Source organism: Polynucleobacter sp. UB-Raua-W9 (genome assembly GCF_018687435.1).
GTDB lineage: Bacteria > Pseudomonadota > Gammaproteobacteria > Burkholderiales > Burkholderiaceae > Polynucleobacter.
This window is the reverse complement of record NZ_CP061290.1, coordinates 863,589-919,819: the sequence shown is the minus strand read 5'-3', so window position 1 is coordinate 919,819 and position 56,231 is coordinate 863,589. Positions and strand designations below refer to the sequence as shown.

The window sequence follows — 56,231 nt, the reverse complement described above, 5'->3', positions numbered from 1 at the left end:
ACCAACATACTTGCTCAGGAATCTGATGACACAAGTAAATTAACGAGAAATTATTGGATTAATCAAAATAAGAATGGTGGACAAATTAGCTCTCCTTGGGGTTCCTATGAACATATTCAACAAGTACCCTTGCTTGCTAATCTTTTAATTTTTGCAAAATACAAAATTAAAAGCGTCTCTAATGGCTGGAAGATAAGTTGTAAAAAATGCGGTCACGGAGATCATGGCCCAATTTGGCGAAATAGCCCTAAATCTTGTGAAAAATGCGGCACACAGTTTAATACTGATGACAAAGTAAAGACTTTGCTTTCATAGAAAATATCGGAGCTTGCTTGCTGTTGGAGCCTCTGGATCGATGGGGTGGGGTACCTGAAAAGTCGGGGTTGGTTACAAAAGAAGCCCCGGGGGTGCCTATTGAGCTAAAAATATCCCCTTAATGATGGCTAGTAATTGAACCTAATCTCGATCTAGTTTCATAAATATTGCTTGGTGTGATGGGTGGGTATAACGCTGTAGCATGCCTAATGTTTTGTGACCACTGATGCATGATAGTTCGATCACATTTAGTCCGGCGTCCGATAGTCTACTCAATGCTTCGTGTCTTAGATCATGAAATCTCAGGTCAATAAATGGATTATTACTCTTGTCTATCCATTGGGCCTCTGCGTACTTTTTTGCCCTCTCAAACTGACCTCGGAGTTGCTCTAAGCTCATCGAAAAAATCTTCTCGGACCCATCCTGAGTAATTGCTTGGAATATATCCATGGCCTTTCTGGTCAGTGGAACCTGCCGACTCTGCCCATTCTTGGTGTAGTGCAGGTAGACCTTGCGATTGGGCAAGTCCACATCTTGCCAAGTCATGCCCATAATCTCTGAGCGGCGCATTCCAGTCTCAATGGCGATGGTAATGATCGAGATCAGATTCTGATAGGAGAGGGCGCTGCAGGCCTCAAGGAGTGCCGTCTCTGCTGGCTCCAAAAGCCTCTTATATCTGCCTTTTGATGGTGGCATGCGCTTGATGCCCTTGATTGGGTTATTTACCTCAAGACCCCATTCATCAACAAGCATCTGAAAGAGTTTAGAGATCGTATTGAAGTAGTGATTTACAGTGTCACCGGATCTTCTGAGTTTTAGCAAGTCGTCTCTAAGTGCTAGCACTGCGGCCTTATCAACTTGCTCCACTCGTAATGTCCCCCAGCGTTTAATCAGGATATGTAGCCGATAGGTTTCAGAGCGCACAATCTTTTTGTGAATGGAATGCGTGTCTCGGTAGCAAAGCGCTGCCTGCTCAAAGGTTTTTAGACTTGGCTTGGGGTTATGTGTTTCCTCAATAAGGCCTAATGCCAGCTTAGCCTTTATCTCCTTAGCCCACTGTAAGGCAGCTACTCGGCTGTTATGTGATGAGCTAAGGGTGCTTTCCCCTTCGCGGGTAATTCGTACTCGATACGTCGAGCCACGTTTTTGAATGGATGCCATTTGCAATTTTCCTGACCAAATCCTGACCAAATCAGGATTGAGAAATTGCATAACAGCCCTAAGTACTTGTATTTACTCGTCTTACCGCATAGGCTAGCCGGCAAGAGAACGCCCTTCTAAGGCGTAGGTCGCACGTTCGAATCGTGCTGGGCAGGCCAATATTTCCCCTCTATTTCCCCGCTTGAATTAAAAAATGATTGATATTTGTCTCTGATTTGCTTTGGCTTAGAATGGTCTGATGAGAAGAACGATCTATTTATTAAATTTCACTATTGTTGCTAGCCTTGCTTTATCTGCCTGTAGCACTGCGAAACTAGAATCACGACTCGAAGCCAATCCTCAATGCAAGGATGTCTATAACGCTAAGACCGGCGCCTTAATGCCTTGTCCAGGTTCAGATAGATCTTTCTACGTTGCAGCAGGCCTTGAGACACCAAGACAAGCTAAGCCAACAGTTGCCTCAAATCCAGCGCAAAGCCCCGTATCTTCAAATTCTCCACTTATCAACGCTGGAGCGGGTATGCCAGCATCTGCAAGCCCTGTATCAGCATCTCAGACTTCCCCAGCAGCCCAGTCTGACTGCAAACCTACGATTCATAAAAAGACTGGTGGCATGTTGCCATGTCCGCCATTGGATTGAGTATTCTTAGTGATGATGCCTTTGCATCATCTGTCTCTAATCGATTTGTGGCACCCCTATAGGAATTCAATGAAGAATCTACATATTTTTGCTGCATCCATCTCAGTGGTTGTTTTACTAGCCGCCTGCAGTAATGCTCCAAAACTTGCTACTGAATCAATGCCTAAATCCGGCTATTTGCCTGACTATTCAATCTTGGTGCCAATGGCCACTAGCGTTCCTGATGCTCGCATTTGGAGGTATAGAATCTCCGGCGTTAATCCAGACTCCTATACCGCTGTTATCTTAGATCCTATTTATCTGAATCAAGGGGCAACAAAAGATGTCAGTGCTGAATCTATTGCTAAGGCCAAAACAGCATTACAAGCTTCCATGATTGAGGCCGTGAATACTCGTGGCAATATAAAGATCGTTACTATGCCCGGCCCTGGTGTAGCCCGCTTATCCGTTGGCATTACTGGTGCAGAAAGTTCGGCTGATAGTTTGCAGCCTTGGAATTTCACACCCATTGGTCTAGCCCTGAATGCTGCAGCATATGCTGGTGGTGTCAATGCCAAAACACCAGCACTTCTAGTGGAAAGCAAAATTACCGATAGTCAGTCTAACAAGTTGTTGGGTGAGGGCTTAGTCACCATCCAAGGAGAGTCCTTTAGGACTGCTGGTGGATCAGTAGATTCATTTATTGCGATGGCTAAAGCCGTGGTTAAAGTGGCGATGGAAGCTTCTGCAAACCCTAGCCCAACCACTAAATAAGAGATCAGAATGAGGATATGCCTAAAACAGATCTCTTTATTTGCTACTTGCGCTTTCCTTACCCTACCACTTAGCGCAATAGCAGATAATGCTTCCAAAAATCGAGAGATATCAGAGCGCTTTGCAAAGTGCGATACCAATCACGATGGCAAGCTCACCCGAGAAGAAGCTAAAGACTGTATGCCGCGTATTTATGATCACTTCAGTTACATTGATTCTGATGGCAATGGCTATGTAACTGTTGCAGAAATTCAGGCTATTGCTGATAATTAATTTCGATTTATTTATATACAGAGTCTCTAAGGAGGCTTTTTATTGGGCCTCCTATGTCTGTAGTATTTCCAGGTTTTGAACAAAAGAACATCACCGTTCCATCTGAAGATGGTCCTATAGAAATTGCCTGCCAAGTTGGCGGTAATGGCCCGCCCATTCTTCTGCTTCATGGCTTTCCACAAACCAAGGCGATTTGGGAGATAGTTGCTCCAGCATTGGCCGATAGATTTACAGTTGTGGTTTCTGATCTTCGTGGCTATGGCCAATCGTCTAAACCACACGGTAAGGCTGATCACTCTACTTATTCAAAACGATCAATGGCAGCGGATCAACATGCATTGATGAAGGCTTTAGGACATGAGCAGTTTTTCTTATTGGGACATGATCGTGGTGGCAGAGTCTCGCATCGATTAGCAATGGATTTTCCGGAAAGCGTATTACGTTTGATGGTGCTGGATATTTCTCCAACCCTAACGATGTACGAGAACACAACAATGGAATTTGCCAAAGGGTATTGGCATTGGTTCTTCTTAATACAGCGCGAACCTATACCCGAAACTCTCATCGGTGCTAATCCTGAGTTTTGGCTCAAGAATCATATGGGCCGGCATGCTGGCACAGAAATATTCACTCCAGAGCGCTGGGCTGAGTACCTGGCTGGGGCAAGCAATCCGGAAAGTATGCACTCTATGTGCGAAGACTATCGAGCTGCTGCGAGCATTGATTTAGCTCATGATCGCAGTGATAGGGCGGCCGGCAAAAAACTCAAGATGCCATTAAGGGTGTTGTGGGGCGAGCACGGCCTAGTGAATCAGTGCTTTAAACCTATCGAGGATTGGCGGGTCGTTGCTGACGTGGTTACGGGGAAGTCCATTCCCTGCGGTCATTACATCCCGGAAGAATGCCCAGAGCAGCTCATTACTGAAGCCAAAGCCTTTTTTGCATAAAGCTCTGTCAAATTGCTTGGTGTTAAGCTCATTCCTTATTGTTCCCATCTAGTTGAAAGCATCTCACATGAATCAATCTATCAAAAAAGCTCTTTTAACAGTTGCCGCCTTAATTTCCATTACCGCATACGCTCAAAAGAATGATGCCATTATCAATACTGAGCAAGTACAGCAAGGGATTGCTCGCGGGGCTATTGTTTGGGATGTGCGAGATGAAAAAAGTTTCTTAGAAGGACATATCCCTGGTGCAATTAATATTGGCGACGCTGGAAATACGCTGAGAGATCATAATAAAGAAGACTATATTGCGACCGACAAAATCCAAAAGATCTTTAATGATGCCGGCCTAGATATCAATCGCGACCTTATCGTCTATGGTGCACGTGGTAACCCGTATGCTTATTTCGGTCTTTACACCATCAATTATTTTGGCGGTAAGCAAGCCCAGGTATATCACGATGGCTTTGATGGCTGGAAATCTGCAGGCTTACCAATTCAAAAAGAGCGCCAAACATCAGCCCCCGTTTCTGTAACCCTCGTGCCCCAATCCCAGCTAGTAGTTTCCAATGCGGAAATGCTTAAACTCGCACAGTCTAAATCTGTCCAGATTTTGGATGTAAGGACTCCTGATGAGTATTCCGGTAAAGATATCCGCGCTATTCGAGGTGGCCATATTCCAAATTCAGTCAATATTCCTTTTGAAGATAACTGGCAGGATCCGGCTACAGCAATTAAATTAGGCAAGAAGCAAGTGGCAGACAACTCTGGCATGACTCTGAAGAGTGATGCTGATCTGAAAAAACTTTACGCCAACTTGGATCCAGATAAAGAAACCGTCGTTTATTGTCAAAGCGGAGTGCGCGCTGCAGAAACTGCAGTTGTCTTAAAAAATCTGGGCTTCAAAAAAGTAAAGGTTTATGACTCGGCATGGCTTGGGTGGGGTAATAACTTGAAGGCGCCAGTTGCTGATGAGACCTTCCTTAACGTTGGGGCTTTAAACGCTAAGTTAAGTGCGATGCAAAATAAAATCAACCAGTTAGAAGAGGCCCTTAAGGCTAAAAGCAACTAGGTAATATTGAGTGGGCCCTGCTTCATAATTCTATGACGCTAGCTTGGGTGGGTTTTTTCCCAGAGGCGGGCAGGGCATCACAATCTCAGGATCAACTGTCAAAATCTTTTCATCTTTGTTTGAGTAACTGACTCTAGATAAAAGATCTCGAATAAGATTTAAGTGGGTATGCTTTTTGCTATTGGCATTGACAACGGTCCATGGCGCTTTTTCAGAGCTAGTCTGCAGCAACATCAGATCGCGAGCAACGCTATAGGCATCCCAATGGTGTTGTGCCTGTTCATCAATAGGGCTTATTTTCCACTGCTTTAATGGATCTATTTTTCTACTCTCCAAGCGCGCGGCCTGCTCTTTTTTATCAATATCTAGGTAGTACTTCATGATCTGAATGCCTGAATCTACCAGCAAGCCCTCAAATTGATTGACTGAGCCCATGAACTGTTTGTATTGTGTATCCGTACAAAAACCCATTACCTTTTCAACGCCAGCACGGTTGTACCAACTGCGATTGAAGATGGTGAACTCACCAGCAGACGGTAGTTCAGCAACGTATCTCTGAAAATACCATTCACCTTCCTCGCGAGAGGAGGGCTTGCTTAGTGCTACAACATGGGTATCACGAGGGCTGAGATTTTCTGTAATGCATTTAATAGTGCCGTCTTTACCGGCAGTATCACGCCCCTCCAGAATGACGAGCAAGCGTAAGCCATCAGAAATGATCTGACGCTGTAGCTTTACTAATTCAATTTGTAGCAGGCGAAGCTGGGCTTCGTAATCCGCCTCGTGATTACCTTCTTTTAAATCCTTGCCCACTAATTAGGCTTGGTTGCTGGAAGCGGGTGGGGTAGCAGCAACTTTTTTAGTTGCCGCCTTCTTGGCTGGAGCCTTCTTAGCAACAACTTTCTTTGTAGGCACCTTCTTGGCTGGAGCCTTCTTAGCAACAACTTTTTTTGTGGGCGCCTTTTTGACTGGAGTCTTCTTAGCAGCAGGTTTTTTGACGGCTGCCTCTTTTTTCTCAAGCTTATCAAGAGCCTTGGCTAGCTTGTCTATTAGTTTCTCGCGATCTAATTCCAACTTATCCAGTTTTTTCATTAACTGTTTTACTAATTTTTTCTGACTCATGATTTTTCCTATGCTCTAAATAATGACTAATTCATACTCCATCGTACGGATTATTGGCCATAGATTCAAGCAATTATGACAATTAAACCTTTTTATGCCCACACTTAAATTAATGCTACATTCAAAGAGCATGTTCAAGACTCTCTCTTCCCTCCCTAAAACTGTTTGGTTAATCGGGTTTATTAGTCTCGTAAACGATTCAGCAAGTGAGATGCTGTATCCGTTAATGCCACTCTATTTAGCATCAGTCTTAATGGCGGGACCAAAGGCGATTGGCATTATTGAGGGCGTTGCTGAAGCTACATCCAGCTTATTCAAGCTTGTTTCCGGCGTCATCGTTGATAGAACTAAAAATACCAAGGTATGGATTGTGTTTGGTTATTTGCTTGCAGGTATGGGTAGGCCACTCATTGCCTTTGCTAGTTCATGGCTCGGGGTATTGCTGATTCGCTTTACAGACCGACTCGGCAAAGGCTTAAGAAGCTCTCCGCGTGATGCCTTATTGGCTGAAAGTGTGCCCGCATCCCATCGTGGCATTACTTATGGCCTGCATCGATCCATGGATAACGCAGGTGCAGTAATAGGTCCTTTACTGGCTGCATATCTACTAGCCATCAATGTCCCTTTAAAAGAGATATTTCTTTGGGCTGTTATACCCGGGGCAATTACCGTTGGTCTGGCGCTTTGTCTTAAAGACCCGCCACGAGAAAAACTCACATCAGGACCTACGAGGTTCACCTGGTCACTAAACGGGATGCCAGTTGAATTTAAGCGTTATCTAGTTGCTGTGGGGTTGTTTGCACTAAGCAATTCTTCGGACATGTTTCTGTTGCTAAGGGCAAGAGAGCTGGGTGTTCCTCAAGAACAAATACCCCTCTTGTGGGCCTGCATTTCCTTGATTACAACGGTCTTTGGGACACCATTATCGGCTTTATCAGATCGGTTTAGTCGCAAGTACTTTATTGCAATTGCTTGGGGAGCTTACGCCCTGATTTACACCGCAATGAGTTATTCAGACCTCACCATCGCATGGCTCTTTGGAATATTTGCCCTATACGGCCTGTTTAAAGCCGCCACTGAGGGTGTAGAAAAAGCTCTAGTAGCGGATTTGGCGCCCAAGGGCTTAACGGGCACTGCTTTTGGGTGGTTTAACTTATGCTCGGGAATCATGCTTTTGCCAGCATCGCTGGTATTTGGCTGGCTATATGAATCTACCGGCCCGACATCGGCATTCCTGTTTTCAGGGCTATGTTCTGGTCTAGCGGTTTTGCTTTTGGTATCTTGGGTCTTCAAACCCAAAATAGTGGCAAGTGAAACTCTATAAAAGCTAAAAACCCTAAATAATTCAAGTATTTAGGGTTTAATCTTCACCCTTACTCTGGGTGGAAATTGTTGCTAGCCATGAAGCTGATAGTGCGTTCAAAGCCTAAGATGCGGATGTAACGCCATGCGATATCACGATACTTGCTATCCAAGTAGCCGATAGCCACTTCAGGCGTCCGATTGGACAAGTCGATTTGTTGAATAGTGCGGGCCCAACGTTTGAGTCTTGTTGACATATTTGTCACCTCCATGGTCATACAACGCACCAGAATTCAGTAGAGATGACAAAAATAGTCGAATAATGAACAAATATTTTGCGTAATAGACCCTAAATTGAGACCACTTTATGAGGATTCAGGATATTTTGCGGGTCTAGAGCCCTTTTCAGGGTCTTCATCAGGTCGTGTGCCACAGCGCCTTTATGTGCCCTTAGATCATCCAGTTTGAGCTGTCCAACCCCATGTTCCGCCGATATTGAACCCTGGCAACGCTCAACTTGGGCGTAAACCAGCTCATGTATGGCTTTCTCATTAGCTAAATTAAAGGAGTTAGGGTCAGAGCCGGGGGGTGGGGCGATGTTGTAGTGAAGATTGCCATCGCCTAAATGGCCAAAATTGATGATCCGTACACCGGGGTAGCTTGCCCTCATGAGTGCATCAGTTTCCTGAATAAAGGTATCTAATAATGACAGGGGAATAGTAATGTCGTGTTTCAGGTTGGCACCTTCTTCAGCTTGCGCCAGAGTAATGTGCTCGCGCATCTGCCAAAAAACGTTTGCCTGACTCAAATTACTGGCGATGATGGCATCGTAAATGAGGTTCGCTGAAAAGGCTTCCTCTAGAACTGTTTCTAAGAGCTTTCGTACATGCTCCTCACTCTCATGATCAGAAAGTTCAATAAGTACAGTCAAGGGTGGGTTACCGGGTAATGGGTTAGCCATTTGCGGGAAGTGCTTTTCATTTAAGGCTAGAGATTCTTGGGTCATCATTTCGAAACCGGTGAGCAATGAGGTGGCTCGTTTCTGAAAGAGATTGAGTAGGGCAATGGTGGATGCAATATCCTTTGTGGCAACCAGAGTTGTCCATTGAGAGATCGGCAATGGATAGAGCTTCATGACGGCAGCAGTAATAATTCCTAGCGTGCCTTCGGAGCCAATGAAAAGATCGCGCAAATCGTAGCCAGTATTATCCTTGCGCAACCCCTTCATGCCATTCCAGATTTCACCTTGAGCGGTAACAACCTCAAGCCCGAGACATAGATCTCTTGTATTGCCATAGCGTAGAACATTTGTGCCGCCAGCATTGGTCGCTAAATTACCGCCAATCATGCAGCTGCCTTCTGCACCAAGACTCAGGGGAAATAGAAAATCTTGCGCTGCAGCGCTTTCCTGAATAGTTTGCAAGATACAACCTGCTTCAAGGGTAATAGTTTGGTTGGCAACATCAATCTCCCGAATTTGATTCATCCGCTTGAGGTTGAGAATGATTTGCTGACCGCTACTGTCGGGGGTGGCGCCACCACAAAACCCAGTATGACCACCCTGAGGAACAATCGCAACATTGCTAGCAGCACACAGCTTCACAATATGAGAGACTTCATCGGTCGTTTTCGGCAAAAGAACTGCTAGGGCCTTGCCGGTGTAACGCTTACGCCAATCGGTGAGGTAAGGCGCTTTATCCCGCTGATCAGTAAGAACATATTGCTTGCCCAATGCCGCAGCAAATTGATCTAACAAGCTTTGCATTTTTAATCAGCCTGCGCTTTTTTCATGGCCAAACTTTTTGCCTTTTGCTTAATCGGTTTTAAGTAAATCAGCAAACAAACAAAGCCGGTTGTGGCTAAGACCGTCTCTAAAACAGCCATCCAAAAGTTTGTACCCGTTTCGAGAATACGCACCAAACCTTCAGTGATGTAGAGCAGAATTAACATGGAAGCCCATTGCATGGTGTAGACCTTGCCTTTCCATAGGCCAGGAATAGCAAAGAGCAATGGAACGCCTTTCAATATGAGCCAAGAACCGCCAGGGCGAAGGGGAGAGATAAACCACTCCCAACAAATACACAGAATAAATAAATCCACAAAGGCTGCAGTTGCCAGCAGTTGGTAGGGATTCTTTTCGAGGAGCTTCTTTAGCATCTGCGTTATTTGTTCTGCATGAGTTTTAGTGCGGTTTCTGCCAAACGCTTACCTTGCGCCTTTGCTAAACGCTGCTCTTCTGGGCTAATGGGGGCTCTACCATCTGCGTGTGCTAGATGAGTAACTCCATAAGGACTGCCTCCGGTATTGGAAGACATTAAATCAGGCTCACTGTAGGGTAAACCAACAATCATCATGCCGTGATGCAGAAGAGGAATCATCATGGTGAGTAAGGTACTTTCTTGCCCACCATGCATGCTGCCTGTGCTGGTAAAGACACAAGCGGGTTTGCCAATCAGAGCGCCGTTAAGCCATTCGGAGGAGCTGCCATCCCAAAAATATTTCATGGGGGCGGCCATATTGCCAAATCGTGTGGGGGAGCCTAATGCCAAGCCAATACATTCTTCTAGGTCTGAATATTCAACGTAAGGTGCGCCTTCATTTGGCACGGGAGCTTCTATAGCTTCACAAACTGCAGAGACTGCTGGAACCGTCCTCAGTCGGGCGCTCACTCCAGGAACGCTTTCGATGCCCTCAGCTATCAGGCGTGCTAAATCCTTGGTTGCACCATAACGGGAGTAGTACAAAACTAAAATTTCGGGTTGGCTCATATTCTTCTCTTATGATACGGCGATGCGCCTTATTCGTAACCCCCAATTATGGCTTGCTCTGGGTAAACAGCTCTGGGAGCGCAATCGCGACCTTAATCTAAACCAAATTGCCGCTAGTCTGGCATTTACAACCACCTTATCTTTGGTGCCAATGCTCACCATTGCGACCATCTTGATTGGTTATCTTCCAAGCGTCATTCAGATTAAAAATGCATTTAGAACCTGGTTGCTGGATACCTATATGCCCGGTGGCTTAAACCAGCAGGTCTTTATCTACCTAGACCAATTTTCCTCTAAGGCACGGGGATTAACTTTTGTTGGTTTGATTGGCTTGGTTATTACCACCATCATGACTTTGGCTGTGATTGAAGCTGCATTTAATCAAATTTTTAAAGTACAAGAGCGCCGCCCCATTTTTAATAAGGTCGTCATCTACGCTGCGGCTACTTTTTTAGGGCCAGTATTATTAGGCTTGGGTATTTATTTGAGCGGAATATTATTTAGCGCCTCAGAAGGTTGGATTAAGGCAATCTCATTTGGTTTTCGCCTGATGGCTGCAATTGCTCCGATTTTTTTAGCAATTGTTGTTTATACCGTGGTGTACAAAGCCTTGCCATACAGCAAGATACTCTGGTCAGATGCTTTTTCAGGAGCATTGTTCGCCGCCCTCAGTTTTGAAGTGATGAAGTTTGGCTATGCTATTTTCCTAAGTCATACCGCCTTCTATAAGACAGTTTATGGAGCCTTCGCCATCTTCCCATTGGGACTATTGTGGATCTATATGACTTGGTGGATAACGCTTGCTGGAGCAGTATTAGTGGCAAATTTACCCGATATTCGTAGTGGGGTCATTAGGGTTATTCGTTACTAAAAGATGTTCTCTAGACCTTGATTGAAAGAGGTCTTGGGGATATATTGAAGCTATCAGCAAACACATTGCACTGTTTTTGGAGACCAGATGAAAGTTCGTGACATATTGCGCGTAAAGGGCAGCACATTATTTACTGTGGCTCCCGAGACTGCACTGCAGACTGCTGTATTGGTGATGAGCGAACATGATATTGGCTCCTTGGTAGTGATGGAGTACGACAAGCTTGTGGGTATTTTGACTTTCCGCGAAGTGATTGCCGCTTTAGCAAAACACCATGGAAAAATTGATGATCTTCAAGTGCGCCATGTCATGAATCAAAAGCCCTTGACATGCAATATGGAAACCGAAATAGATGAAGTGCGTCGCATGATGTTAGTTGACCACGCACGTTATTTACCTGTGGTTGACCAAAAAATGCTGATGGGCGTCATCTCTTTTTACGATGTTGCCAGGTCGGTAGTTGAAGCTCAAGACTTTGAAAACACCATGCTGAAGGCATACATTCGAGACTGGCCAGAAGACACAGAAAAGGCTGCTAACTAGTCTTTAAGGGCTTGTTTTGAGTCGATATACCTGACAAATGACATAATGTAGCTATGTCAGGAAACACATTAGGCCTCCTCTTTACCGTTACCACTTTTGGTGAATCTCACGGTCCCGCTATTGGGGCAGTAGTTGATGGCTGCCCTCCGGGCATGAGTTTATCGGAGGCTGATCTCCAGTTAGACCTTGATCGTCGTAAGCCAGGGACCTCACGTCATGTCACCCAACGCAAAGAAGAAGATAAGGTAGAGATACTGTCTGGCGTTTTCGAAGGCAAGACAACGGGTGCGCCTATTGGGCTTTTGATACGTAATACAGATCAACGCAGCCAAGATTACGGGGACATCTTACAAACATTCCGTCCTGGTCATGCTGACTATGCTTATCACTATAAATATGGCTTTCGTGATCCGCGTGGTGGTGGCAGATCTTCTGCACGTTTAACTGCACCCGTTGTTGCGGCGGCAGCTATCGCCAAAAAATGGTTGCATGAACAATATGGCACCGAATTCTATGGCTATATGAGTCAACTGGGCGAAGTTGAAATTCCATTTAAAGATTTATCTCAAGTTGAGCAGAATCCATTTTTCGCTGCCAATGCTGAGATCATTCCTCAGCTTGAAACCTATATGGATGAACTGCGTAAAGCAGGGGACTCCTGCGGAGCACGCATTGAGGTGCGCGCGCGTAATGTGCCGATTGGCTTAGGTGAACCTCTTTTTGATAAATTGGATGCAGATATTGCGCATGCCATGATGGGTATCAATGCCGTCAAGGGCGTTGAAATTGGGGCAGGCTTTAAATCCGTTGCCCAACGTGGGAGTGCCCATGGAGATGAAATGTATGCCGATGGCTTCGCTAGCAATAATGCTGGCGGCACCTTGGGCGGCATTAGTAGTGGCCAAGATTTGCGGGTTTCTATTGCAATTAAGCCCACATCTAGCATCATGAGTCCAAAGCAATCCATTGACTTGGATGGCAAGCCGATCACCGTTCAGACCAAAGGCCGCCATGATCCTTGCGTTGGTATTCGTGCCACGCCAATCGCTGAGGCAATGCTGGCCCTAGTCATCATGGATCATGCATTACGTCATCGCGCTCAGTGTTCTGACGTTCAAGTGATTACCAAACCTATTCCCGCAGCTCGGCCGGGATCGCAAACAGACTGATGACTGTTTTGACATGACGCCTTCACTTCGTTGGGCCTTCGGGTCCTTTTTCTTTTTGTATTTTGCTTATGTTGGTTTGGTTTCCCCGTATGCCAGCCTGTTCTTTTTAGATCGAGGATTTAGCGTCATCGAGATTTCCGTCTTAATGTCGATGCTCCAAATTACCCGTATTGTTGGTCCATTCTCATGGGGTTGGCTCTCTGATTTTCTGTCAAATCGCATTGGCATTATTCGTGTCTGCGCCTGTTGTGCGGCAATTGTTTTTTTATCTATTTACTTTCTGCATAGCTATGTCAGCTTCTTCATCTGGATGTTTGTACTTCACACCATCCTTAGTAGCCTCATGCCGCTGGGAGAGTCAGCTACTGTTCATGCTCTGTTCAAAGACAATTCTTTCGACAAACGCTACGGACGTTTGCGCTTATGGGGATCTCTAGGTTTCATCTTCATGGTACTGGCGGCTGGCGAACTCTTTCAGCGTAAGTCGATAGAGCTTTATCCTATTGTTGGCACTATTGTGTTGTTAGCCCTAGCCCTAGTGACTTTCCTGTTGCATGAACCCAAAGTGGAACGTCGCAAAATGGTGAAGGGTGAATTACTAACAATACTTTTTAATCCAGATGTCCGCTGGTTTTTGCTATCTGGCTTTTTTATGGTTTTTGCACATGCGGCACTCTATGTTTTTTATTCACTTTATCTAGCTGATCTTGGTTACGATAAATTCCAAATTGGATTGTTCTGGGCCTTAGGAGTATTTGCTGAGGTGATTTTCTTTTACTTCCAAAGTAAAGTGCTCAGTCGTTTAGATGCTGAAGTTGTACTTCAAGCAGCGTTCGGTATTGGGGTAGTGCGCTTTATTCTGATTGCATTTCTTCCCATCACATCGGTACTTATTTTTGCGCAAATAATGCATGCCGGTACTTTTGCAGCCCACCACAGTGCTGCCACTAAATTACTACAACGCTGGTTTACGGGGCCCTTGCAAGCTAGAGGGCAGGCCTTGATGGCCACCGTATCTTATGGTCTAGGCGGAACATTGGGCGGGTTGTGCGCGGGCTGGATTTGGGAAGTATCCCAACCGCGTGATGTGTTTGTGATGTCTGCTTTTGCCTGTGGCTTGGCAGGCATGGCAATTCAGAAACTCAGGCCACGCAGCAAGCCAAGCAACTAAAGTAACTAAAGCTTTTTTGCCTTATTGAATCTTTGCCTTAGCACGAAGTTTTTGCATCATTTCAGTGAACTTGGTTTTTTGCCAGTTTTGGTCCGATGCAATCATTTGCTTCAGTTGATCTTTCAATTCTTCAAAACTGGGCACCTTCACATCACGAGCATCCACCATTTTGATGATGTGATATCCAAATTGGGATTTCACGGGCTTATCGCTAGTTTGGCCATTTTTGAGCTGAACCATAGCCTTTGAGAACTCAGGGACCAAAGATTTATCAGAGACCCAACCAAGATCACCGCCATTTTTAGCAGAGCTGGGATCTTTGGATTTCGCCTTGGCTAGATCTTCAAAATTCGCACCGGCCTTAAGCTGAGCAATGATCGCATTGGCATCTGATTCTTTCTCAACCAGTATGTGCTCCACGTGGTATTCCTTGCCGGTATATTGATCCTTAACGCTTTCATAGGCAGCCTTTAGGTCTGATTCGGCAACGCCTTCCTTTTCGACGTAGTCCTCAAAAACAGCCGCTACTAAAACACCAACACGAGCTTGCTCCAATTGATCGCGTACTGATTCTTTTTGAATCACTCCGCGCTTGTCAGCCTCTTGCAATATCAACTCACGGGTTACTAGCATCTCACGCGCTTGATCGCGCACTTGGGGGCTGTCAGGTCTTCCTGTTTTTTGAACCAATTTGTCCAATTGGGATTTTGGAATCGATTTGCCATTCACAATTACAGCGTTCTGGGCGATCGCATTAGTCGAGAGTAGGCTTGCTAAAAAGCTGATAGTGAGTAAGGACTGGAATTTCAACATGGTGTGCAAATAATTTAATAAATGTTCAAAGGATAAATGCTACTGTAAAGCAGTGCTAGTTACTGGACTCTTCCGGGGATAAGGCGTTAATAGTTAAGGCATGAATTTCTTGTGGGATATGCCGATTTAAGGCAGCGTAGACAGCGCGATGTCTTGCCAATAGACCTAAGCCCTTAAATTCTGGAGCTACAATCGTGAGCTTAAAGTGACCTCCGCCACTGGCAGCACCAGGATGCCCAGCATGCAAATGGCTTTCATCTTCAATCGCAAGATGCTGAATTGCAAAGGATTGATGTAAATCTTGCTCAAACAACGCAATGCGTGCCTTGTTCATACTCATTCAGATGGATGCTCCATATGGCGAGATAACCAAACACCTTGAATAATGACAAAGACTACTAGCAAGCCTGTGCTACCAAATAATTTGAAATTAACCCAAGTTTCTTCAGAATATTCAAAGGCGATATAGAGATTCAGCACACCCATCAGAAAGAAGAATGCAGCCCAAGCCATATTCAGGCGATGCCAAACAGAATGTGCAGTTTCTGCCTTGAGTGTTACCTGCTTGCCCATGAGGACCTGTATCCAATTTTTTGCAAAGAATTGAGCACTAATAAATAGGGCCGCCGCAAATAACCAATAAAGGGCAGTTGGCTTTAGCTGAATAAAGGTCTTGTCATGCAAAAAGATGGTCAGACTGCCAAATACCAAAATCATTGCCAGGCTGATCCATTGCATGGCATCAATCTTGCGGTGGCGATAGTAAACCCACAAAATTTGTCCAATGGTCGCAACCATAGCAACAATCGTAGCGGTGTAGATATCGCCAAATTTGAAGGCAATAAAGAACAGAATGATGGGGAATAGGTCGAATAAAAATTTCATAAAAGAGATTATCCAGCTATTTGGTTTTTAGACCGTATTTAAGACTCGTTTGTCTGTTTTGCATTAGCGCTTGGTTCAAAACCAAGGGATGCAGAGTTAATGCAATAGCGTAAACCTGTAGGGTGGGGTCCGTCTTCAAAGACATGGCCAAGATGGGCATCGCAATGGGCGCAACGCACTTCGGTACGAATCATACCGTGGCTAGTATCTTTAATTTCCTTAATCGCAGATTCCTCTTCTGGTTTGTTGTAGCTGGGCCATCCACAGCCAGCATCGAATTTCGTTTCAGATAGAAAAAGGGGGGTTGCACAACAAATACAGGTATATCTACCTTTATCCCAATGATCCCAATATTTGCCAGAGAAAGGTCTTTCGGTGGCGGCTTCTCTTGTTACTCGATATTCAATATCGCTAAGCATTTCTTTGTATTCTGGATCTGTCTTTTTCATAAAAACTCCGATAAGTTGAATGCGCAATATAGCTTTAAGAAGAGCAGCTCACTTCAATGGCTGCTAAATCTGGGGATGGTGGAACTGCATATTCCTCATATTCCTCTTGCTCATCAAAAGGATTCTCCAAAATTTGCAGCAACCTAGCCACTTCAGAAAAATCTTTTTGCTGGGCTTTTTCAATAGCTACCTGAGCAAGATGATTGCGCAATAGGTATTTCGGGTTGATACCATTCATTTTAGATTTACGCTCAGCGTCAACAGTCGATTCCACCTTCAAGCGTGCAATGTAATCGTTAAACCATTGATCAATCGAGTCTCGATCAATGAAGTCATGACGCAATTTAATTTCGCTCACAGGGGCGTTGGTATTAATGTTAGCTAGCTTTCGAAATAGATTCGTAAAATCCACCCTTGAGTCATGCATGGCCTGGAGAAGTCTTTCAATCAACTCAATATCATCATCGCGTGTCGACTCCAGACCCAGTTTCTGCCTAAATAACGCCTGCCAAGACTGCCCATAGATCACTGGAAATTCACTGAGGGCATTGCTCAAAAGCTCCTGGGACTCCGCTTCAGAATGAGCTAATTCCAGTAGCGGAATAAAGGCGCTTGCTAAACAAGCCATATTCCAATGCATGATTTGAGGTTGGCGATGGTAGGCATAGCGCCCACCTTGATCACTATGATTGCAAATGTGGTCGACTTGAAACTGATCTAAGAAGCCGAAAGGGCCATAGTCGATGGTGAGTCCCAAGACACTAATGTTGTCGCTATTGAGGACACCATGACAAAAGCCGACAGCTTGCCACTGGGCAACCAGCTTAGCGTTCCGTTCGCAGATTTTTTGGAACAAGTTCAAATAAGGATTTTTGCTGTCACGACAATCGGGGTAGTGCTGGTCTATCAAAAGATCGGCCAATTCTTTTAATTGAACAATATTTTGGGTTGATGCAAAGTGTTCAAAATGACCGATGCGGATAAAGCTTGGCGCCAAACGGGCGCACACTGCAGCTGTTTCCATCGTTTCCCGTCGTACCGTTAAGTCGGATCCGACTACCGCAAGGGCTCTACTTGTTGGGATACCCAAGGCGTGCATCGCTTCACTACATAGAAATTCTCGAATGGAGGAGCGAAGGACGGCTCTGCCGTCGCCCATGCGGGAATAACGCGTTTTACCTGCCCCCTTTAATTGCAACTCTTGACCGTTGATATCGCCCAAAAGAATGGCGCGCCCATCACCAAGTTGTCCAGCCCAGACGCCAAATTGATGTCCGCTATAAACGGTGGCAATCGGGTTAGAAAACTTCAAAGATTGGGTCTCTAATGCATTGCCCGCCAATACGTCTAGCCACGCATCATCTTGTGGGTAACCATCATCCTTCAGCGCTATATTGACTAATTTTGCCGCTGAGGCAGAAAAAGCTACCCAGTAAGGCTCAGGTATTGGACTTGGTTGTAGAGTTTGAATGGCGTCATCGCCGCTTAAAGTAAAGGCCATAAGAACTATTCTAGGTGGAATTCCCAAACGGCGTTTGAGCTACTAAAATCCCACTATGAACAAACAAGTCCAAACCAACCCACAAACCCAGCTTGCCAATTTAGGCGAGGAATTAAATGTCCCATTTTTAAAATTGCTAGGGGTTCGGTGCCTTAGCGCTGAAATGGGCAAAGGCGAGATTCTCCTCGCCCTAAAGCCCGAACATACCAATACCTGGGCGGTTGCTCATGGTGGCGTTCTTCTAACGCTCATGGATGTTGCCATGGCTGTGGCAGCCAGATCAGGTGATCCAGGTGATCGCAGTGTCGTCACGATTGAATTGAAAAATAATTTTATGCAGGCTGCTAACGGAATACTGCGTGTTAAGGCCGATACCGTGCGTAGTACAGCGACGATGGCTTTCTGTGAGGCAAAGCTTTATAACGATCAGGGTGAAATTTGTTGCATGGCTACGGGGACATTTAAATACCTAAAGCGCCTAGCCACTCGCAATGCTGATGGGAGTCGAGTTGTAAACGACGACCTGCGTGGTGAGATAAACGATTAAGTATTAAACCGAGAGGTTGGAGCCTGGCGCAACACTCAAAGCGCCTGTAATGACGTCGTGACCAACTGTGCCAGTAGCATCGAATCGACGCTCCACCATTTCAAACTGACCATCTTTGCGAACCCTTAAGACAGTACTTGAGCGGGTGCCATAAGTATCCGTTTTAATAAAAGCGGGTGAAAGGGCTTTTTCCCACTCGCGACTCACCCCTGTATTCGGTAACTCATGATCACTTGCGCAGTGAGTGTCAGACAACAGTTTTAAATATTGATCCGCATTCTTAAGTCTTCCGCTATCCATAGCCAGCGTTTGTGCGAATGCAGCTACACGATGATTTACCTTGGGCCATGGGGTATCTAGCATAGCGTTAGAAAGCCCATAAACACCAGCTTCCAAAGGTTGATGAGGAAAGACCTTGCGTGGGCGAATATTTTGCCCCATCATCATCCGGTTGCTCACCCAATGCATCTCAGCATTCTCAGGATTACTCAGGTCAGCCATCAAGAGATTGAAGCCGTTGTAGTTTTGAAAGCGCTTCACATTCTCTTGAATAAAGCCAGCAGGGCCATCTTTTCCGGCAAGATACATCAAAGAAAGTTCGCCACGCGTTCTTGAGTCAGGATTTTTTTCACTTGGCGCTCTCACATTGGTGAGGGCTGCAAATTTACCGGCTTTACTAAAACCTAACCATGTGCCTGGACTTCCCAATACATCTGCACGATCCCTGCCAGCCAATATATGAGGGTGTTCTTGCCACCAAGAGATTCCTTCGGTATCGCGCTCATAAAACTCATCACGATTAGCCGCAACTACCAATGGATAGTCGGGATGTGATTTCCAGGCGAAGAGAATGAGGCACATATCGGTAAAAGTTTAGATTTCGATCAATGGATAAGGCAATGCATCTATTTTTAACACAGGTCCTGCTGTGCTTCCTAGATGAATTTCCCCACTTTCGAGCGCCTCTAGTTTGCATTCAATCTGAAAATCGATTCTATTAAGGTCTTGAGGAGAGGAAGAGGATAAAACTACCATGCCGGCTGGTTGGTCTGGGTCACCGCTGTGAAAAAGCTCTACGCCTGGGGCGATCGATTGCTCGCCTAAGGAATTCTTTGCAGTATGAGCCAATTGCAGACGTCTTTTAATGGCGCCACGATATTGACTGCGAGCTACGATTTCTTGTCCAGGGTAGCAACCTTTTTTGAAATCGACACCTGCAACCGATTCGAAATTGATCATTTGCGGTACAAACTGTTCCTGCGTTGCTTGAACGATTCTTGGAATGGCGCTTATTACTTCAAGATGATCCCATTGCGTAGAATCATTATTTAGGGATTTATCTAGATCTTTATTTTTTTGTGCGATCAAGGCACGCGCATAGATTTGGTCTTGAGTGAAGACATCAGGCAAACGCATTCCAATCTGACCAAGCTCTGCAGTCAGATGTTGAAGATCTTCAGGGTTAGCACAATATCCAAAAATATCCCATTCGGATGAAGCATCAACTACTTTAACTTTCGAGCGCAGAACAAACATGGACAAACGCTTAGCTGTTGTTGCCGCAATATCTCTTGAAATGAATAGCGCAAAACGATCTGCGGAATGCTCATCGCTTGGAAAAAGCCCCAGCCAGGCACTTGCCAACAATCTCCCTTTAGGGCTGCAGTAACCGGTCAACCTTACTGAGCCATAAGCCTGTGCGAGTTGCGGTGGAAAGCTGCGATTCAAGCCCAAAACTGAATTACTGAGCTGGCCCTGTAAAAAACTAGCAGCATCTTCACCTTCAATAAAAATTAGTCCCCACTGGGGCAAAGTTGCTTGATTTGGTGGGTTTTTGGGCTTATTCATCATGACCCTTTTATCATAGCCTGATGAGCAGAAAAATTCAGGGAAGAGGTCGTTTTCCTAATCAAAAAACACATAGTCAAGGCTTTAGGGCTTTGCTATATGGAATTCTTATGATGATTGGGCTTGTCTACGGTGCCTTATTTTTTTGGCCTGTAGTGCCGTCCAAGCCAAATGTTGGTGATTTGCCGGCATATAAAATCAAAATCAAACCGCAATCTGGACTCGCTAGCATCTCTCAGCAACTACAAGAACAGGGGATATCAACGCCCTCAATACCATTTCAGATTGCTGCTAGAGCCTTATTTGTTGCATCCAAGTTAAAACCAGGCACCTACCTTTTACCAAATAACGCCAGCTTAGGAGCAATTCTTCTTCAATTTTCCAGAGGCGATAGAGTCAAGGAGAGTATTGCCATCATTCCTGGTATGACGATTTGGCAATTAAGAAATTTGATTGATTCACACCCCGCATTGATTCATCAAACCAAGGGGATGAGTGCCAATGAACTAATGCAAACTCTTAATCTCAATTACCCGGGCTTAGAGGGTATTTTTCTACCGGATACTTATATCTTCGATCCAGATGAGCCTGATATCAGCATTTATCGCCAAGCTTCCCAGGCTATGCAAAAGCAATTGAGCCAAACTTGGCCTCAGAAAGAAAGCCGTTCACCCTTAAAAACACCATATGAGCTCTTGATACTGGCTTCGATTGTAGAAAAGGAAACAGGGCGCTCTAGCGATCGAGGACTGATTGCGGCTGTCTTTACCAATAGATTAAATAAGGGCATGATGCTTCAAACTGATCCGACAGTGATCTACGGTATTGGGTCAAAATTCGACGGTGATTTGCGTAAAGCAGACCTTCGCAGGGATAGTGCCTACAATACTTATATGCGTAAGGGATTGCCACCGACACCCATTGCCATGCCTAGCAAAGATTCTATACAGGCAGCCGCACATCCAGCTTTAAGCAATGCCCTATTTTTTGTGGCCAAAGGGGATGGATCCAGTCATTTTTCGCAGAGCTTAAATGAACATGAGGCAGCAGTAGATAAGTATCAGCGTAAATCAAAAGCAACATCCCATTAATAAGATTGAATTTCGTACCCATATGACATCAATGTATCCAGGATATTTCATCAGCTTTGAAGGTATTGATGGCGCCGGTAAAAGCACGCATATTGAGTCATTTCAAAAGCTGATGCAAGCACGCTACCCCGATCGTGAAGTAGTGATGACACGCGAACCTGGTGGAACAGCCTTAGGCGAACAACTCAGGGCGCTTTTATTAGATGCGCCGATGAATCTTGAAACGGAAGCCTTATTAATGTTTGCTGCGCGTCGCGAACATATCGCTCAGGTGATAGAGCCCGCCTTGGAGCTTGGGAAAATTGTGATCTCTGATCGCTTTACTGATGCCAGCTTTGCCTATCAGGGTGGGGGCCGGGGCTTAAGCCTACATAAATTAAATGAACTTGAGCATTGGGTTCAAGGCCGAGCAAATGGGTCTTTGTTGCAGCCCAATTTAACGATCCTTTTTGATTTACCAGGCGAGGTTGCTGAAGCCCGCAGATCTAAAGTGCGTGCTCCAGATAAGTTTGAAAAAATGGATTTGAACTTCTTTGAAAAGGTTCGCCAAGAATACCTCCGTCGGGCCAAGGAAGATCCCAAGCGTTTTCACCTAGTAGATGCCACTCAAACCCCGGATGCCATTTGGAATGGCTTAAAGAATTTGGATTTCAACATCTAAATGAATGACTCGATGTCTCTAGTGCATGAAAGGTGTGTGGCCCCATGGTTGCAACCATTATGGGATAGCATGGATTTTGCCAATTGCCCAAATGCGATTCTGTTACATGGTCAATCGGGTATTGGTAAGTTCGCATTTGCCCTTGAGCTTGCAAAGTCTCTTTTGTGCGAAGGCGCTCTCGAAGCCTCATGCCCTTGTAATCAATGTGAGGCCTGCCATTGGTTTAACACTGGCAACCATCCCGATTTTATTGCCCTTGTGCCTGAAACCCATCGAAAACTCTTGCCGCATGCAAACTATGACAGCGATGAGGCGCCAAAAAAAGGTAAATCCTCTCGTGACGATTCCGATGGTGAGTCTAGCGAAAAAAAGGAAAAGAAAAATATTTCTATTGAAGAGACTCGCAGCGCCATTGAAAGCCTCTCTATTGGCTCGCACCGAGGTGGTAGTCGCGTGATATTGATTTACCCTTTAGAAATGTTGCGCTCAGATTCAGCGAACACTTTGCTGAAAACCTTGGAAGAGCCGCCAGCAAATACCATCTTTATCTTGTTGGCTGATCGCGTGGATCGTGTTTTGCCGACCATTCGCTCTCGTTGTCGCTTGCTTACTGCACCACGACCTGATCGGGAGCAAGGTTTGGCCTGGTTACGTACAGAATTGCCGAAAGTTGGTGGTCTTAAAGTCAATGACGCTGATATAGAAACCATTTACGATGAACAGGGTGGGGCGCCATACTCTGTCCTGGATTTCCTGGTTGCCAGAAATAATCAGGATGAGAAAGATGAGTTAACGATTTCTATTCAGGCTTCGCGCTATTTGCTCCAATCAATGTCCCAGGGTTTGCGGATAAATTGGTTAGATGCTGCAGAAAAGATCCACAAAGCTCAATACAGTTATTTATTAGCGGCAATGCAACGTTGGACTTCAGATTTGCAAGCCGTTTCACAAGGCGGCAACCCTCGTTATTACCCCAAGCATCTCTCCACCTTGAGGGGTCTATCTCAAACAGCAAAGATCCCAAAACTTCATCAATTTTGGAAATCCCTGGTTCAAGCCCGTCGCCATGAGAATCACCCCTTGGCGAACCGCGTTCAATTAGAGGCCTTACTTTCCCAATACCAACAGGTATTTGAGACTTAAATTAGGCTTAGGCAGTCTAAAATAGCCAGTCATGTTCATAGACTCCCATTGCCATCTCGATTTCCCAGAATTTCAGTCTCGCTTGCCAGAGGTATTGGCAAACATGGAGTCCGCAAAGGTTAGCAATGCCTTATGCGTATCCGTAGACTTGCCTGACTTTCCCAATGTCCTCAAGCTGGCCGAGGAGCACCCTCATTTGTACGCTTCTGTAGGGGTTCATCCAGACTACGAAGACACGCCTGAGCCCAGTTATGATTTCCTGGTCGAGACTGCGCTTAAGCACCCCAAAATTGTTGCCATTGGCGAAACTGGTCTTGATTACTACCGTATGGGTGATCGCAGTTATGAATCAATGCAGTGGCAGCGCGATCGATTTAGGACCCACATCAGAGCAGCCATAGCCTCTAAAAAGCCCCTGATCATCCACACTCGCTCTGCATCAGAGGATACGATCAAGATACTAAAAGAAGAGGGCGCTGAAAAAATTGGCGGTGTAATGCATTGCTTTACTGAAAGTCTAGAGGTAGCGCAAGCAGCTATGGACTTAGGTTTTTACATCTCCTTTTCAGGGATTGTGACCTTTAAAAGCGCTAAAGACCTGCAGGCAACCTGCAAGGCGGTACCATTAGAGAGGATGCTCATTGAAACAGATGCTCCCTATTTGGCGCCCATTCCCTACCGCGGCAAGATTAATGAACCAGCCTGGGTAGCGAAAGTCGGCGAATTCATTGCCGACCTCAAAGGGCTAGAGCTTGAGGAGCTTGCAAATCAAACTTCATCTAATTTTTATCAATGTTTTCATATAGATAGAACTTATTCATGAGAATAAAGTTTAATCAATTACTTTTTATTTTTGCTTGCGTGGGCGCCTTAAACCAACATGCTCAAGCACAGACCACTAGTCAAATAGCTGATTTTGCAAAAGCGGCAAAATTTGATGATGTTGCTGAGGTTAAAAACTTACTCTCTAAGGGTGCAAACCCCAATTCCGTAGATGCAAATGGCAATCCTATGCTGATTTTGGCTATCAAAGACAATTCGGCGAATGTGATTGATTTACTGATAAATGACCCAAAAATTGACGTAGATTTATCCAATAAAAGCGGTGAAACTCCGTTGATGATTGCATCTATTCAAGGTAATTTGCCTCTGGTGAAAACTCTTGTGCTCAAGAAAAAAGCGATGGTTGACCACATAGGCTGGACTCCGCTGCATTACGCCTGCACCAAAGGACACCTGGAAGTTGCCCAGTTTTTGATAGCTAATGGCGCTACGGTAGACTCCTTAAGCCTAAACAATACAACGCCTCTGATGATGGCAGTGCAGTCTGGGAATGAGCAACTGGTTAAGCTGCTCTTAGATCAAGGAGCAGACTTACAACTTCATAATGCGCTGGGATTAAGCGCTATTGATATTGCAGATATTTACGATAAACCTTGGATAGGAGATGGCTTAAGATCTCGATGGCTTAAGCTTTACAAGACGCCATATCAACGGGCCATGAAGTCCTCACCAGCGAAATCCCCATAGGTATATTTGCGTATAATCATTATTATGTCAAATAAGATATTTTTGTAATCTTCACTCAGAATTTCCATGTTCCTAATAGACCTTTTCCGTAATGCAGACCTTCCCAGCTTTGCAACACTCTTCAGCGAAATTAATATGGATATGGGCAATGGGCAAATTTGGTTTGTGTTGCTTCTGGCTTGCTTCATGCTTACGGTTCACGGCATGATCGTTTTGTCGATTGCTGGCGCTTTTCATTGGCTTGATCAGCAGCTAGAAAATAAACGGATCTATGGCGCCAATTTTGTTTCTTACTTCATCGCGATTTTGCTCATTATTGCAACCCATTTCGTAGAAATCATCGCTTGGGCCTATATTTGCGTGGCCCTTAAGGTATTTCCAACAAATCCACAGACCTTTTACTTCGCAGGCGAAATGTATACAACTGTAGGATATGGCGATTACACCCTGACTGAGCACTGGAGAATTTTGCCCATTATTATCTCGTTTACAGGAATCTTTGCAGTATCCATGTCTGGAGCGGCCCTATATTCAATGATGGTGGCTCTGCTCGGACACTCAAATCAAAACCCCAAATCAGGATCGGGTTTTTAGGGCAATGCTGTCGGCGGTATGGGGCTCTTTTGCTTAAAAACAAGCTCAAGAACCCTGCCACTAGCCTCCTGGGAGCGAATTCGGCCCGGCAGCCACTCGAGATCTTTAGCTAACCAAATGTCCACCTGGCGCTTATAGGGGTCATTTTCACGCTGCATCAAAGCGTAATGACGGTTAACAGACCTTCCCAGGGTCGGAATATCCTCGGAGATAGCCTCACCATAACTTTTAAATTGCCACATTTCAACCGAGTTGTAATCAACTACCGGCAATGCACGAATACTTCCAGCCTCATCAATTTTGCTATCCCCGTTTAGCAATGAAGCAATCTGGAACATGAGGCTAAATCGGTCTTGAGTTCCAGGGGGAATGGCTGGCGTGAACTCCGGCTTTTCTGAGAAGAACATCTGCCCTCCTCCAGTTGAATGTCGATCAAATCGAGAATAACGTGGTGGCCTTGTGCCACGCTGCGACCAATAAATAGAGGGGGCCATACCGTATGCATCAATGGTTCCCCTCGATTCAAATACAAATGGGCCGACGAAAGCATAGGGGATATTGACATATAGGCGATAGCTATTTCCATCAACAATCCAGTCGATTTCTCCAGTCTGATACTTTTGGCCATCGACGTAAGAGTCGTAATAAATGATTCCCGACTCTGGTAGTTTGAAGGCCACTCCCGATTGATTGAAGGCCCCACCCTGTTCTCCCGCTACCAGGCTTTTTGGATCTTCTAACTTCGCACTAGAATCTTCTTTGTTTAATTTCTTTTTGGGAGCCTTCGCCATTTGAATTTTCTTAGGCGGCTCAAGTTTCAACTCAGTTCTAATAATGAGGTCATCTGCAATTTCTGGAGCAGAGCCAAGGGAAAGAAAAGGTAGGCCAACAAATAAAATGAGATGCCCAAGTAGCGATAAAACCAGCGCTACCACAATCATCCGCAACGATTTTGAGTGCATCAAACTACTAGAGTAAGACTGCGTAACTTGCCCTGACTCTGAGCTCAGAGAGCACTCTCAAGTAAACGACTATTCTTGGGCAAATTAGCCGCCAGGAAATCCATCTGGTCAGCTAGAATATTGCGCCCTTTAAGAATCATATCTTCGTACAAACTTGGCAGATAAGGGGTGTACAACAGAGCCATGCCAGCTTGTTCGGGAGTGCGATTACCCTTGTGTTGATTGCAGGGCCTGCAAGAAATCACTAAATTCATCCAGGAATATTTTCCGCCACGACTATTGGGAATAATGTGCTCTGCCTCAGCCTGATTCTCATGAATTACATCACCACAGTAAGCGCAAAGACCGCGGTCACGTTTAAAGAGTTTATGTTTTGTGATCACCGGGACAACATCGAATAAATTAATCTTCGCACTACCTTTGATAGCAATAATCGAATGAAGTTCAATGACGGACTGCAAGCCGCTAGCCCTAGAAATGCCGCCCCGCATTTTCATGATGGGGTCGCCCAGTGTCCATAAGACACTATTATCAGCGTAGTGTTTGGTTGCTTCTTCAGCGTTAACCCAACCCTGGGGAATTCCACCAGCGTCTAATTTCAAGATGCTCAGCACAAACTCTCCTTTCTCGACCTAGGCGATGCAATCAATCGTTTAACTTATCTTACAGAAGAAATATGTGTCAATCAATCATCTAGGGAGATATAAACTCCAAAACTGCTGGGAGATGGTCTGCATAGTCGGCAATGCCATGATCACTGCCCTCAAGGACAAGCTGCTTGGCGCCTTGATAGAACTCCGTCATTTCTTGCCAATCAAGCAATTCATCTCCTTTTGCTGCAATCAAAAAGTAACGGCTAGGATTAGAAATCCTTTCAACTTGTAAGGCTTTTAGCTCATCAATATATTCAGGGCGAAAATCAAATGGCTCGTCATTGTCATAGGACGTCATCATTCCCACATGGGGGGCAAGCTCCCTGGCAGCACGAACGGCCGGATTTAAGACAACCGCTTTGCAGCCATACTTTTCTGCCAAATAGTTTGCATAAAATCCGCCCAGCGATGAACCGATGACAACAATATGATCGGCCTTAGACAGATGAATATGCTCTGTAACCATATCCATACTGTTCTGCGGTGAAGCCAATAACTGCGGGCAATACCATTCAATAGGGTTATTGACTGTCGATAAGGCCTTGATGGCCTCACCGGTCATCACAGCCTTACTGGATCTAGGGGAAGAGCGAAAGCCATGCAAATACACCAAGAGGGTTGATGTCATATTTAGATCTTAGGCTTTTTGACCAATTTCAAAGTTGGCTAATTTTTCTAAAGCCTTCACCATCGCCGAATGATCCCAGGCTTTGCCACCATGAGCCGAGCAAGAGTTGAAAAGCTCTTGAGCAGTGGCGGTGTTCGGCAGTGAAACGCCTAAAGCACGAGCGCTATTGAGTGCGAGGTTTAAATCTTTCTGATGCAACTCAATCCTAAAGCCCGGGTCAAATGTGCGCTTCACCATGCGTTCACCATGCACCTCAAGAATTTTTGAGCTCGCAAAGCCGCCCATTAATGCTTGACGGACTTTGGCGGGATCAGCGCCTGCTTTGGCTGCAAATAAAAGCGCCTCAGCAACAGCTTCAATATTTAAGGCTACGATGATTTGGTTTGCGACTTTGGCAGTTTGACCATCCCCATTACCACCCACTAAATTGATATTCTTACCCATCAAATCTAAAACGGGCTTCACCTTATTAAATACTCCTTCATCACCACCGACCATGATCGATAGCGTGGCATTTTTAGCTCCAACCTCTCCGCCAGAAACTGGGGCATCCAAGTAGTCGCAACCCAAAGCATTTATTTTCTTGGCATATTCTTTGGTGGCAATGGGTGAGATTGAGCTCATATCAACAACAACCTTGCCCTTCGATAAGCCAGATGCGACGCCCTTCTCACCGAACAAGACTTTTTCAACGTCGGGCGTATCTGGCACCATCGTAAAAATAATGTCTGCCTTTTCAGCGACCTCGCTGGGACTAGAACACTGAATAGCTGAAGATGAGGCTAGCTCCTGTGGAACCTTACTTCTAGTATGAATAAAAACCTCATGTCCTGCTTTAATAAGTTGGCCCGCCATAGGGGCGCCCATAATACCGAGACCAACAAAACCTAATTTTAATTTCGCACTCATTTCATCTCCTTTTGTATTTGCTTTAATTTTATGAATTTAATTTCTGAATCCAAGCTAAACCTGCTTCTGTCGTAGTCGCAGGCTTATATTCACAACCAATCCAACCTGAGTAGCCAATCTTGTCAAGGAATTTGAAAAGATAGGTATAGTTAATTTCACCAGTGCCAGGCTCATTGCGGCCGGGATTATCAGCTAACTGAATATGGGCGATCTGCTTGAGATTCTTTTCGATAGTATTGGACAATTCACCCTCCATACGCTGGGCATGGTAGATATCGTATTGCACAAAGAGATTATCAGAGGAAACCTCTTTAATAATATCTAGCGCCTGCTGTGTTGTATTTAAAAAGAATCCAGGAATATCAAATGTATTAATTGGCTCAATAAGTAGCTTTAAATTGGATTTTTTTAACTCAGCAGACGCATATTTCAAATTAGCCACAAAAGTGTCATGAAATAATTTTTGATCTGCACCTGCAGGAACTTTGCCTGCCAAACAATTCAATTGCGCAACGCCTAGAACCTTGGCATATTCGATCGCTTTTGCAACCCCCAAACGGAACTCTTCAGCTCGGTCTGGATGACAAGCTATTCCACGCTCCCCGGCATCCCAATCACCAGCCGGCAAATTATGAAGGACTAGCCTTAAGTTGTGCTGATCTAACTTCTGTTTAATTTCAGCAGCTGAATATGGATATGGGAACAGAAATTCAACCGCCTTAAATCCCGCTTGAGAGGCGCGCTCAAAGCGCTCCAAGAAAGGCGCTTCTGTAAATAACATTGTCAAATTTGCAGCAAATTGAGGCATTTAAGGCCCTTCTTGAGTTTCCGGAATAAGACAATAATCTTAACAAAGATGAGGGCATTGGTCCGAATACCGCATTAGCACTCTAAAGACTAAAAAATGATAAAAGTGAGCTAATATCTTAATCAGCGTTAATTATTCATAAGGAAAATAATGAATCTTAAATCCACCACCATTTCGCTAGCTATAGCAACTATATTGGCCACTTCATTTTCAGTAGTGGCGCAAACGAAACCTGCTGATACCGGTTCCGCCAAGCCAATGGTGATCGATGCGGCTGTAGTGGACAACCGCTACCAGCTATATGAAGGTAACGTAGTCAAGATTGATAAAAAGACTCGTACCATTACCTTCAAAAATAAAGAAGGTGAATCTAAATTTGTCGCAGGTCCAGAAATCACCAATTTCGATCAAATTAAGAAAGGTGATCGAGTTAACGTGACTTATGAATTGGCTGTTGCAATTGAACTGATTAAAACCAAGAGTGATGGCATTCGTAGCAAGGTAGAAACTAATACGGTCACCAAATCAAAGGCAAATGAAAAGCCTTCTGAAAGCATTGCCAATCAAACAACCATCATTGCCGATATCGTTGCCGTAGACCGCGATAAGAAACTTGTCTCTGTTAAGGGTCCTAGCGGCAAAGTTACCACTGTAACCGTTAAAAACCCAGCTCTCTTGGGTGATGTTAATGTTGGCGAACAAGTTAAGGTCATTTATTACGATGCAATGGCGGCCTCTATAACAACTCCAAAAAAGTAAGCTGTAGTGAATGCTGCACAAGCTATTTGATTAACAACTGCTTATTAGCATTATTTTGACTCCTTACACCTCACATTGTGCTAACACCACAAGGTGAGGTTCAGATGAGATCACTCAATCTCAATTTATGGTGACCCCCTCTGCTGAACTTAACCGGCTCTCAGCTATCAGCAATAAGGGGCAGAATCGGAAGGTTTAAAAGGCCTTAGTTATTCAGGTTTGTGGGGGGGGGAATTTTTAAGCAGCTCTCGTATTTTGGTGTCACCTTCGACCATTAGCTTGAAGCGAGATTCGCTTACTAAAATAGCCATCTTTGCGTTGTACTGTTCGCGACGTAACCACTCAACCAAAAAGCTTACAAGTAATGTGTAGGTTATATAAACAATTAATGTTGTTATATCCCTGGAATCAACAACACTAAAGCTCATATAAGGTGACATAAAAAAATAGGAAATTAATGGGATGCTTAACGCCAAAGTGAGTAATGCTGGACCAACCCCAAAAAAGAAGGCAATCACAATCGTATTGATCTGAAAGAAAAACAAAGGTAGCGCCTCCTCGATATGTGGCTGAAGGCTTAAGCGAATGCAAAAAGCAAAAAATACACCGACGCACGCATTTAAGTAGCCCTGCCCCTTATTGGGACACCACCGATAAGCATTAAGATTGTGTTTCATGGATTCCTTGGACGGTGTATGCTTCATGGCATAACTATATTGACGACAGTGTAAGACATGCCCCATAGAAATGAAATAGGCGCCACAAGCGACAGCATCACCATTTTACTTCCAGGTTTAAATGGTGGTGGACTTGAATTAGGCCAACTTCCCAGCTTTCTAAGTACTAACGGATTTAATACCGTGGTTCCTGAAATCAAGGGTTACCTTTATGGAAGTCCTGCAGATAACTACGAAGAGTGGCTTAGCCAAGTCCACAATTGCGTAGACGAGCACAAGCTTCAATATAAAACCATCAATTTAGCAGGCATCAGTATGGGCGCTACCTTCGCACTTGCGATTGCCACACAAAGGTCTGATATTTCTTCAATTGCGCTCTATTCACCGGTATTGCGTTATGACGGTTGGTCTGTGCCGTGGTATCGATTTCTACTCAATATTGCATACAGCCTGGGAATCCGAAATTGGGAGTATTCGGAGAGAGAGCCTTTTGGCATCAAAAATCTCGAGCTACGACGCCGCATTCGTGACAAATTTAAGTCCCATGAATTATCTGAGGTAGGCGCACCACTGATCACCGCAAGGCATTTGTATGAAGCCAATAAGCTCATGGCTTACACCACAAAAAATCTAAATTTAATTAACTCTAGACTCCTATTAATACAGTCCGTTGAGGATGACACATGTTCGGTATGGTCTGCAGAAAAGATATTATCTAAAGTCAAATCAGATCTTCGTAGAACAATTTGGCTGGGCAATAGCTATCACATAGTCACCATTGATAACGAGAGAGAAATCGTATTGAACGAGACTTTACGATTCTTAGCTAGAGCTAAGGGTGGAAATCTTGGTATAGATAATTACTATTTAGACATGAGCCCCAAGGCACTTCGCACGCGCACACTGTAATGCCTTAGAAATAAAAAAGCCCCCTGACTCAGGGGGCTTTTAATTGTCTTGGCGGAACGGACGGGACTCGAACCCGCGACCCTCGGCGTGACAGGCCGATATTCTAACCAACTGAACTACCGCTCCAAAATACATCGAGTGAAACATCACAAACTACATTTTACTGCCACCAAAATTTCTGGCGTCCCCAGGGGGATTCGAACCCCCGTACTCACCGTGAAAGGGTGATGTCCTAGGCCTCTAGACGATGGGGACCTGGACTACTTCAAAATACAGCAATTTGAATGCTTGGTGGAGATAAGCGGGATCGAACCGCTGACCTCTTGCATGCCATGCAAGCGCTCTCCCAGCTGAGCTATACCCCCGAAATCCCACAATAAAACCGCAAGACACTCAAAACAATCCAAGATTTTATCCTATTTTTGTGCGATTGCGCAAATTGCCTACTGGACCACCTTGGAGAGCCTCTTGAGAGCTTCATCCTTACCCAATACCACCAATACAGAATCTATTGCTGGAGTCTGAGTTGTAGCAAATAAGGCATAACGAACGGGCATAGCTAAGGCTGGCATCTTAAGTTGATGCACGGCTAGAACTTGCTTAAATGCCGCTCCGTAAGCTTCTTTTGTAGGTTCCGCATTCTTGATTGCTTCAATTAAATCTTTTAGTGCAGGGACAATCGCTTCCGGAATATTTGCGGCTATCTGTTCTGCACTATGCATCGGTGCTGGCAAGTAAAACAGCTTAGCCCCTTCCGCAATCTCAATCAAGGTATTAGCACGATCTTTTAATAGTCCAACAACTTGAATAAAGTTTGGTCCATTTTCAGTATCGATACCAAGCTGATGTGCAAAGGGTTTAGTCACTTCAGCCAATTGAGTGGGATCTGCATTCTGAATATATTGATGATTTAGCCAGAGTAATTTTTCAGGATTGTGTTGTGCTGGTGAGCGACCCAAGCTCTCTAAATCAAACCAATCTACAAATTGTTCTTTTGTAAATATTTCTGCATCACCGTGTGACCAACCTAAGCGCGCCAGATAATTCAGAATTGCCTCCGGCAAATACCCTGCCTTTTGATAATCGCGCACACTCATGGCGCCATTACGCTTGCTCATCTTCTCACCAGAATCATTTAGAACCGTGGGTAGATGAGCATAGATCGGAGGAATGCCACCTAAGGCCGTCATGATATTAATCTGACGAGGGGTGTTATTTACATGATCATCACCACGAATGACATGAGTAATCTTCATATCTAAGTCATCTACTACGACGCAAAAGTTGTACGTTGGTGTGCCGTCTGGGCGAGCAATTACAAGATCATCAAGCTCATCATTGCTAATTTCAATCTTGCCCTTCACGGCATCATCCCAGATAACAGATCCGCCAATAGGATTCTTGAAGCGAATGACTGGCTGCACAGCTTCAGGAATCGTCGGCAAAGTTTTTCCGGGTTCAGGTCTCCACAAGCCGTTGTAACGCGGCTTTTCTTTATTGGCCATTTGTTGGTCACGGAGTTTATTTAACTCCTCTTCCGACATATAGCAGGGATAGGCCAGTCCTGCATCCAGCATTTGTTTGACGACTGCACGATAGCGATCAATACGCTGCATCTGATAGATTGGGCCCTCATCTAAATCAAGCCCTAACCAGGACATCCCTTCAATGATCACATCTACCGCTTCCTGAGTAGAGCGCTCCAAATCGGTATCTTCAATCCGAAGAATGAAATCACCTTTATTGTGACGTGCAAATGCCCAAGGGTAGAGAGCGCTGCGTAGATTGCCCAAATGAATAAAGCCCGTTGGACTGGGGGCGAAACGTGTACGAATATGCATAAAGCGCATTATCTCAGGTCAGTCAAATTGGCGGCAAAATTAAAAAACGTGGATACTTTGCCTCATGAATGAATTACTTGTATTTGTCTGTGATGGGGCCCCAGTTCGCGGGGAAATTGTGTCCATCAGCACTGCGTGGCAGGCTGTTTTAGAGCGTCGTAATGATCCGCCGGTAGTACGACGCATTCTAGGTGATTTTGTTGGTGCAGCCACCCTTCTGAGCGCTAGCCTCAAGTTTGATGGCACATTGATTATTCAGGCACAAAGTAAAGGCCCGATTCAGCTACTCGTTGTTGAATGTAAGTCCGATTTATCGATGAGAGCCACCGTCAAGCTATCAGTCGATCCCTCAGAAATATCTCCAAATGCGACTCTTGGAGATCTGCTCGATGCAAGCAACTCTGGCAGGCTTGTGATTACCCTAGACCCTTCAGAGCGAGAGCCCGGCCAACCACCGTACCAAGGCATTGTTGCGCTCCAACAGCATCGCGGTGGTCAGCTCACGCCAGTAGCTAGCGCGGCAGAGGCTATCGGTCTATACATGCAAAATTCTGAACAGCTAGAAACCAGAATTTGGCTAACTTCAAATGATTCAAATATAGGCGGACTCTTGTTGCAACGCATGCCAGATTCTGGTGGCCATACACACCTTGATCCACAAACAGCTGCCGAGGGCTGGACTCGTATACAGACTTTGGGTGAAACGATCACCGACGAGGAGTTGATAACGCTTCCACCTGAAACTATCTTGAGGCGCTTGTTTTTAGAGGAATCCACTGAGAATGGCGTTCGCAGCTTCCCCCCAAGAAAGATTCGCTTTTCTTGTCGTTGCTCGCGCAACAAAGTTGCCGATGTCTTGAGAATGCTTGGGGAGGAAGAGGTACAAGGGATACTGGAAGAGCAAGGGATAGTAGAGACAATTTGTGAGTTTTGCGCCAAGCCCTATCGGTTCGATGCCGTGGACTGTTTGCAAGTATTCAAAACGGATTTACTCAGCGATGCCACAAGACCGCCATCTAGCGGCCATTAGAATTTATTGTTTCGTAGCAGCGGGTGTGTTCGCTTTATCTGCAGGCAAGATTTGCACAAAAAACTCACCCTCTTTAATCAAACCATGCTCAGCTCTAGCGCGCTCCTCAATAGCGCGCGTACCATCCTTTAAATCCTTAACGTCGCCCGCTAACTTTGCATTACGAAGAGCCATGAGACTATTTTTAGCCTCCTGAAGCTCTACCTGTCTCTCCATTTCGTAAACCTTTAGCCATCCACCCTTTCCTAGCCACAGGGGGTACTGAATTGCGATGAGCAATACCAGCATCGAGTAGATGACAATCCGCATATTAAGTGAATCTTTTGTGACTTAGCGTTTCAAGTTATAGAAAACAGATTTGCCTGGATAGGTTGCGACATCACCCAAGTCTTCCTCGATTCGCAAGAGTTGGTTGTATTTGGCAATGCGATCAGAGCGAGATAAGGAGCCTGTCTTAATCTGGCCAGCATTTGTGCCAACAGCGATATCAGCAATAGTGCTATCTTCAGTTTCACCAGAGCGATGAGAAATGACCGCAGTGTAATTAGCGCGTTTGGCCATCTCAATCGCGGCAAACGTTTCTGTCAAGGTGCCAATCTGGTTAATCTTAATCAAGATGGAGTTGGCAATACCTTTCTCAATGCCTTCTTTCAGGATGCGAGTATTGGTAACGAAGAGATCATCGCCCACCAATTGAATCTTCTTGCCAAGCTTCTTGGTGATATCAGCCCAACCATCCCAGTCGCCCTCATGCATACCGTCTTCAATCGATACGATCGGAAATTGATCTGCCAAGTTACCAAGATAATCAGAGAACTCACTAGAGGTGAGCTGTAAGCCTTCGCCTGAAAGATGGTATTTGCCGTCTTTGTAAAACTCACTAGCAGCGCAATCTAGGGCCAATAAAACATCATCACCCGCTTGGTAGCCAGCACCCTCAATTGCTTTCATGATGGTTTGCAAGCACTCATGGTTACTTTTGAAGTTCGGGGCAAAGCCACCTTCGTCACCTACAGTAGTCGGCATGCCTTGAGCGCCAATGATTTTCTTAAGTTCATGGAAAATTTCAGCTCCACAACGCAAGGCGTCACGGAAATTTTCCGCACCAACCGGCATGATCATGAATTCTTGAATGTCTAAACTGTTATTGGCATGTGCGCCACCATTGACGATATTCATCATGGGCACCGGTAATTGCATGCCACCTGAACCGCCAAAATAACGGTACAAAGGTAAGCCAGCTTCTTCAGCGGCCGCTCTTGCAACAGCCATAGAAACAGCTAAGGTTGCGTTTGCGCCAAGACGCGCTTTGTTATGAGTGCCATCTAATTCGATCAGGGTGCGGTCCAAGAAAGCTTGCTCTGTTGCATCTAAACCGAGAATAGTTTCTGCAATTTCAACATTAATGTTTTGAACAGCATTCAAAACGCCTTTACCCAAATAACGAGACTGATCACCATCACGCAATTCGATTGCTTCACGTGAACCCGTGGAAGCTCCAGATGGAACGGCAGCACGCCCCATGACGCCAGACTCCAGTAATACATCGCACTCTACTGTTGGGTTGCCGCGTGAATCTAAAACTTCTCTACCGATGATGTCAACAATGGCGCTCATGCACCTTCTCCTTAAAACAATATGAAATTGGGATTAATAACTTCTTTAAAAATTACTGAAAGCTATTTTCTAAAAATGGACCGTTAGATTTGACTACTGTATCAATCGCAAGCAATGACTCTAGCAACTCCCTCATGCGATGTAACGGAACTGCATTAGGGCCGTCAGATAAGGCTTTAGATGGATCTGGGTGAGTTTCCATAAAAAGACCACTAATACCAACAGCAACCGCGGCACGCGCCAATACTGGCACAAACTCACGTTGCCCACCGCTTGCTGTCCCTTGGCCACCCGGTAGTTGAACAGAATGGGTGGCATCAAAAACAACGGGTGCATTCGCCTCGCGCAATATGGCCAAGCTGCGCATATCAGAAACTAGATTGTTGTAGCCGAATGAGGCACCACGCTCACAAACCATAAATTGATCCGGAACATTTACTTCTTTGGCTGCTGCTCGCGCCTTCTCAATAACATTGAGCATTTCATGAGGGGATAGGAACTGCCCCTTTTTAAAATTGACTGGTTTACCACTTTGAGCGCAAGCACGAATGAAATCGGTCTGTCTGCATAAAAAGGCAGGGGTCTGAATCACATCAACAACCTTAGACACTGCTTCAATCTCGTTAATATCGTGAACATCGGTCAAAATCGGAACACCCACTTCTTTTTTAACCTTAGCCAATATTTCTAGGCCCTTCTCCATACCTAAACCACGAAACGAAGTTCCAGAAGAACGGTTAGCCTTATCAAAGGAAGATTTATAGATAAACGGGATGTTCAAAGCGCTAGTGATTTCTTTCAAATGCCCAGCAACATCAATGGCCGACTGTTCGGACTCAATGACGCAGGTACCCGCGATTAAGAAAAAAGGCTGATCTAAACCAACATTAAAACCGCATAGTTTGAATGGACTCATAGCATCCTCTTAAGCAACTTGTTTTAATGCAGTGTTTTGATGGATCAGTGCGGCACTAATGAATGCAGAGAACAAGGGGTGCCCATCTCGTGGTGTTGAGGTGAATTCCGGATGAAACTGCACACCAAAGAACCATGGATGCATCGACTCTGGCAACTCCATCATTTCAGGCAATGACTCATTTGGGGTTCTGGCAGAAATAATTAAGCCAGACTCCTCCAGTCTTGGAACATAAGTGTTGTTCACTTCATAGCGATGGCGATGACGTTCATTTACTTCTGCGCCATAAATCCGATGGGCCAAAGTGCCTGCTTTAACGGGGCAGCGTTGTGATCCTAGGCGCATCGTGCCACCAAGGTCAGAAGCATTGCTACGTTTTTCAACATTTCCCTCCCTGTCCATCCACTCAGTAATGAGAGCAACTACAGGATTTTCAGCTTGCGGATCAAATTCAGTACTGTTTGCCTTTGCGATATTGGCGACATGGCGCGCAAACTCAATCACAGCCAACTGCATGCCAAGGCAGATACCAAGATAAGGAATATTGTTTTCACGGGCATAACGGATCGCAGAGATCTTGCCTTCTGTACCGCGCTTACCAAAGCCGCCGGGAACCAATATGGCGTCAAGCTTCCTCAAGCAATCAACGCCGTCTTTTTCGATCACTTCTGAATCGATATAGTTAATATTCACCTTGGTATGCGTATGAATACCAGCATGACGTAGCGCTTCAATTAGTGACTTATAAGACTCAGTCAATTCAACATACTTGCCAACCATACCAATGGTAACTTCGTGTTGAGGATTGGCCATCTCATAAACCAAATGCGCCCATACGGAAAGATCCGCTGGTTTGGCATCGATTTGTAACTCTCGACAAATCAAGTCATCCATGCCTTGCGCATGAAGCATTTCTGGAATCTTATAAATCGTATCAACATCCCATACAGAAATGACTGCTTCATCACGGACGTTAGAAAACAAAGAGATCTTAGCGCGCTCGTCTTCCGGAATTGGTCGATCAGCACGGCATAACAAGACAGTTGGCATGATGCCTATCTCACGCAACTTTTGCACAGAGTGTTGGGTGGGTTTCGTTTTCAACTCGCCAGCACTTTGAATATAAGGAACTAAGGTTAGATGCACAAATGCGCAGCTATGCATGGGTAGGCGAAGGCTCATCTGCCGTGCCGCCTCTAAAAATGGTAGGGATTCGATATCACCCACCGTACCGCCGATCTCACAAATAGCGATATCAGCCTTACCATCATGACTTGCATTAGCTCCCCTTTCCACAAAAGCTTGAATCTCATTTGTAATATGGGGAATAACCTGAACGGTTTTTCCTAAGTATTCACCGCGACGCTCTTTGCTAATGACGGACTCATAAATTTGGCCAGTGGTGAAGTTATTGCTCTTGCGCATCTTTGCTGATACGAAGCGCTCATAGTGCCCTAAATCTAAATCTGTTTCAGCCCCATCTTCAGTGACAAAAACTTCACCGTGCTGCAGTGGACTCATGGTGCCCGGGTCAACGTTAATATAAGGGTCTAATTTTAGGAGGGTGACTTTCAGGCCGCGGGATTCAAGAATCGCGGCAAGCGAGGCAGCTGCGATTCCTTTCCCTAAAGAAGAAACCACACCACCAGTGACAAAAACGTATTTGGTCATCGCTTAAGCTCTGTTGGAAAAAGTAATTATAACGATAGCAATGTCTAATGACTGAATTGTAAAAAGGTAATAATCCAGAAATCTATGAAAAAACCACTGCTTTTCATCATCCTTGGCTGCATTCTGGCCTTTGAAGCCACCCAACTGTCAGCCCAAACATCGGACTCCATTGTGGGCACCTGGAAGACTTTTGACGACGACACCAACCTACCGGCTTCAATTGTGCAAATTACAGAGAAAAATGGTGTTTTTTCTGGGGTAATTACAAAAATACTTGATCTGAGCGCACTGCCAAACTGTGAAAAATGTACCGATAACCGCAAAGGCAAACCTGTTCTGGGCATGGAAATCCTAACTGGCCTCAAAAGGACTGGGGACTCTTATTCAGGCGGTCAAATCTTGGACCCTGATGATGGTGAAATCTATCGAGCAGAGATGAAACTCAAGGACCAGGGTGGTAAATTGGATTTAAGGGCCTATATTGGAATCCCTTTGCTGGGAAGAACACAAACCTGGATACGTGAGAAATAAACGCCATGCGCCTTCTGTTTGCCATTCTTATTACTGTTTTATCGCTCTTTTACTTCCTGCCTTTTGCCATCGCTTTCCATAGAAAGAGGGCTAATACTGGTGCGATTTTTGCACTAAATCTCTTTCTGGGCTAGTCCCTGATTGGATGGGTGGTAGCCTTGGTTTGGGCTCTCAAGGATGAGAAGGTTATCTAATCTTTGCCTGTAACCCCCTTTAATTGACACTCCAAAGCCCTTTTAGGTGGATTTATAGGGTTTAAACTCTTATATAAGACTTAAATTAGTAACTATAATGTCGAAATTCGGGTGAAAATTCCCGTTTAGTCTTTCTATAGATCACATTTACCGCATAGGAAACACAATGTTAGAAGCCTACAACGCCCAAGTTGCTGAACGCGCAGCACTCGGTATTCCAGCCCTCCCATTAAGCAAAGATCAAACTGCAGAATTGGTGAAGTTGCTAAAGAATCCACCTACAGGGAAAGAAGCTGAGCTTGTAGAGCTAATTACGAATCGCGTACCTGCCGGCGTAGATGATGCGGCAAAGGTGAAAGCAGAATTTTTAGACGCAGTAGCAAAAGGCACTGAAAAATCACCATTGATTTCACGAGTCCAGGCAACTGAATTGTTGGGAACCATGCTTGGCGGATACAACATCAAACCATTGGTTGAGCTTTTGACGGATGCAGAATGTGGCGCCGTTGCCGCTGATGCGCTCAAGAAAACACTCTTGATGTTTGATTACTTCAATGACGTGCATGAGCTTGCTGAAAAAGGTAATGCAAATGCAAAGGCTGTGATGAAAAGTTGGGCAGATGCAGAATGGTTTACTAGCCGCCCCGCAGTTCCTGAAAGCATGAAGCTCACGGTATTTAAAGTCACTGGCGAGACGAATACTGATGATCTCTCTCCAGCACCCGACGCTTGGAGCCGTCCCGACATTCCTTTGCATGCAACGATTATGCTGAAAAACCCACGCCCTGGTATCGAACCAGATGAGTCTGGTGTTCGTGGCCCAATGAAGCAAATTGCTGAACTGCAAAAAAAAGGCAATCAAATTGCTTATGTAGGCGATGTAGTTGGTACGGGCTCCTCACGCAAGTCCGCAACCAATTCTGTCTTGTGGTGGACTGGTCAAGATATTCCATTTGTTCCCAACAAGCGCTTCGGCGGCGTCTGTCTTGGTGGCAATATTGCGCCTATCTTCTTTAACACCATGGAAGATTCTGGTGCACTACCAATCGAATTAGATGTGTCCCAAATGAATATGGGTGACGTTATTGAATTGCGCCCATACGAAGGTAAAGCTCTGAAAGATGGCAAAGAAATTACCTCCTTCGCACTCAAGTCCCCTGTTATTTTGGATGAAGTACGCGCTGGCGGTCGCATCCCCTTGATCGTGGGACGTGGCTTGACCGCTAAAGCCCGTTTAGCACTGGGCTTACCTGCCTCTAGCGAATTCCGCCTGCCGGTGAGTCCACCTGATAACAAAAAAGGTTTTAGCTTGGCGCAGAAGATGGTTGGTCGTGCCTGTGGATTGCCAGAGGGTCAAGGTGTACGCCCCGGAACGTACTGTGAGCCTCACATGACTACCGTTGGATCACAAGACACCACTGGTCCGATGACTCGTGATGAATTAAAGGATTTAGCTTGCTTAGGCTTCTCTTCTGACTTAGTAATGCAGTCTTTCTGCCACACTTCCGCTTATCCAAAACCGGTAGACATTCGTACTCAGCATGAATTGCCGCCATTCATGACCAATCGTGGTGGCGTTGCATTGCGTCCTGGTGACGGCGTGATCCATAGCTGGTTAAATCGTTTGCTATTGCCTGATACCTGTGGCACTGGTGGCGATAGTCATACTCGCTTCCCAATTGGCATCTCTTTCCCCGCAGGCTCAGGCTTAGTTGCTTTTGCTGCTGCTACAGGCGTTATGCCTTTAGATATGCCTGAATCTGTCTTGATTCGTTTCAAAGGCAAGATGCAACCAGGCATCACCTTACGTGACTTGGTCAATGCAATTCCTTTGTATGCAATTAAGAGGGGTTTACTCACCGTCGAGAAGCAAGGTAAGAAGAATATTTTCTCTGGTCGCATTCTAGAAATCGAAGGTTTACCCGATCTCAAGGTTGAACAAGCATTTGAATTATCTGATGCCTCTGCTGAACGTTCTGCTGGTGGTTGCACCGTTCATTTAAACAAAGAACCTATCATTGAGTACATGCAATCGAACATCACTTTGATGAAGTGGATGATTGCTAATGGTTATGACGACAAGCGTACTCTTGGTCGTCGTATCAAAGCAATGGAAGCTTGGATTGCAAACCCTCAACTGCTGCAACCTGATGCTAATGCCGACTATGCGGAAATTATCGAAATCAATATCGATGAAATCAAAGAGCCGATCCTTGCATGCCCTAACGACCCAGATGATGTAAAAGTATTGTCTGAAGTTGCCGGTGACAAGATTGATGAAGTCTTTATTGGTTCATGCATGACCAACATTGGACACTTCCGTGCCGCTGGTCAAGTGTTGCAAGGTAAAAAAGATATGCCAACCCGTTTATGGGTAGCACCTCCAACCAAGATGGACGCCATGATCTTGATGGAAGAAGGCTACTACGGTATGTTGGGTGCTGCTGGTGCTCGCATGGAAAGTCCAGGTTGCTCATTGTGCATGGGCAACCAAGCGCAAATCCGCAAAGGTTCAACGGCTGTATCAACTTCCACACGTAACTTCCCTAACCGCTTAGGTATTGATACGCGTGTGTATTTGGCCTCTGCCGAACTGGCTTCTGTTGCCGCCCTGTTGGGACGTCTACCTACGCCAGCCGAGTATTTAGAGCAAGTAAAGGCGCTAGATGCTAAAGCCAGCGATGTCTATAAATATATGAGCTTTGATAAGATCAAGTCATTTAGCGATGTTGCAGATACTGTGACCGTTTAATTGAAAAAGCCTTCAAGCACTCAATGCTTGAAAACCAAAAAGGCGATCAGATGATCGCCTTTTTTCTTATCCAATTATTTATTAGATGGATAACTTTGACTCCTGATGGGCATTTACATGACTAATGCCTGACACCCATTTATTGGTTGGTAGGTCTGTTTTTTCCTTAATCAGCTTGGCTCGCGCAGAAACATCACGCCACTCTGCTTCTAGTTTTGGACCTTTAAACGCAATCGCAACGACATTGCAATCATGTGATTCGGGGAATAAGAGCACGCGATCACCAAACGCTTCGCAAATATTCTTAAGATTGATATCAAAGCTTTTATGCTTTGAGAAGAGGTTAACCGTCAGAACCCCAGGGCCCTTGAGAATTTGATAGCAACCTTTGTAAAACTCTAAAGAACTGGCAGACGGACCGTCGCAAATAGCATCATACAAATCAACTTGCACGGCATCAAACGTATTGAGATATTGAGAACGCCTCACAAATTCTTTAGCATCCACTTGCAAGGTCTCCAATCTGCGATCATCGTCTGGCATTGAAAACATACTTCTCGCTGCAACAATGACTGCAGGGTTAAGCTCTACCACGGTAGATTTAACTGCAGGACAATGGAGATGTGTGAATTTTGTTAACGCGCCTGTTCCCAGGCCCAATTGTGCAACTCGCATCCCTGGCTTGGTTTCCAGAAAGAGAAGCCATGCCATCATTTGCTGGTTATATTCGAGATAGATTTCATTGGGGTCACGGATACGCATTGCCCCTTGAATCAACTCAGTACCAAAATGCAAATAACGAATTCCACCACTTTCAGAAAAGGTTACGGGCTCCATCAACATATTTTCGTAACCCTACTTTGCCCAATGGCGCGCATTACGGAATAAACGTAACCACGGGCTTGCACCATCTGGAGTATCCAACCATTCAGGCGGGCACCAACTCATCTGCACAGCACGAAATACACGCTCGGGGTGAGGCATCATTACTGTGAAACGACCATCTGGCGTTGTTACACCAGTGAGACCACCAGGTGAACCATTTGGGTTCAGAGGATAAGTTTCCGTTGGATTGCCCTGGTGATCAACAAAACGTAAGGCTGCTAAACCTTGCTGATGTAGTAGATCCAAATTGCCCTGTTGGTTAAAATTCGCAAAACCTTCACCATGCGCTATAGCAATGGGTAATTGACTACCTTCCATGCCTTGAGTGAAGATTGAAGGCGAAGCAAGAATTTCCGCCATGACTAAACGCGCTTCATATTGCTCTGATTGATTGCGGGTAAATTTAGGCCAAGCCTGTGCGCCAGGAATAATCCCAGAAAGATTACTCATCATCTGACAACCATTGCAAACACCTAAGGCGAAACTATCCTGACGATTGAAGAATGTGGAAAATTGATCTCGAAGTTGCGGGTTGAATAAAATTGTTTTGGCCCACCCTTCACCAGCACCAAGCACATCACCATAACTAAAGCCGCCGCAAGCAATTAATCCACGAAAGTCATCGAGCTTTGCTTTGCCACTCAATAAATCAGACATATGGACGTCAAAACTGTCAAATCCGGCCCAGTTAACAGCATAGGCCATTTCAACATGGGAGTTAACGCCCTGCTCACGCAAAATCGCCACTTTGGGGCGTGCATTCTTCTGAATGAATGGCGCAGCAATATCATCGCTCGAATCAAAAGTAAGTTTTGGGGACATTCCAGCATCAGATAAATTATCCAAGAGCGCAAATTCGCTATCAGCACAGACAGGGTTGTCGCGCAAACGAGCAATTTGATAACTGGTATTAGCCCACATCTTTTGCAAAACCTCGCGTGGCTCTGCGAAGACATTCTTAGCATCTCGCCAGACTTCAATTCGGCCATTAGTATTTGGCTTGCCAATGACATGACTAAACGCGCTTAAGCCTAGCTTACGTAGGATTGCAAAAACTGCATCACGCTCTTCTCTGCAAACTTGAATCACTGCACCAAGCTCTTCATTAAATAAAGCACGCATGGTTTGCTCATGCCGACGGCCAGAAACTTGTTGCGCCCAGTTCTTGGCATCGCCGTAATCTGGCTCTTGTCCAGCATCCACCGCAATCATGTCAACATTGATGGAGACTCCGCAATGAGATGCAAACGCCATCTCAGCAATACAAGCCAATAATCCGCCATCAGAGCGATCGTGATACGCCAGTAACTTGTTCTCTTTGCGAAGCTCAATGATGGCAGCTGCTAAGTTCTTGAGATCTTCTGGGTGATCTAGATTAGGCGCCTCTTTACCTGACTGATTCATCACTTGAGCAAGAATACTCCCAGCCATGCGGTTCTTACCACGCCCCAGATCAATCAGGATTAATTCAGTATCAAGGGAGGCGCCATTTTTCTCTTTGAGTTTTAATTGAGGGGTCAGTGTTTTACGTACATCCTGGACTGAAGCAAACGCAGAAATGATTAAAGAAACGGGGGAAACAACCTTCTTTGACTCTGCTCCATCTTGCCAAGCAGTTGCCATCGATAAAGAATCTTTTCCGACTGGGATTGAAATGCCTAGGGCAGGACAGAGATCCATACCAACAGCTTTGACCGAGTCATATAGTTTTGCATCCTCTCCCGGAGAGCCACAAGCCGCCATCCAATTGGCTGATAACTTCACATCCCCTAAAGAATGAATATCGGCAGCCAATAAATTTGTAATGGCCTCACCTACGGCCATACGGGCAGCGGCAGAAGCATCGATTACGGCAACAGGGGTTCTTTCACCCATACTCATTACTTCGCCCCGATAGCCTTTGTAGTCCATTAAGGTAACCGCACAGTCAGCTACAGGTACTTGCCATGGGCCAACAAATTGATCGCGGGCATTGAGGCCACCAACAGATCTATCGCCAATCGTAATTAAGAAGGATTTGCTTGCCACTGTAGGTTGTTGCAGGACCCAGGCAACTGATTGAGCAAGGTCAGTATCAGTGACATCAAGCTCGCTGAACTCTTGAGTAATTCGTTGCACATCACGATGCATGCGTGGTGGCTTGCCAAGCAGTACTTCCATTGGCATATCAATTGGCATTGCAGCATCAGTGCTTGCGTCTTGCTTAGAGTCACTGAGTTGCAGTTGACGCTCTGCGGTCGCTTCACCTACTACAGCAAATGGACAGCGTTCGCGTTCGCAGAAGGATTTAAAGAGGTCTAAATCTTTTGCTTCAATCGCCAATACATAGCGCTCTTGAGATTCGTTACACCAGATTTCTGCTGGGCTCATGCCACTCTCTTCAAGCGGCACACTGCGTAATTTAAATTTAGCGCCTAATCCTGCGCCATCCGCTAACTCAGGGAACGCATTAGAAAGGCCACCGGCGCCTACATCATGTATGGAAACAATTGGATTGTTTTCGCCCATTGCGCGACAAGCATTAATAACCTCTTGGGCGCGACGCTCCATCTCAGGGTTTCCGCGTTGAACAGAATCAAAATCTAAATCTGCAGTGTTGGTGCCAGTGGCAACGGAACTACCTGTTGCGCCACCCATACCAATACGCATACCTGGACCACCCAATTGAATCAATAAATGCCCTGCTTCAATTGCTTTCTTCGCTGTATGAATTGCATCAATGCTGCCAATACCACCAGCAATCATGATTGGCTTGTGATAACCGCGACGTGTGCCATCTAAGGTTTGCTCAAAGACACGGAAATAACCGCCTAAGATGGGGCGGCCAAACTCATTATTAAATGCGGCTCCCCCTAAGGGGCCATCAATCATGATTTGCAATGGTGTGGCAATCCGCTCCGGCTTGCCATACTTTTCACTTTCCCAAGGAAGCTCGGTGCCTGGGATATTTAGATTGGAGACTGAAAAGCCGGTTAAGCCTGCTTTAGGGCGTCCACCTATACCAGTAGCTCCTTCATCACGAATCTCACCGCCAGCGCCTGTAGAAGCTCCCGGAAATGGTGCAATGGCAGTTGGATGGTTATGCGTCTCTACCTTCATCAAGGTATGGACTAAACGCGTATCTTTCTCATAGCGATGATCACCGCCTTGGGGAACCCAAGTCTCTGATTCACAGCCAACCATCACGGCAGAGTTGTCAGAATACGCAACAATTGTTCCCTCTGGATGCAATTGATGCGTATTGCGAATCATTGCAAACAGTGAACGCTCTTGGTCGTCACCGTCAATAGTCCAGCTTGAATTAAAAATCTTATGCCGGCAATGCTCACTATTTGCTTGCGCGAACATGATGAGCTCTACATCACTTGGATTGCGCTTTAGGCGTATAAAATTTTCCGTTAAGTAATCCACCTCATCATCAGATAAGGCTAGACCAAGCTCTTGATTGGCTTTATCTAAAGCTGCCCTACCTTGTTCTAATAGCAAGATACGGCTTAATGGACGATCTTCGAGGGTTTGATAAAGCGCATTCGCTTCTTCTACAGAATGAATAACCGCTTCAGTCATCCGATCATGAATTGCTGCCAACACTAATTGTTCTTGTGCCGGGCTTAATGTGTTTTTAGCATTCCATGAGTACTGTATGCCACGTTCAATGCGCAATACTGTTAGTCCGCATTGCCGTGCAATATCAGTTGCTTTACTGGACCATGGGGGTACTGTTCCCAAGCGCGGAATGACGACAGCACCTTGGCCTGAGCCTGAATTTTTAGAAAACCAGGATTTACCTGGATTCATTTTGGAACTAAACGGTTGCCCGTAAGTCAGAAGACTAGCAAGAAGCTCCTGATCTGCAGTGCTTAGGGCTTCTTCAGACCAAATGAAATGAATGTATTGCGCCTCAATGGAATCAAGCTCAATGCCTTGAGAAGCTAATGAGGCTAAAAGACGCTGTTGGCGGAAGGAGGAAAGCGCATCAGCGCCGGGCAAAAAGTGGAAAAAAGACATCCCTAGATTATAAGGTTTTGCCTACAACAAGCGCCCGCCCTGAAGGTGTAATTGGCGCTGGCACCTACTAGCCAAGGCTGGATCATGGGTAACCAGAACAAGGGTAGATTGATTGGCTTGATTGAGATCAAAAAGGAGCTCAATGACCCGATTTCCGCTAGCTTCATCTAAGCTTCCGGTAGGTTCATCAGCAAACAGAATGGCAGGCTTAGTAATGAAGGCTCTTGCCAAGGCCACCCGTTGTTGCTCCCCTCCAGAAAGTGTTTTGGGGAAATGGTCAAATCGCTCACCTAAACCCACGCGCTCGAGCCATGTTTTAGCATTTGCCTTGGGGTTTTCCATTCCCGACAGCTCTGCCGGGAGCATCACATTTTCAAGCGCCGTTAGGTGCGGTAACAGTTGAAATGACTGAAAAACAAAGCCAACCTGCAAACCCCTCAGTTTGGCACGGCCGTCTTCATCGAGTGTATTGAGATTCTGCCCCATCAAGGTGACATTACCCTCACTCGGAAGATCTAAGCCGGCCAAAAGGCCGAGTAAAGTACTCTTACCGGAACCAGAGCTGCCAGTGATAGCTACACTTTCACCTTGACTGAGCTCAAAGCAAATGTCGTGCAAAATGCTAAGGATGCCATCGCTGGAGCGAACGGACTTACCCAAGTGAACAGCGCTAAGCACTTTTTCGAAGGCGCTCATAAATATGAAATCTGAAATAAAGGCTTGCTAGCCCCGAAGTCAATAAATAGATGAATCAAAATATTCCGTCGACTTTCATATCAAAAAAAGCTATTGCAATAGGCTTATTTTGCCTGTTAATTTCCTTTGTCACATCTGCGAGCTCTAATCCAGTCATTTTGCTAATGGGCGATAGTCTTTCAGCTGAATATGGCCTCGTCAGGGGTTCGGGTTGGGTAAAACTTCTTGAGGGACAACTTCAAAAACAAGGAAGTCAGTGGACTGTATTTAATGCCAGCATCAGCGGAGAAACGACTTCTGGTGGTCTTGCCCGCCTACCCAAGCTACTAGGTCAGAAAAAGCCTGCCATTGTATTTCTTGAGCTCGGTGCGAATGATGCTTTGCGAGGCCTATCCATTACTGAGACCGAAAAGAACTTACGCAGGATGATCGTGCTGAGCAAAAAAACCGGTGCTAAGGTTTTGTTACTTGGTATGCAAATTCCACCAAATTATGGCCAAGCCTATACAAAGAAATTTAAAGAGCTCTATCCAAAACTCGCCGCCCAAGAGAGCGTCGAACTACTACCGTTTTTCTTAGAAGGTGTTGCGAGTAACGCTGCACTATTTCAGCAGGACAACATTCATCCCAATGAAAAAGCACAGATGATTTTGTATAAAAACGTATGGGGCGCTATGGCCCCATATCAATCACTTCTAAGCAAGTAAAAATAGTTCAAGCAGCAGATTAACTGCCTGCACCTGTAGATGGGGGCTTCAATGGATTGATAGTTTTCACCTTTGCAGCGTCGCGCCAATAAGCCATAAAACCCGCAAACTCAGATTGTGCAGCCAGCGCTTGAATTTGCTGTGACTGTGCTTTATGAACTTTTGCATCCACACCAGTTGGCTGGCGAATTTGATCTACTCGATACAAAGTAGCGCCAACCCCAGGATTGCTCACCGAAATATAAGCGGGTAATTTATCTGGATTGGTGGACATCACATCATCTAATGCGCTGCCAACAAGGTTTGCCGGCTTATTACGGGATACCCATACAGCACTGCCAAATCCAGCAGCATTCTTTGGATCCTTTTGAAGTTCTGCATAACGCTCAGAAGCAGCAGCAACAGCCAATTTCTCTGCAGCCCTTTGGCTAACTTGCCGCTTTACTTCACCAGCAACGTCTTTAAATGGCAAGGTCTGAGCGGGATGGAAAATCACTACCCTCGCAGATACAAAAACACCAGGTGCAGTTTGAACTGCCTCAATATTGCGCTTATTCTTTAGGGCCTCGTCGCCAAAAAGTGATTGGATGACTTTAGGGTTAGCTAATGGATGATCCCTGGATACACCGCCCAGGCCAGAGCGAGTAACGCCCTTTTGACTCTGAATATTCAACTTTAATTTTTCAGCCACAGGCTTCAAACTATCGGACTGGTCATAAGTCATATTAGCGAATTGGTCAGCCTTTTCACTAAAGACCTTAGCATCTTCCTTAGGGTCAGCCTTGAGAACAATATACTCAACATCAATAAACTCAGGGCTCTCAAATAAACTAGCGTTGGCGTTGTAGAAATTCTGCAGCTCTTCTTGACTTGGATTTACCTTGGCTAAAAAGCTTTTAGCTTCGAACGGCAAAGCCTGAACTTGGCGCTCTGTTTCATATAGAGTGGAAATGATCTCAGAAAGCTTCGGGCTTCCAATTTCAGTACGAGCAACCGAATTAACCAACTGACTTATTTTGAGATCAAATGCCTGGCCGGCATAAAACTGCTCTTCATTCAGGCCATTGTTTGCTAAGAGTTGCTTGAAACGAACGTCGTCAAAAGTGCCATCTGGTTTGTAAAGGGCTCGAATTTGCGGAATATTTTGCAAACTCTTTACTAAAGCATCTTTACCAACCTGAAGACGCAAATCATTTACTGCAAAGCCGAGAATGCGCTGTTGCAGTAACTCATTAAGGATCGCCTGTCTAAATTGAAGGCTTTGTGCAATCTGTAGGTTGCCACCAACTCGCTCTGCTTGACGCTTAGCTGCATTGTCGACCTCTTGGGCGGTAATGGGTTTGCCATTGATCTTTACAAGGTCTGTTTCCTTATCCATGAAGCTGGAATAACTAGAAATTCCGAACATAGCAAATGATGGAACGATGAATAGCATCAACACGAGCTGGAGAAGCTTTTGGTGTTTACGGACAGTATCAAACATGAGTAAGTTCGCTAGTAATAAATATCAACTATGTGAGTGTACTAGGCGGCAGGATCTGGAGCATGGACGCCTTGAAACAGGCAAGAAGAAGTAAACATTTGGTGGGCGCTGAGAGGCTCGAACTCCCGACATTCTGCGTGTAAGGCAGACGCTCTACCAACTGAGCTAAGCGCCCCAAAATATTACAGGTGGAATTGTAACCTAAGTACCAAAGATAAGCGTGTTTTCCGTCAAATCAACCACTAGCAACAGGGCAGATAAGACAGAAAACCCATCTACATTCAGTGCTTGAGAACTTCTCCTGAGGATATCTTCTCGCTCACTTTACTGACTTCAGATGCCTTTTTAGCAAGCTCTTCGGGTGTTGGCTCTGGCAATGCTTCCGGCAAACGTTCCAACGCAAGCTCTAGAACCTTATCAATCCAGCGCACAGGAATAATTTCAATTGCGTTCTTGACGTTATCCGGAATATCAATCAAATCCTTCACATTCTCTTCTGGTATCAACGCTAATTTGATGCCGCCACGGTGCGCCGCCAAAAGCTTCTCTTTTAAGCCACCAATCGGAAGAACCTCACCTCGCAAAGTGATCTCACCGGTCATTGCAACATCAGAGCGAATCGGGATTCCCGTGAAAACTGAAACTAAGGCGGTGGTAATCGCAATACCAGCAGAGGGACCATCTTTAGGGGTTGCGCCGTCTGGGAAGTGAATGTGAATATCTTTCTTCTCAAATGCCTCATCCGTAATGCCAAGCCGTTTTGATCTAGAGCGAACAACAGTACGTGCAGCCTCGACAGACTCTTTCATGACATCACCGATGGAGCCTGTACGTGTAATGACACCTTTACCTGGCATTACTGCAGCCTCAATGGTTAATAGATCTCCACCCACCTCAGTCCAGGCTAAGCCCGTTACTTGGCCTACTTGGTTTTCTTTACCTGCCAAACCAAAGTCATACATACGAACGGATAAGAATTTCTCAAGGTTATCAGCGTTCACTACAACTGGGGCGGCCTCTTTTTTCAGGAGTAAAAGCTTGACAACCTTACGGCAGATCTTGCTAATTTCTCTTTCTAGAGAGCGCACACCTGCTTCGCGGGTGTAGTAACGAATGATGTTGCGTACTGCACTCTCTTCAATCTTTAACTCATCCTTTTTCAAGCCATTATTTTTAATTTGCTTTGGAATGAGGTAATTGATAGCAATGCTAGTTTTTTCGTCTTCCGTGTAACCAGCCAAACGGATAATTTCCAAGCGATCCAATAAAGGGCCTGGAATATTAAGCGAGTTAGAGGTTGCAACGAACATCACATCCGATAGATCAAAGTCAACTTCAACATAGTGATCTTGGAAGGTGTGATTTTGCTCAGGGTCTAAAACTTCCAACAAGGCGCTCGCAGGATCGCCACGGAAATCCATGCCCATCTTATCTACTTCATCCAAAAGGAATAATGGATTGCGGACACCCACTTTGGTAAGACTTGTCAAAATCTTACCTGGCATCGAACCGATATAAGTACGACGATGTCCACGAATCTCGGACTCATCACGCACACCACCCAATGCCATACGCACAAACTTACGATTGGTCGCACGGGCAATTGACTGGCCCAAGGAAGTCTTACCGACGCCAGGAGGCCCTACCAAGCAAAGAATCGGCGCCTTCACACGATCAACACGTTGTTGAACTGCGAGGTACTCCAAAATACGTTCTTTAACCTTATCTAAGCCATAGTGATCTTCATCCAATACTTTTTCCGCATTGGTGAGGTCATTATTAATCTTGGTTTTTTTCTTCCATGGAAGATTCACCAAAGTATCGATAAAGTTTCGAATCACTGTAGCCTCAGCAGACATCGGTGACATCAACTTTAATTTCTTAAGCTCAGATTCAGCTTTTTTCAAAGCCTCTTTTGGCATCCGAGCAGCTTTAATACGTTTCTCAAGTTCCTCGAGATCGGCGCCCTCTTCACCCTCGCCTAATTCTTTTTGAATTGCTTTCACTTGCTCGTTAAGGTAGTACTCGCGCTGACTCTTTTCCATTTGACGTTTAACACGTCCACGAATGCGCTTCTCCACTTGCAAGATATCAATCTCGCTTTCAAGATCGGCTAAAAGACTTTCTAAACGCTGCACTACATCAGTCATTTCTAACAAACGTTGCTTCTGTTCTAGTTTGACTGGCAAATGCGCACAAATGGTATCGGCTAAGCGGCTTGGGTCATCAATGCCGCCAAGCGAAGACAATATTTCTTGTGGAACTTTTTTATTAAGTTTTACGTACTGATCAAACTGAGCCATGATGGCACGGCGCAAAGCTTCAGTCTCATGCGCATCAATCGCGTCAATAGCAGTTGGAGTAGCTTCACAATTAAAGTAACCCATGCTGTCTTCAATTTGACTCACTTCAGCACGCTGCACGCCTTCTACTAGGACCTTAACGGTACCATCTGGAAGCTTCAGCATTTGCAAGATGTTGGCAATGCAACCAACCTCATACAGATCTTCAATACCAGGTTCATCCTTGGCCGCTGTCTTTTGAGCAACCAGTAAAACATTTTTGCCAGTTTCCATGGCAGCTTCTAAAGCTTTAATCGACTTAGGGCGACCCACAAATAAAGGGATCACCATATGAGGGAAGACAACAACATCCCGCAATGGGAGCAAAGGTAGCTGAATCGGTTCAGAGGGTAGTAATAAGTGGCCAGGCATAAGGCAAATCCTCCAAAGTAGTCAATCCTCAAAAGTCTCTAAAAGTAATGCACCACTAAATAGAGACATTATTCATGAGTAGCATACTACCTATATGGGTCACTCTTTTGAAAATTCAAGGGGGAATAGTACAAAAAAGGGGCAAAAATGCCCTGAAAATAGCAAAAACCCTAAGTATTTAGGCTTTTTTGCTTAAATCCGCTTGCTCTGGATCTTGCTTGTAGACCAATAAGGGCTTTCCACCCTCTGCGATACTGCTGTCGTCTATAACTACCTTTTGGACATTCTTGAGAGATGGCAAGTCATACATGACATCCATCAAAGAGCCCTCAAGAATAGATCTGAGACCGCGTGCACCCGTTTTACGAGCAATGGCCTTCTTGGCGATAGCGGCTAAAGCGGCTTGACGCACCTCTAACTCAGCCCCTTCCATCGTGAGCAATGCCTGGTATTGCTTCACTAGGGCATTCTTAGGCTCAGTCAGAATCTGAATCAAAGCCTCTTCATCCAATTGTGCCAAAGTTGCCACCACCGGCAAACGACCAATCAACTCAGGAATCAGGCCAAACTTGATTAAATCTTCTGGCTCAACCTCAATCAATAAATCACTCACACCACGATCATCCTTGCCAGGAACTGATGCATTGAATCCAATGCCCGTCTTGGCTGTGCGTTGCTGAATCACCTTTTCAAGACCATCAAAAGCACCACCACAAATAAATAGAATATTCGTAGTATCAACTTGCAAGAAATCTTGGTTAGGGTGCTTACGCCCACCTTGAGGTGGCACAGCTGCCATGGTGCCTTCAACTAACTTCAATAAGGCCTGTTGGACACCTTCACCTGAAACATCGCGAGTAATGGAGGGATTATCTGACTTACGCGAGATCTTATCGATCTCATCAATATATACAATGCCGCGTTGCGCTTTTTCTACGTTGTAGTCGCAAGCTTGCAGTAACTTTTGAATAATATTTTCAACGTCTTCGCCAACATAACCAGCTTCAGTCAAGGTAGTTGCGTCAGCCATGACAAACGGTACATCAAGCATGCGCGCTAATGTTTGCGCCAAGAGCGTCTTACCAGAACCAGTTGGCCCGATCAGCAAAATATTACTCTTAGCCAACTCAACACCGTCAACCATTGCCTTAGCAGGTAACTTAGATTCCTTTTTATCTACCACTTCAGCTGGCTTACCGTCCTTGTCCAGCCTCTCTTTTTTAGGCTTGGGCAAATATTGCAGGCGCTTGTAATGGTTGTAGACAGCAACCGCCAAGGTCTTTTTGGCATGATCTTGACCAATCACATACTGATCGAGATTTTCCCTGATCTGGTGAGGTGTTGGTAAAGAATCATCGCCGCCCTCCTTCGGAAGTTTGGCAATTTCTTCTTGAATAATGTCCGTGCAAAGGTCAATACACTCATCGCAAATAAATACAGACGGGCCTGCAATTAACTTCTTGACCTCATGCTGACTTTTGCCACAAAAGGAGCAATACAAAACTTTATCTGATGTGCTTGGAGTGCTCGTATCGCTCAAAGTATGCTCTATATAAGTATTAAGGACGCTTCTCGATAACCTTGTCAATCAAGCCGTATTCACGGGCTTGTTCAGCAGACATAAAGTTATCACGGTCGGTGTCTTTTGCAATGGTCTCAATCGACTGGCCAGTGCGCTCAGACAAAATCTTATTCAGACGCTCACGCAAGTACAAAATTTCACGGGCTTGAATTTCAATATCAGAGGCTTGACCACGCGCTCCGCCCAATGGCTGATGGATCATCACGCGTGAATTTGGCAAGGCATATCGCTTACCTTTTTCACCAGCACACAATAAAAACGCGCCCATACTAGCGGCCATACCCATACACAAGGTGCTCACGTGTGGCTTGATGAACTGCATGGTGTCGTATATGGCAAGCCCTGCAGATACAGAACCGCCAGGTGAGTTGATATAAAGAGAAATCTCTTTATCAGGATTCTCGCTCTCAAGAAACAATAACTGCGCAATCACTAAGTTAGCAGTCTGATCATTAACCTCACCCACCAAGAAAACAACCCGCTCTCTTAATAGACGCGAATAAATGTCATAAGCGCGCTCGCCTCTGCCAGAGGTTTCAATCACCATTGGAACCAAGCCCAAACCTTTTGGCTCTATGTTTTCAGACTGAAAATGGTTCTGGCTCATTGATAAATATCCTATTTGGGGTAGATTAATAGCTATTGAGACTTAGTTTAGCTTGCTTAGCTCTTCAAAGCTTATCGCCTTATCGCCTACTTTGGCAAGCGATGTGAAATGCTTAATCACATTATCTTCAAGAACCAGGTTTTCGATGTCTTTAAGGCGACTTGGGTTGCTATAGAACCAACGAACAACCTCTTTTGGATCTTCATAAGTAGCAGCTTGCTCATCAATTTCAGCCTTGATTTGATCTGCAGTAGCAGCCAAACTTTCTTTTTTAACCAATTCACTCAGAATCAAGCCTAGGCGTACACGCTTAAGCGCCTGCTCTGCAAATAGTTCAGTTGGAATGGGGGCATCCTTGGCATTTGGTACACCACGTTGCATTAAATCTTGACGGGCACTCTCAACCAAACGCTCTTGCTCAGAAGATACCAAAGACTTGGGAACTTCAAGCTCACACAAAGTATTGAGTTTCTCCATAACCTCATTTTTCATCAAGGAAGTGATGCGACGCTTCACTTCGCGATCTAAGTTTTCTTTCACTTCTGCGCGCATTTTTGCAACACCACCTTCTGTAACACCCATAGACAATGCAAATGCATCATCAACTACTGGCATGTGTGCCCAGTTCACGGCTTTGACAGTGATAGTGAACTCAGCCGTTTTACCAGCTACGTCTTTACCATGGTAGTCAGCCGGAAAGCTCAAGGGAAATGATTTACTCTCGCCCGGTTTGAGGCCCAGGGTTGCAGCCTCGAATTCAGGCAACATACGACCTTCACCCAAAACATATTCAAAGTTCTCAGCTTTACCGCCAGCAAATTCAACGCCATCAATCTTGCCAACAAAATCGATTACAACCTGGTCGCCATTTTGGGCTGCTGTATTAGAGCCGCCATCACCATGGGCACCTGCCTCGCCACGAGGATGGTAGTGAACCTGCTGCTTACGCAATACATCAATTGCGCGATCAATTTCAGCATCACCGATATCAGTCGTATATTTGGTCACTTCTGCTGTTGAAAAGTCGCCAATCTTTACCTCTGGGAGGACTTCAAAGAATGCATCAAAAACAATCTGGTCTGCATCTAATTCACTCTTTGGCTCGAGACGTGGTTGGCCTGCTAGTGCAATGCCTTCTTTTTTGCTTTGCTCGTAAAACAGTTCAGAAGCTTTATCAAACTGAAGTTCGAAATCAACTTGCATACCGTACTGTTTCTCAACCATGTTCTTTGGTACTTTGCCTGGGCGGAAGCCAGCCACTTTCATGGTCTTAGCAACTTGAGCCAAACGGGCGTCGCGCGCTTTTGCCAAATCGGCACGAGCGAATTCCAAAGTCATCTTGCGGTCTAACGAACCTAAATTTTCTATCTGCACAGCCATTCTCGTCTCTATATTGAAATCAGGGTATGTGAAGTCCAAGCCAAGTAGCAATCTTGTGGTGCGAGGAGGGGGACTCGAACCCCCACACCATTTCTGGCGTCAGGACCTAAACCTGGTGCGTCTACCAATTTCGCCATCCTCGCGAA

At 45.3% G+C, this 56,231-nt stretch carries 58 protein-coding genes and 6 tRNA genes (1 of these 64 only partly in view); 26 read left to right on the top strand and 38 right to left on the bottom strand.

The genetic code is table 11. The features are described 5' to 3' along the window. A protein-coding gene (locus tag AOC07_RS04760; protein ID WP_215356833.1) for a hypothetical protein crosses the window boundary here: on the top strand, positions 1–315 show its 3' portion. The gene continues 114 nt to the left of window position 1, outside the view; the window shows 315 of its 429 coding nt (coding positions 115–429); its start codon lies off the left edge, out of view; its stop codon occupies positions 313–315. Positions 316–456: 141 nt separating this feature from the next. Here AOC07_RS04760 and AOC07_RS04755 read toward each other — a convergent pair whose 3' ends face one another. Further along, complete coding sequence (locus AOC07_RS04755) at positions 457–1,476, bottom strand: site-specific integrase (RefSeq protein ID WP_215356831.1); 1,020 nt, start codon at positions 1,474–1,476, stop codon at positions 457–459. A gap of 88 nt (positions 1,477–1,564) precedes the next feature. On the opposite strand from AOC07_RS04755, the gene AOC07_RS04750 reads away from it, so the two are divergent. The 6 genes from AOC07_RS04750 (at position 1,565) to AOC07_RS04725 (ending at position 5,158) form a co-directional block, all read left to right on the top strand. Then, positions 1,565–1,634, top strand: a tRNA-Arg gene (locus AOC07_RS04750). An 80-nt stretch (positions 1,635–1,714) separates the two neighbouring features. Further along, positions 1,715–2,116, top strand: a complete 402-nt coding sequence (locus tag AOC07_RS04745) for a hypothetical protein (RefSeq protein WP_215358369.1) — start codon at positions 1,715–1,717, stop codon at positions 2,114–2,116. Between the two features lie 69 nt (positions 2,117–2,185). Then, positions 2,186–2,869, top strand: coding sequence for a DUF3313 domain-containing protein (locus AOC07_RS04740; RefSeq protein WP_215294218.1), 684 nt, complete (start codon positions 2,186–2,188; stop codon positions 2,867–2,869). Positions 2,870–2,878: 9 nt separating this feature from the next. Next, entirely contained in the window at positions 2,879–3,142 is a 264-nt protein-coding gene (locus AOC07_RS04735; protein ID WP_215358367.1) for an EF-hand domain-containing protein, read from the top strand. Positions 3,143–3,195: 53 nt separating this feature from the next. Beyond that, on the top strand, positions 3,196–4,089 hold the full coding sequence (locus AOC07_RS04730) for an alpha/beta fold hydrolase (RefSeq protein WP_215358365.1): 894 nt from the start codon (positions 3,196–3,198) through the stop codon (positions 4,087–4,089). A gap of 67 nt (positions 4,090–4,156) precedes the next feature. After that, a complete protein-coding gene (locus tag AOC07_RS04725; protein WP_215358363.1) occupies positions 4,157–5,158 on the top strand; it encodes a sulfurtransferase in 1,002 nt (333 codons plus the stop codon). Positions 5,159–5,188: 30 nt separating this feature from the next. On the opposite strand, the gene ppk2 is transcribed toward AOC07_RS04725, so the two are convergent. Together ppk2 and AOC07_RS04715 are read right to left on the bottom strand one after the other, a co-directional pair. Continuing rightward, positions 5,189–5,971, bottom strand: a complete 783-nt coding sequence (ppk2, locus tag AOC07_RS04720) for a polyphosphate kinase 2 (protein ID WP_215358361.1) — start codon at positions 5,969–5,971, stop codon at positions 5,189–5,191. 3 nt (positions 5,972–5,974) lie between these two features. Next, entirely contained in the window at positions 5,975–6,280 is a 306-nt protein-coding gene (locus AOC07_RS04715; protein ID WP_215358359.1) for a serine/threonine protein kinase, read from the bottom strand. 130 nt (positions 6,281–6,410) lie between these two features. Between AOC07_RS04715 and AOC07_RS04710 the strand changes: the two genes are divergently transcribed. Continuing rightward, on the top strand, positions 6,411–7,604 hold the full coding sequence (locus tag AOC07_RS04710; protein WP_215358357.1) for an MFS transporter: 1,194 nt from the start codon (positions 6,411–6,413) through the stop codon (positions 7,602–7,604). A 49-nt stretch (positions 7,605–7,653) separates the two neighbouring features. On the opposite strand, the gene AOC07_RS04705 is transcribed toward AOC07_RS04710, so the two are convergent. The 4 genes from AOC07_RS04705 to wrbA all read right to left on the bottom strand — a co-directional run bounded on the left by AOC07_RS04705 (position 7,654) and on the right by wrbA (position 10,350). Next, complete coding sequence (locus AOC07_RS04705; RefSeq protein WP_215294211.1) at positions 7,654–7,839, bottom strand: hypothetical protein; 186 nt, start codon at positions 7,837–7,839, stop codon at positions 7,654–7,656. A 92-nt stretch (positions 7,840–7,931) separates the two neighbouring features. Then, entirely contained in the window at positions 7,932–9,347 is a 1,416-nt protein-coding gene (locus AOC07_RS04700; protein ID WP_215358355.1) for an FAD-binding oxidoreductase, read from the bottom strand. 2 nt (positions 9,348–9,349) lie between these two features. Beyond that, positions 9,350–9,739, bottom strand: coding sequence for a DUF2069 domain-containing protein (locus AOC07_RS04695; protein ID WP_215358353.1), 390 nt, complete (start codon positions 9,737–9,739; stop codon positions 9,350–9,352). 5 nt (positions 9,740–9,744) lie between these two features. After that, entirely contained in the window at positions 9,745–10,350 is a 606-nt protein-coding gene (gene wrbA, locus AOC07_RS04690; RefSeq protein WP_215294208.1) for an NAD(P)H:quinone oxidoreductase, read from the bottom strand. A gap of 22 nt (positions 10,351–10,372) precedes the next feature. On the opposite strand from wrbA, the gene AOC07_RS04685 reads away from it, so the two are divergent. The 4 genes from AOC07_RS04685 (at position 10,373) to AOC07_RS04670 (ending at position 14,104) form a co-directional block, all read left to right on the top strand. Further along, positions 10,373–11,221, top strand: a complete 849-nt coding sequence (locus tag AOC07_RS04685) for a YhjD/YihY/BrkB family envelope integrity protein (RefSeq protein ID WP_215294207.1) — start codon at positions 10,373–10,375, stop codon at positions 11,219–11,221. A gap of 87 nt (positions 11,222–11,308) precedes the next feature. After that, positions 11,309–11,764: a CBS domain-containing protein gene (locus tag AOC07_RS04680; protein ID WP_215294206.1), complete on the top strand. Its 456-nt coding sequence runs from the start codon at positions 11,309–11,311 to the stop codon at positions 11,762–11,764. 53 nt (positions 11,765–11,817) lie between these two features. Then, on the top strand, positions 11,818–12,933 hold the full coding sequence (aroC, locus tag AOC07_RS04675; RefSeq protein WP_215358351.1) for a chorismate synthase: 1,116 nt from the start codon (positions 11,818–11,820) through the stop codon (positions 12,931–12,933). 13 nt (positions 12,934–12,946) lie between these two features. Further along, a complete protein-coding gene (locus tag AOC07_RS04670; RefSeq protein ID WP_215358349.1) occupies positions 12,947–14,104 on the top strand; it encodes an MFS transporter in 1,158 nt (385 codons plus the stop codon). A 21-nt stretch (positions 14,105–14,125) separates the two neighbouring features. Here the strand turns inward: AOC07_RS04670 and AOC07_RS04665 are convergent, their stop codons facing one another. The 5 genes from AOC07_RS04665 to AOC07_RS04645 are packed head-to-tail and all read right to left on the bottom strand — an operon-like array spanning position 14,126 to position 17,752. Further along, a complete protein-coding gene (locus tag AOC07_RS04665; protein WP_215358347.1) occupies positions 14,126–14,917 on the bottom strand; it encodes a peptidylprolyl isomerase in 792 nt (263 codons plus the stop codon). Between the two features lie 55 nt (positions 14,918–14,972). Continuing rightward, positions 14,973–15,257, bottom strand: a complete 285-nt coding sequence (locus tag AOC07_RS04660; protein ID WP_215358345.1) for a BolA family transcriptional regulator — start codon at positions 15,255–15,257, stop codon at positions 14,973–14,975. Next, positions 15,254–15,802 (bottom strand): septation protein A, encoded by a 549-nt coding sequence (locus AOC07_RS04655; RefSeq protein ID WP_215358343.1) that lies wholly within the window; start codon positions 15,800–15,802, stop codon positions 15,254–15,256. Before AOC07_RS04655 ends, AOC07_RS04660 begins: the two co-directional genes overlap by 4 nt. A gap of 38 nt (positions 15,803–15,840) precedes the next feature. Beyond that, positions 15,841–16,251, bottom strand: coding sequence for a peptide-methionine (R)-S-oxide reductase MsrB (msrB, locus tag AOC07_RS04650; RefSeq protein WP_215294200.1), 411 nt, complete (start codon positions 16,249–16,251; stop codon positions 15,841–15,843). Positions 16,252–16,285: 34 nt separating this feature from the next. Then, entirely contained in the window at positions 16,286–17,752 is a 1,467-nt protein-coding gene (locus tag AOC07_RS04645; RefSeq protein ID WP_215358341.1) for a YdiU family protein, read from the bottom strand. Between the two features lie 55 nt (positions 17,753–17,807). Here AOC07_RS04645 and AOC07_RS04640 point away from each other — a divergent pair, with 55 nt between their 5' ends. Then, positions 17,808–18,299: a PaaI family thioesterase gene (locus AOC07_RS04640; RefSeq protein WP_215358339.1), complete on the top strand. Its 492-nt coding sequence runs from the start codon at positions 17,808–17,810 to the stop codon at positions 18,297–18,299. A 3-nt stretch (positions 18,300–18,302) separates the two neighbouring features. Here AOC07_RS04640 and AOC07_RS04635 read toward each other — a convergent pair whose 3' ends face one another. Next, positions 18,303–19,160: an NRDE family protein gene (locus AOC07_RS04635; protein ID WP_215358338.1), complete on the bottom strand. Its 858-nt coding sequence runs from the start codon at positions 19,158–19,160 to the stop codon at positions 18,303–18,305. 12 nt (positions 19,161–19,172) lie between these two features. Further along, on the bottom strand, positions 19,173–20,150 hold the full coding sequence (locus tag AOC07_RS04630; RefSeq protein ID WP_215358337.1) for a folate-binding protein YgfZ: 978 nt from the start codon (positions 20,148–20,150) through the stop codon (positions 19,173–19,175). Between the two features lie 107 nt (positions 20,151–20,257). Here AOC07_RS04630 and mltG point away from each other — a divergent pair, with 107 nt between their 5' ends. The 6 genes from mltG to AOC07_RS04600 all read left to right on the top strand — a co-directional run bounded on the left by mltG (position 20,258) and on the right by AOC07_RS04600 (position 25,166). Beyond that, a complete protein-coding gene (mltG, locus tag AOC07_RS04625) occupies positions 20,258–21,238 on the top strand; it encodes an endolytic transglycosylase MltG (protein WP_251371733.1) in 981 nt (326 codons plus the stop codon). A 22-nt stretch (positions 21,239–21,260) separates the two neighbouring features. Continuing rightward, positions 21,261–21,899: a dTMP kinase gene (gene tmk / locus AOC07_RS04620; protein ID WP_371816729.1), complete on the top strand. Its 639-nt coding sequence runs from the start codon at positions 21,261–21,263 to the stop codon at positions 21,897–21,899. Positions 21,900–21,968: 69 nt separating this feature from the next. Beyond that, positions 21,969–23,042, top strand: a complete 1,074-nt coding sequence (locus AOC07_RS04615) for a DNA polymerase III subunit delta' (RefSeq protein ID WP_251371732.1) — start codon at positions 21,969–21,971, stop codon at positions 23,040–23,042. A gap of 31 nt (positions 23,043–23,073) precedes the next feature. Next, positions 23,074–23,865: a TatD family hydrolase gene (locus AOC07_RS04610; protein WP_215358335.1), complete on the top strand. Its 792-nt coding sequence runs from the start codon at positions 23,074–23,076 to the stop codon at positions 23,863–23,865. Further along, positions 23,862–24,572 (top strand): ankyrin repeat domain-containing protein, encoded by a 711-nt coding sequence (locus AOC07_RS04605; RefSeq protein ID WP_215358334.1) that lies wholly within the window; start codon positions 23,862–23,864, stop codon positions 24,570–24,572. Before AOC07_RS04610 ends, AOC07_RS04605 begins: the two co-directional genes overlap by 4 nt. Positions 24,573–24,638: 66 nt before the next feature. Beyond that, positions 24,639–25,166, top strand: a complete 528-nt coding sequence (locus AOC07_RS04600) for an ion channel (protein ID WP_215294191.1) — start codon at positions 24,639–24,641, stop codon at positions 25,164–25,166. On the opposite strand, the gene AOC07_RS04595 is transcribed toward AOC07_RS04600, so the two are convergent. The 5 genes from AOC07_RS04595 to hyi all read right to left on the bottom strand — a co-directional run bounded on the left by AOC07_RS04595 (position 25,163) and on the right by hyi (position 29,126). Next, a complete protein-coding gene (locus AOC07_RS04595) occupies positions 25,163–26,128 on the bottom strand; it encodes a DUF3108 domain-containing protein (RefSeq protein WP_215358332.1) in 966 nt (321 codons plus the stop codon). The genes AOC07_RS04600 and AOC07_RS04595 overlap by 4 nt on opposite strands. Before the next feature lie 44 nt (positions 26,129–26,172). After that, positions 26,173–26,742 (bottom strand): HNH endonuclease, encoded by a 570-nt coding sequence (locus AOC07_RS04590; protein ID WP_215294189.1) that lies wholly within the window; start codon positions 26,740–26,742, stop codon positions 26,173–26,175. Positions 26,743–26,821: 79 nt separating this feature from the next. Further along, the gene (locus tag AOC07_RS04585) at positions 26,822–27,409 is read right to left on the bottom strand and encodes a YqiA/YcfP family alpha/beta fold hydrolase (protein ID WP_215358331.1); all 588 of its coding nucleotides are present in this window, start codon (positions 27,407–27,409) and stop codon (positions 26,822–26,824) included. A 9-nt stretch (positions 27,410–27,418) separates the two neighbouring features. Then, entirely contained in the window at positions 27,419–28,318 is a 900-nt protein-coding gene (glxR, locus tag AOC07_RS04580; RefSeq protein ID WP_215294187.1) for a 2-hydroxy-3-oxopropionate reductase, read from the bottom strand. 28 nt (positions 28,319–28,346) lie between these two features. Then, positions 28,347–29,126: a hydroxypyruvate isomerase gene (gene hyi / locus AOC07_RS04575; RefSeq protein ID WP_215358330.1), complete on the bottom strand. Its 780-nt coding sequence runs from the start codon at positions 29,124–29,126 to the stop codon at positions 28,347–28,349. A gap of 150 nt (positions 29,127–29,276) precedes the next feature. Between hyi and AOC07_RS04570 the strand changes: the two genes are divergently transcribed. Further along, positions 29,277–29,885, top strand: coding sequence for a hypothetical protein (locus AOC07_RS04570; protein ID WP_215358329.1), 609 nt, complete (start codon positions 29,277–29,279; stop codon positions 29,883–29,885). Positions 29,886–30,094: 209 nt separating this feature from the next. Here the strand turns inward: AOC07_RS04570 and AOC07_RS04565 are convergent, their stop codons facing one another. Then, positions 30,095–30,589, bottom strand: a complete 495-nt coding sequence (locus AOC07_RS04565; RefSeq protein WP_215358328.1) for a DUF4118 domain-containing protein — start codon at positions 30,587–30,589, stop codon at positions 30,095–30,097. Between the two features lie 30 nt (positions 30,590–30,619). Between AOC07_RS04565 and AOC07_RS04560 the strand changes: the two genes are divergently transcribed. Next, complete coding sequence (locus tag AOC07_RS04560) at positions 30,620–31,471, top strand: carboxylesterase (protein ID WP_215358327.1); 852 nt, start codon at positions 30,620–30,622, stop codon at positions 31,469–31,471. A 49-nt stretch (positions 31,472–31,520) separates the two neighbouring features. On the opposite strand, the gene AOC07_RS04555 is transcribed toward AOC07_RS04560, so the two are convergent. The 4 genes from AOC07_RS04555 to gltX all read right to left on the bottom strand — a co-directional run bounded on the left by AOC07_RS04555 (position 31,521) and on the right by gltX (position 33,321). Next, positions 31,521–31,597, bottom strand: a tRNA-Asp gene (locus AOC07_RS04555). A 53-nt stretch (positions 31,598–31,650) separates the two neighbouring features. Continuing rightward, positions 31,651–31,726: transfer RNA gene (locus AOC07_RS04550), tRNA-Glu, on the bottom strand. Between the two features lie 34 nt (positions 31,727–31,760). Further along, positions 31,761–31,836, bottom strand: a tRNA-Ala gene (locus tag AOC07_RS04545). Between the two features lie 78 nt (positions 31,837–31,914). Continuing rightward, positions 31,915–33,321 (bottom strand): glutamate--tRNA ligase, encoded by a 1,407-nt coding sequence (gene gltX / locus AOC07_RS04540; RefSeq protein WP_215358324.1) that lies wholly within the window; start codon positions 33,319–33,321, stop codon positions 31,915–31,917. Between the two features lie 55 nt (positions 33,322–33,376). On the opposite strand from gltX, the gene AOC07_RS04535 reads away from it, so the two are divergent. Further along, the gene (locus AOC07_RS04535) at positions 33,377–34,342 is read left to right on the top strand and encodes an Hsp33 family molecular chaperone HslO (RefSeq protein WP_215358323.1); all 966 of its coding nucleotides are present in this window, start codon (positions 33,377–33,379) and stop codon (positions 34,340–34,342) included. Between the two features lie 3 nt (positions 34,343–34,345). On the opposite strand, the gene ftsB is transcribed toward AOC07_RS04535, so the two are convergent. The 4 genes from ftsB to AOC07_RS04515 are packed head-to-tail and all read right to left on the bottom strand — an operon-like array spanning position 34,346 to position 38,546. Next, positions 34,346–34,651: a cell division protein FtsB gene (gene ftsB, locus AOC07_RS04530; protein ID WP_215358322.1), complete on the bottom strand. Its 306-nt coding sequence runs from the start codon at positions 34,649–34,651 to the stop codon at positions 34,346–34,348. Positions 34,652–34,672: 21 nt separating this feature from the next. Continuing rightward, positions 34,673–35,959, bottom strand: a complete 1,287-nt coding sequence (gene eno / locus AOC07_RS04525) for a phosphopyruvate hydratase (RefSeq protein WP_215294179.1) — start codon at positions 35,957–35,959, stop codon at positions 34,673–34,675. A 52-nt stretch (positions 35,960–36,011) separates the two neighbouring features. Next, positions 36,012–36,875 (bottom strand): 3-deoxy-8-phosphooctulonate synthase, encoded by an 864-nt coding sequence (gene kdsA / locus AOC07_RS04520; protein ID WP_215358321.1) that lies wholly within the window; start codon positions 36,873–36,875, stop codon positions 36,012–36,014. Between the two features lie 9 nt (positions 36,876–36,884). Further along, a complete protein-coding gene (locus AOC07_RS04515; RefSeq protein WP_215294177.1) occupies positions 36,885–38,546 on the bottom strand; it encodes a CTP synthase in 1,662 nt (553 codons plus the stop codon). 84 nt (positions 38,547–38,630) lie between these two features. Between AOC07_RS04515 and AOC07_RS04510 the strand changes: the two genes are divergently transcribed. The 3 genes from AOC07_RS04510 (at position 38,631) to AOC07_RS04500 (ending at position 42,023) form a co-directional block, all read left to right on the top strand. After that, complete coding sequence (locus AOC07_RS04510) at positions 38,631–39,077, top strand: DUF2147 domain-containing protein (protein WP_215358320.1); 447 nt, start codon at positions 38,631–38,633, stop codon at positions 39,075–39,077. Between the two features lie 5 nt (positions 39,078–39,082). Further along, positions 39,083–39,211: a superinfection immunity protein gene (locus AOC07_RS04505; protein ID WP_215358319.1), complete on the top strand. Its 129-nt coding sequence runs from the start codon at positions 39,083–39,085 to the stop codon at positions 39,209–39,211. A gap of 226 nt (positions 39,212–39,437) precedes the next feature. Next, complete coding sequence (locus AOC07_RS04500; RefSeq protein WP_215358317.1) at positions 39,438–42,023, top strand: bifunctional aconitate hydratase 2/2-methylisocitrate dehydratase; 2,586 nt, start codon at positions 39,438–39,440, stop codon at positions 42,021–42,023. An 81-nt stretch (positions 42,024–42,104) separates the two neighbouring features. Here the strand turns inward: AOC07_RS04500 and AOC07_RS04495 are convergent, their stop codons facing one another. Genes AOC07_RS04495 through AOC07_RS04485 form a run of 3 tightly spaced genes read right to left on the bottom strand, consistent with a single transcriptional unit; the run spans position 42,105 to position 47,612 of the window. Then, positions 42,105–42,866 (bottom strand): spermidine synthase, encoded by a 762-nt coding sequence (locus AOC07_RS04495; protein WP_251369700.1) that lies wholly within the window; start codon positions 42,864–42,866, stop codon positions 42,105–42,107. 12 nt (positions 42,867–42,878) lie between these two features. After that, positions 42,879–46,916, bottom strand: a complete 4,038-nt coding sequence (gene purL / locus AOC07_RS04490) for a phosphoribosylformylglycinamidine synthase (protein ID WP_215358315.1) — start codon at positions 46,914–46,916, stop codon at positions 42,879–42,881. A 21-nt stretch (positions 46,917–46,937) separates the two neighbouring features. After that, on the bottom strand, positions 46,938–47,612 hold the full coding sequence (locus AOC07_RS04485; protein ID WP_215358313.1) for an ABC transporter ATP-binding protein: 675 nt from the start codon (positions 47,610–47,612) through the stop codon (positions 46,938–46,940). 164 nt (positions 47,613–47,776) lie between these two features. Here AOC07_RS04485 and AOC07_RS04480 point away from each other — a divergent pair, with 164 nt between their 5' ends. Beyond that, positions 47,777–48,319, top strand: coding sequence for an arylesterase (locus tag AOC07_RS04480; RefSeq protein ID WP_251371731.1), 543 nt, complete (start codon positions 47,777–47,779; stop codon positions 48,317–48,319). Between the two features lie 19 nt (positions 48,320–48,338). Here the strand turns inward: AOC07_RS04480 and AOC07_RS04475 are convergent, their stop codons facing one another. From AOC07_RS04475 to AOC07_RS04445, 7 genes are all read right to left on the bottom strand, one after another. Then, positions 48,339–49,802, bottom strand: a complete 1,464-nt coding sequence (locus AOC07_RS04475; RefSeq protein WP_215358309.1) for a peptidylprolyl isomerase — start codon at positions 49,800–49,802, stop codon at positions 48,339–48,341. 99 nt (positions 49,803–49,901) lie between these two features. Next, a tRNA-Val gene (locus AOC07_RS04470) sits at positions 49,902–49,977 on the bottom strand. 106 nt (positions 49,978–50,083) lie between these two features. Further along, a complete protein-coding gene (gene lon, locus AOC07_RS04465; protein WP_215358307.1) occupies positions 50,084–52,516 on the bottom strand; it encodes an endopeptidase La in 2,433 nt (810 codons plus the stop codon). 178 nt (positions 52,517–52,694) lie between these two features. Then, complete coding sequence (clpX, locus tag AOC07_RS04460) at positions 52,695–54,056, bottom strand: ATP-dependent Clp protease ATP-binding subunit ClpX (protein WP_215294168.1); 1,362 nt, start codon at positions 54,054–54,056, stop codon at positions 52,695–52,697. Positions 54,057–54,075: 19 nt separating this feature from the next. After that, entirely contained in the window at positions 54,076–54,705 is a 630-nt protein-coding gene (gene clpP, locus AOC07_RS04455; RefSeq protein ID WP_215294167.1) for an ATP-dependent Clp endopeptidase proteolytic subunit ClpP, read from the bottom strand. Positions 54,706–54,747: 42 nt separating this feature from the next. Next, the gene (tig, locus tag AOC07_RS04450; protein WP_215294166.1) at positions 54,748–56,085 is read right to left on the bottom strand and encodes a trigger factor; all 1,338 of its coding nucleotides are present in this window, start codon (positions 56,083–56,085) and stop codon (positions 54,748–54,750) included. Between the two features lie 56 nt (positions 56,086–56,141). Further along, a tRNA-Leu gene (locus tag AOC07_RS04445) sits at positions 56,142–56,228 on the bottom strand. Positions 56,229–56,231: the final 3 nt, after the last annotated feature.

Excerpts from the sequence above, each read along its gene's own strand:
- tmk (WP_371816729.1), top strand. The coding sequence starts at position 21,261 with ATGACATCAATGTATCCAGGATATTTCATCAGCTTTGAAGGTATTGAT.
- AOC07_RS04630 (WP_215358337.1), bottom strand. The coding sequence starts at position 20,150 with ATGATGAATAAGCCCAAAAACCCACCAAATCAAGCAACTTTGCCCCAG.
- gltX (WP_215358324.1), bottom strand. The coding sequence starts at position 33,321 with ATGCGCTTTATGCATATTCGTACACGTTTCGCCCCCAGTCCAACGGGC.
- AOC07_RS04735 (WP_215358367.1), top strand. The coding sequence starts at position 2,879 with ATGAGGATATGCCTAAAACAGATCTCTTTATTTGCTACTTGCGCTTTC.
- AOC07_RS04475 (WP_215358309.1), bottom strand. The coding sequence starts at position 49,802 with ATGTTTGATACTGTCCGTAAACACCAAAAGCTTCTCCAGCTCGTGTTG.
- purL (WP_215358315.1), bottom strand. The coding sequence starts at position 46,916 with ATGTCTTTTTTCCACTTTTTGCCCGGCGCTGATGCGCTTTCCTCCTTC.
- AOC07_RS04665 (WP_215358347.1), bottom strand. The coding sequence starts at position 14,917 with ATGTTGAAATTCCAGTCCTTACTCACTATCAGCTTTTTAGCAAGCCTA.
- AOC07_RS04595 (WP_215358332.1), bottom strand. The coding sequence starts at position 26,128 with ATGCACTCAAAATCGTTGCGGATGATTGTGGTAGCGCTGGTTTTATCG.
- AOC07_RS04560 (WP_215358327.1), top strand. The coding sequence starts at position 30,620 with ATGCCCCATAGAAATGAAATAGGCGCCACAAGCGACAGCATCACCATT.
- AOC07_RS04700 (WP_215358355.1), bottom strand. The coding sequence starts at position 9,347 with ATGCAAAGCTTGTTAGATCAATTTGCTGCGGCATTGGGCAAGCAATAT.
- AOC07_RS04615 (WP_251371732.1), top strand. The coding sequence starts at position 21,969 with ATGGATTTTGCCAATTGCCCAAATGCGATTCTGTTACATGGTCAATCG.
- AOC07_RS04485 (WP_215358313.1), bottom strand. The coding sequence starts at position 47,612 with ATGAGCGCCTTCGAAAAAGTGCTTAGCGCTGTTCACTTGGGTAAGTCC.
- AOC07_RS04610 (WP_215358335.1), top strand. The coding sequence starts at position 23,074 with ATGTTCATAGACTCCCATTGCCATCTCGATTTCCCAGAATTTCAGTCT.
- AOC07_RS04510 (WP_215358320.1), top strand. The coding sequence starts at position 38,631 with ATGAAAAAACCACTGCTTTTCATCATCCTTGGCTGCATTCTGGCCTTT.
- AOC07_RS04685 (WP_215294207.1), top strand. The coding sequence starts at position 10,373 with ATGCGCCTTATTCGTAACCCCCAATTATGGCTTGCTCTGGGTAAACAG.
- msrB (WP_215294200.1), bottom strand. The coding sequence starts at position 16,251 with ATGAAAAAGACAGATCCAGAATACAAAGAAATGCTTAGCGATATTGAA.
- AOC07_RS04585 (WP_215358331.1), bottom strand. The coding sequence starts at position 27,409 with ATGACATCAACCCTCTTGGTGTATTTGCATGGCTTTCGCTCTTCCCCT.
- AOC07_RS04740 (WP_215294218.1), top strand. The coding sequence starts at position 2,186 with ATGAAGAATCTACATATTTTTGCTGCATCCATCTCAGTGGTTGTTTTA.
- AOC07_RS04495 (WP_251369700.1), bottom strand. The coding sequence starts at position 42,866 with ATGTTGATGGAGCCCGTAACCTTTTCTGAAAGTGGTGGAATTCGTTAT.
- eno (WP_215294179.1), bottom strand. The coding sequence starts at position 35,959 with ATGAGCGCCATTGTTGACATCATCGGTAGAGAAGTTTTAGATTCACGC.
- AOC07_RS04535 (WP_215358323.1), top strand. The coding sequence starts at position 33,377 with ATGAATGAATTACTTGTATTTGTCTGTGATGGGGCCCCAGTTCGCGGG.
- AOC07_RS04755 (WP_215356831.1), bottom strand. The coding sequence starts at position 1,476 with ATGGCATCCATTCAAAAACGTGGCTCGACGTATCGAGTACGAATTACC.
- AOC07_RS04605 (WP_215358334.1), top strand. The coding sequence starts at position 23,862 with ATGAGAATAAAGTTTAATCAATTACTTTTTATTTTTGCTTGCGTGGGC.
- AOC07_RS04515 (WP_215294177.1), bottom strand. The coding sequence starts at position 38,546 with ATGACCAAATACGTTTTTGTCACTGGTGGTGTGGTTTCTTCTTTAGGG.
- AOC07_RS04565 (WP_215358328.1), bottom strand. The coding sequence starts at position 30,589 with ATGAAGCATACACCGTCCAAGGAATCCATGAAACACAATCTTAATGCT.
- AOC07_RS04695 (WP_215358353.1), bottom strand. The coding sequence starts at position 9,739 with ATGCTAAAGAAGCTCCTCGAAAAGAATCCCTACCAACTGCTGGCAACT.
- AOC07_RS04710 (WP_215358357.1), top strand. The coding sequence starts at position 6,411 with ATGTTCAAGACTCTCTCTTCCCTCCCTAAAACTGTTTGGTTAATCGGG.
- kdsA (WP_215358321.1), bottom strand. The coding sequence starts at position 36,875 with ATGAGTCCATTCAAACTATGCGGTTTTAATGTTGGTTTAGATCAGCCT.
- AOC07_RS04645 (WP_215358341.1), bottom strand. The coding sequence starts at position 17,752 with ATGGCCTTTACTTTAAGCGGCGATGACGCCATTCAAACTCTACAACCA.
- ftsB (WP_215358322.1), bottom strand. The coding sequence starts at position 34,651 with ATGCGGATTGTCATCTACTCGATGCTGGTATTGCTCATCGCAATTCAG.
- AOC07_RS04640 (WP_215358339.1), top strand. The coding sequence starts at position 17,808 with ATGAACAAACAAGTCCAAACCAACCCACAAACCCAGCTTGCCAATTTA.
- lon (WP_215358307.1), bottom strand. The coding sequence starts at position 52,516 with ATGCCTGGCCACTTATTACTACCCTCTGAACCGATTCAGCTACCTTTG.
- clpP (WP_215294167.1), bottom strand. The coding sequence starts at position 54,705 with ATGAGCCAGAACCATTTTCAGTCTGAAAACATAGAGCCAAAAGGTTTG.
- AOC07_RS04480 (WP_251371731.1), top strand. The coding sequence starts at position 47,777 with ATGGGCGATAGTCTTTCAGCTGAATATGGCCTCGTCAGGGGTTCGGGT.
- AOC07_RS04670 (WP_215358349.1), top strand. The coding sequence starts at position 12,947 with ATGACGCCTTCACTTCGTTGGGCCTTCGGGTCCTTTTTCTTTTTGTAT.
- hyi (WP_215358330.1), bottom strand. The coding sequence starts at position 29,126 with ATGCCTCAATTTGCTGCAAATTTGACAATGTTATTTACAGAAGCGCCT.
- AOC07_RS04725 (WP_215358363.1), top strand. The coding sequence starts at position 4,157 with ATGAATCAATCTATCAAAAAAGCTCTTTTAACAGTTGCCGCCTTAATT.
- AOC07_RS04635 (WP_215358338.1), bottom strand. The coding sequence starts at position 19,160 with ATGTGCCTCATTCTCTTCGCCTGGAAATCACATCCCGACTATCCATTG.
- tig (WP_215294166.1), bottom strand. The coding sequence starts at position 56,085 with ATGGCTGTGCAGATAGAAAATTTAGGTTCGTTAGACCGCAAGATGACT.
- aroC (WP_215358351.1), top strand. The coding sequence starts at position 11,818 with ATGTCAGGAAACACATTAGGCCTCCTCTTTACCGTTACCACTTTTGGT.
- AOC07_RS04500 (WP_215358317.1), top strand. The coding sequence starts at position 39,438 with ATGTTAGAAGCCTACAACGCCCAAGTTGCTGAACGCGCAGCACTCGGT.
- AOC07_RS04730 (WP_215358365.1), top strand. The coding sequence starts at position 3,196 with ATGTCTGTAGTATTTCCAGGTTTTGAACAAAAGAACATCACCGTTCCA.
- AOC07_RS04705 (WP_215294211.1), bottom strand. The coding sequence starts at position 7,839 with ATGTCAACAAGACTCAAACGTTGGGCCCGCACTATTCAACAAATCGAC.
- AOC07_RS04715 (WP_215358359.1), bottom strand. The coding sequence starts at position 6,280 with ATGAGTCAGAAAAAATTAGTAAAACAGTTAATGAAAAAACTGGATAAG.
- AOC07_RS04680 (WP_215294206.1), top strand. The coding sequence starts at position 11,309 with ATGAAAGTTCGTGACATATTGCGCGTAAAGGGCAGCACATTATTTACT.
- AOC07_RS04745 (WP_215358369.1), top strand. The coding sequence starts at position 1,715 with ATGAGAAGAACGATCTATTTATTAAATTTCACTATTGTTGCTAGCCTT.
- mltG (WP_251371733.1), top strand. The coding sequence starts at position 20,258 with ATGATGATTGGGCTTGTCTACGGTGCCTTATTTTTTTGGCCTGTAGTG.
- AOC07_RS04655 (WP_215358343.1), bottom strand. The coding sequence starts at position 15,802 with ATGAAATTTTTATTCGACCTATTCCCCATCATTCTGTTCTTTATTGCC.
- AOC07_RS04600 (WP_215294191.1), top strand. The coding sequence starts at position 24,639 with ATGTTCCTAATAGACCTTTTCCGTAATGCAGACCTTCCCAGCTTTGCA.
- glxR (WP_215294187.1), bottom strand. The coding sequence starts at position 28,318 with ATGAGTGCGAAATTAAAATTAGGTTTTGTTGGTCTCGGTATTATGGGC.
- AOC07_RS04570 (WP_215358329.1), top strand. The coding sequence starts at position 29,277 with ATGAATCTTAAATCCACCACCATTTCGCTAGCTATAGCAACTATATTG.
- wrbA (WP_215294208.1), bottom strand. The coding sequence starts at position 10,350 with ATGAGCCAACCCGAAATTTTAGTTTTGTACTACTCCCGTTATGGTGCA.
- AOC07_RS04660 (WP_215358345.1), bottom strand. The coding sequence starts at position 15,257 with ATGAGTATGAACAAGGCACGCATTGCGTTGTTTGAGCAAGATTTACAT.
- AOC07_RS04505 (WP_215358319.1), top strand. The coding sequence starts at position 39,083 with ATGCGCCTTCTGTTTGCCATTCTTATTACTGTTTTATCGCTCTTTTAC.